Genomic DNA, 55,761 nt, shown 5'->3' on the forward strand with positions numbered 1-55,761 from the left:
CCGTGGCGGATGAAGTCGACCAGCAGGATCGAGTTTCGCACGATAATCCCGGCCAGGGCGATGAAGCCGATCATCGAGGTGGCGGTGAAGGCGGCGCCGAAAACCCAGTGCCCGAAGATGATTCCGATGAAGGTCAGCGGGATCGGCGTCAGGATGATCAGCGGCACCCGGAACGATCCGAACTGCGCCACAACCAGCACATAGATGCCCAATAGCGCCACCATGAAGGCCGCACCCATGTCGCGGAAGGTGACATAGGTGATTTCCCACTCGCCGTCCCACAGCAGGGTGACCTCCTCATCGCCCGGCGGCTGACCATACATCCGGATTTGGGGGGCGGGGATATCCTCGCTCCAATCCCGTTCCGCGAGGGCGTCCTGGACGGCGAACATGCCGTAGATCGGCGCCTCGAAATCGCCGGCCAGTTCGGCCATCACCATTTCGGCATAGCGGCCGTCGCGGCGGAAGATCGGGTAGGAGCCGTCCTCCTCGGTGATCGAGACCACATCGCCCAGCTCCACCACGGTGCGGTCGCCCGGCAGGGTGTTGGCGGGAACGGGGGTGGAGGCGAGGCGTTCGGTCCAGCTGCGGTCGCTGCGCGGCAGTTCCACGGCGATCTCGACCGGATTGCGGCCTTCGCCGCGATGGGAATAGCCCACCGTGGTGCCGCCGATCAGGGCGCCGATCGTGTCGTAGACATCCGATTGCTGGACGCGGAAATATTCCAGGCTGTCCTGGTCAATGGCGATGCGCAGGCGCGGCCGCGGCTCGCCGAAGCCGTCATTGACGTCGACGACATAGGGCACGCTCTCGAAGGCGGCGCGGACTTCGCGGGCGACAGCGCGTCGGGTTTCCGCATCGGGACCGTAGATCTCCGCCAGCAGGGTTGCCAGCACGGGCGGGCCCGGCGGGATTTCCGCGACCTGGACGGAGGTGCCCTCAGGCAGGTCCATGCCGGCCAGCAGCTCGCGGGCCTCCAGCGCGATCTCGTGCGAGGCGCGGTCGCGATGGTGTTTGGGCAGGAGATTGACCTGGAGGTCACCCTGTTCCGGCCGGCTGCGCAGATAATAGTGGCGCACCAGCCCGTTGAAATTGAACGGCGCAGACGTGCCGGCATGGGCCTGGATCGAGACCGCTTCCGGAATCGCGGCCAGCCGGCCGGCGGCCTCGGTGAGCACCCGGTCGGTGCGTTCCAGCGTGGCGCCTTCGGGCAGGTCGATAATGACCTGGAATTCCGACTTGTTGTCGAAGGGCAGGAGTTTCACCGTCACGCCCTTGAAGTAGAAGGCGGACATGGAAACCAGGGTGAGCACGCCCACCGTCAGGAGCAGGGTCCAGGCGGGCTTGCGTCCGGCGACAATGGGTGTGGCGACGCGGCGGTAGAGCCGGCCGAGAATGCCCTCATGGCCTTCGGCATGGCCGGAGACATCGGATTTGCGGCGGCCGGCGATCATCATCATCAGCCAGGGCGTGAGCACCATGGCGACAAAGAAAGAGAAGATCATCGCGGCCGAGGCATTGACCGGGATCGGCGCCATGTAGGGCCCCATCAGGCCCGACACGAACAGCATGGGCAGGAGGGCCGCGACCACGGTGAGGGTGGCGACGATGGTGGGATTGCCCACTTCGGCCACGGCCTCGACGGCAGCGGTGATGCGCGGCCGCCCGTCCTTCATCGCCCAGTGGCGGGCGATATTCTCGATCACCACGATGGCGTCGTCGACCAGGATGCCGATGGAGAAGATCAGCGCGAACAGCGAGACGCGGTTGATCGTGTAGCCCATCAGGTTGGACGCAAACAGCGTCATAAGGATGGTGGTCGGGATGACGACCAGCACGACCAGGCCTTCGCGCCAGCCGATCACGAACGTGACCAGCAGCACGATGGAGACGGTGGCGAGGCCGAGGTGGAAGAGTAGCTCGTTGGCCTTCTCGTTGGCGGTCTCGCCGTAATTGCGGGTGACGGTGACCTCGACGCCCTCGGGGATCAGGCTGCCGCGCAGCAGGTCGAGGCGTTCCAGTATGTGTTCGGAGACGACGACCGCATTGGCGCCCTCGCGCTTGGCCAGGGCCAGGGTGACGGCGGGCGTGCGCTGCCAGCTGGCGGTGGAGCCGTGCGCATCCTCGCCATGACTGCCGTCGCTCCCCTCGCGGGTGAACATCCAGGCGCGGGCACCGGCCGGCTCGGCACCGACAATGACATCTGCCACATCGCGCACATAGACCGGGCGTCCGTCGCGCGCGGTGAGCAGGAGCAGGCCGATATCGGGCACGCCCTGCAGTGTCTGGCCGGCGGTGACGAAGCGCGTGGTGTCATTGCCGCTCACCTGGCCGGCGGGGAAGGCGCGGTTGGCCTCGGCGATGCGGCCGGCGAGCTGTTGCAGGGTGACGCCGTATTGCGACAGGCGTTCCGGATCCGGTTCGACACGGATCTGGTCGGCGCGGCCACCGGTGATATAGGTCAGGCCGACATCGTCGACCGACATCAGCGCGGCGCGCAATTCCTCGGCGATATTGTAAAGGGCATTGTCGTCCCAGTGCCCGGCCACGGCGGGCGCGGGCGACAGGGTCAGCGCGACAATGGCGACATCGTCAATGCCGCGGCCGACGATCAGCGGCGGATTGATGCCGTGGGGGATGCGGTCGAGATTGGCGTTGATCCGCTCGTGCACGCGCAGGATCGCGTCGTCGGCATCGGTGCCGACATCGAAGCGCGCGGTGACCATCACCTGGTCGTCTTCGGTCTGGGAATAGACGTGTTCGACATTCTCGATCGATCGGATGATCGTCTCGAGCGGTTCGGTGACCAGCTCCACCGCGTCCGGTGCGCGCAGGCCCGGCGCGGCGACCATCACATCGACCATCGGCACGGAGATCTGCGGTTCTTCCTCGCGCGGGATGACCATCAGGGCGATCAGGCCCATGGCCAGCGAGGCCAGCAGGATGAGCGGCGTCAGCGGCGAGCGGATGAAACCCTTCGCCAGATGTCCGGAAAGACCCAGCTTCATGGCTGCACCAGCACGTCGCCGGCGGCGATGCCGCCGAGAATTTCAATACCGTCTGCGGTCTCGCGGCCGCGCTGGACGACAATGTCCACGACATGGCCATCGGCCTCGCGCAGGCGGACATAGTCGACGCCATAGCGGTTGATCAGGAAGGCTTCGGGTACGATGACGGCATCGCGCTCATCGACCTCGACATGCACGCGCACGCGTTCGCCGACAAAGTAATTGCCCAGCCCCTCGACGACGGCATCGGCGATGACGCGGCCGTCCTCGATGCGCGGATAGACCTGGCGGATACGGCCGGTGGGTGCGACATCGCCGGTCAGGGCAGCCGCATCGACGGTCACCGTATCGCCTTCGGCAATCGTGCGGGCATGACGTTCCGGCAGGCGCAGGCGCAGAAGGTAGAGATCGGAGGCAATGGTGGCGACCTGTTCGCCCTGCAGTACGACCGAACCGGCGGTCACCGGTACGTCGAGCACGCGGCCGCTGGCCGGGGCGAGCACATCGCCCTCGCGCGATTGCTGCACCAGCACGGCGCGCTCCTGGCGGGCCGAGGCGAGCTGGCCTTCCAGCACATCGACCTGGGTCCGGGCCTGATCCAGACGCGCCTGGGGGAAGATCCCGCGGTCGAACAGGTCCTGGGCGCGGGTCAGGTCGATGCGGGCCTGGTCCAGCTGGGCCTGCAGGGACGAGGCGGTGGCGTTGATGGCGCCGATCTGCGGCGCCAGCCGGTCGTCCACCACCACGGCCAGCACATCGCCGGCCGCCACGGCATCGCCCTCATCCACACGCAGCTCGCCGATCGTGCCGGAGATGCGGGCGCGAGCGGCCACGGTGTCGATGCTCTCGACCGTGGCGAACACGGCCTTGCGGTCGGCAATCCGGGTCGCGGTGACGGTGAAGCTCTCGCCCGGCTGGGCGAGGGCAGCGGGGGCGGTGACCGCGAGAAGGGCGGTCGCGAGGAGGCCGGCTTTCAGCATGGCGATCGGGCCTTTCCGGTTCAGCGGCTCTGGGGGTCGATAACGGCGCCGGTGGCCGGATCGATGGTGATGGTCGGCAGGCCGGACGTCTTCCAGGCCAGGAGGCCGCCCTTCACATGGGCGGTGATCGGCACGCCGGCTTTCTGGCAGCGTTGCAGGGCGTCCATCGAGCGCTTGCCGGATCCGCAATGCAGGATCACCTCGCGGGACTTGTCGACCGGCAGGGATTGCGGATCGAAGGTCGACAGCGGGTGCAGCGAGGCGCCGTGCAGGCGCTCGGTGGCGTATTCGCGCGGTTCGCGCACATCGATCAGCACGGCCGTATTGTCCTGCAGGGCCTTGTAGACATCTTTCGGGTCGAGTTCGCGAAGGCTCATGTCGGGGTCTCCCTATGGGGCAAGCTGTGGGCCAAAACATTAGTTGACACTAATTTAGTGGAAGCTATATTAGCTGTCAATGATGTTTCAGATGCCGTGTTCGAGGTGACCCGCGTGACGACAATCGACCCGCAGATCGCGCAATTGCAGGACCAGGCCGGCGATGCCGCGGCCTTCCTGAAACTGCTGGCCAATGAAAAGCGCCTCCTGATCCTGTGCCGTCTGGCGATGGGGGAGGCGACGGTGGGCGAGCTCACCGAGATTGCCGGCCTGTCGCAATCGGCCATGTCCCAGCACCTGGCAAAAATGCGCAGCGACGGTCTGGTGGAAGGGCGCAAATCCGGTCTCCAGGTCCACTATTCGATCAGCGACGAACGCTGTCTCGGCATCCTCATGCATCTGAAATCGCAGTTCTGCACCGTAGCCGATGCGGTGGCCGGATAGATTGATCCAACGCAAAGCCGGAGCGCGGTATTCCGGACAAGAATGACCCGTTGAAGCCGGGTCGGGAGGAAAACATGGCTCATATCGTTGTACTTGGCGCCGGCCTCGGCGGCGTTCCCATGGCCCTGGAAGCGCGCAAGGAATTGCGCTCCAGCGACCGGATCACGGTGGTCTCGGACTATCCCACCTTCCACTTCACCCCCTCCAATCCCTGGGTCGCGGTCGACTGGCGCAAGCCGGAAAAGATCAAGGTCGAGCTGGAGCCGATGCTGAAGAAGAAGGGCATCGATTTCATCCACGCCGCGGCCACGAAAGTCCGCCCCGACGCCAATGCGATCGATCTGGCAAATGGCGAGACGCTGGAATACGACTATCTGGTTATCGCCACCGGCCCGGAACTGGCCTTCGACGAGATCGAGGGGCTGGGCCCGCATGGCGGTTTCACCCAGTCGATCTGCCATGTCGATCATGCCGCGGCGTCCAACGATGTCTGGCAGGACTTCGTGAAGGATCCCGGCCCGATCGTGGTCGGGGCGGTACAGGGCGCGTCCTGTTTCGGGCCGGCCTATGAATTCGCGATGATTCTCGAGACCGATCTGAGAAGGCGCAAGATCCGCGACAAGGTGCCGATGACCTTTGTCACCTCGGAACCCTATATCGGCCATCTCGGCCTTGACGGTGTCGGCGACACCAAGGGTCTGCTGGAAAGCGAGATGCGCAACCGGCACATCAAGTGGATCACCTCGGCCCGCGTGACAAAGGTCGAGGACGGCATGATGCATGTCGAGGAAGTGGCCGAGGACGGATCGGTCAAGAAGACCCACGAACTGCCCTTCAAATACTCGATGATGCTGCCCGCCTTCCGCGGTATCGCCGCGGTGCGCGATGTCGAGGGCCTGGTCAATCCGCGCGGCTTTGTCGTGATCGACGAGCACCAGCGCAACCCGAAATATCCCAATGTCTTCTCGGTCGGCGTCTGCGTCGCCATCCCGCCGGTTGCGGCCTATCCGGTGCCGGTGGGCGTGCCCAAGACCGGTTTCATGATCGAGAGCATGGTGGTCGCCACCGCCCGCAATCTGCGCGCCGATCTGGACGGCAAGCCGGCCAATAATGTCGCCACCTGGAATGCGGTCTGCCTGGCCGATTTCGGCGATGGCGGCGTCGCCTTCGTCGCCATGCCGCAAATCCCGCCGCGCAATGTGAACTGGTCCGCCGACGGCGGCTGGGTCCACCTCGCCAAGGCCGGTTTCGAAAGCTATTTCCTCGGCAAGATCCGCGGCGGCGTCGGCGAACCCTTCTACGAGAAGGCGGTGTTCGACATGCTGGGCATCCACAAGGTGAAGAAGGAAAGCTGATTTCCCTTGTCATCCCGGATGGACGCCCCGCGCGTCCCGGCTCAAGGCCGGGAGGGCGAAAGTCCGGGACCCATAAACACGGTGGTTATCTAGCTGTCGCTGACATCGAGCCTTCTTTCGGCCAAAAACGCGCGTATCGGTCCCGGCCCTGCGGCCTGCCTTCGCAGGCCATTCGGCCGGGATGACAGTCTCGTGCAGTGCTACCAATTGCGCTGGTGTTCCGGTGCCAGTTCGGCCGGATCGGTTCCGCCCAGACCCGGGTAGAGATCATTCCAGTCGGGATTGTCTTTCTCGATCAGATTGATCTTCCACTGCCGCCGCCAGCGCTTGATGCGCTTTTCCCTGGCAATCGCTTCATTGATATCCTGGTGAGGCTCGTACCAGACAAGCCGGTCGACACCGTATTTGGCCGTAAACCCGGGAACCTGCCGGATCTTGTGCTCGAACACCCGGCGCAGCAGCGAATTGGTGACGCCGCAATACAGCGTTCCGTATCTGCGCGAAGCGAGCAGGTAAACAAAATAGCAATGCTCCATAGACGCAATTATAAATTGTGTATCATGAATTGTCATCCCGGATGCACGCCCTGCGCAGGCAGGGCGAAAGTCCGGGACCCATAACCCCGGTGATTGTCCAGCTGTCGCTGACATCGAGCCTGCTTCCGGCCGAAAGCGAGCGTATAGGTCCCGGCCCTGCAGCCCGCCTTCGCGGGCGATCCGGCCGGGATGACAGCGGCGCTTAAAAAGCACAAACCGCGGATAGCCCGTCCGCTATCCCCGCATCGCGGAAAAACTTTCTCCACGCTTTCAATCTCTTCGCGAAAAAACACGGCCCGAAATCAGACCGGTGCCGGCGCCGGGCTATGGTTCGGCATGCTTGAGAAAACCGAGAGAAAACGGCGCGACCGGGTCGACTGGTATCCCTGGATGGTGCGCTACGAGGCGGGCGAAAGCGCAAGCGCGCTCGCTGCCGAGGCCGGCTGTTGCCGGAACACGATCTACCGCAATTGGGCCTGGTTCTCGGCGCTTGCGCCGGAGGAGCGGGCCGATCTGCGACGGCAGGCCTTCCGCCGGCTGGCGGCACGGATCGAGTCAGATGCCCTGCGTTGCCGGATCGACGAGGCCGGCAAGCAGGCGCGTGGACTGGAGCCGGTCCGGCGGCTGCTCGAAGCCATGGAGGACGAGATGAAACCGAACACGACAAGACCGGCAGCAGGGGGCCAGCATGACGAGATCTCTCCCGCCGCAGCCCGGGCCGAACTTCTTGCTCGACTGGATGAGCACGCAAGACTGCGACGTACAAAAGCGCTGGACGGACAGTCTGAGCGAAGCGCAGCTGGCGCAGATGTGCCGCGACTGGCGTCTCTGGAAACCAAGCAGGGCACAGATCCCGCCTGAGGGTGACTGGCTGATCTGGCTTTTCCTGGGCGGCCGCGGTGCGGGCAAGACCCGCGCGGGGGCCGAATGGGTGCGCGGCGTGGTGGAGGGCGGGGCCCAGCGCATCGCGCTGGTCGCGCCGACTTTCAACGATGTGCGCGAAGTGATGATCGAGGGCCCGTCCGGCCTGATGAATATCGGACCGGAGGCGGGCCGGCCGCGCTATGAGGCCAGCCGCAAGCGCGTCGTCTGGCCCGGCGGGGCGGTGGGCCATGCCTTCTCTGCCGAGGATGCGGACGGGCTGCGCGGACCGCAATTCGATTTTGCCTGGGGCGACGAAGTTGCCGCCTGGTCGAACCCGCAGCGCGTCATCGACACGCTGCGCATGGGGTTGCGTCTGGGCGATCATCCGCGCCTGATGCTGACCACCACGCCGCGGCCGATCCCGGCGCTGAAACGCCTGGTGAAACAGGCCGGCGTGGAGCTGAGCCATCAGCCGACCGCCGACAATGCGGCCAATCTGGCACCGGGCTTTCTCGACGCGATGAATGCTGCCTATGGCGGCTCCGCGCTGGGGCGGCAGGAGATCGAGGGCATTCTGATCGACGATCCGCCCGGCGCGCTGTGGACGCGCGCCCAGGTCGAGGCCTGTTTTGCCGAGACCGTGCCCGATCTCGACCGGATCGTGGTCGCCGTCGACCCGCCGGCCTCGGGCGGTCCGCGCTCGGACGAGTGCGGCATCGTGGTGGCGGGCGCGGCGGGCGAGGGGCCGGGCCGGCGCGGTGTCGTGCTGGCGGACATGTCCTTCGGGCCCGCCATGCCGGCCGACTGGGCCGCGCGCGTAGCGTCGGCCTTCGACAGTTTCAGCGCCGACAGCGTGATCGCCGAGGCCAATCAGGGCGGGGAGATGGTGCGCTCGGTGCTCAAGGCCGCCGACGCCGCCCTGCCGGTCAGGCTGGTGCATGCCACGCGCGGCAAGCATGTGCGCGCCGAACCGGTCGCCGCCCTCTATGCCGCCGGGCGGGTGAGGCATGCCGGCCGTTTTGCCGCCCTGGAAGACCAGATGTGCGCCTTCGGCTCACCCGAGGCCGGCGGTACCAGCCCCGACCGCGTCGACGCCCTCGTCTGGGCCCTGACCGACCTCCTCGTCGGCACCCGCGGCGCCCCGCGCATGCGGTGGATGTAGGGAATTTGCGCATTGTCATCCCGGCCGGATGGCCTGCGAAGGCAGGCCGCAGGGGCGGGACCTATAGCCTCGTTGCGGGCCGTAAGCAGGCACGACATTCGCGCCAACCCGGAACCATCGGGGTTATGGGGCCCGGACTTTCGCCCCGCCTGCGCGGGGCGTGCACCCGGGATGACAGCAAAGCTTTCGAACACAAAGAAAGGACACACCATGTCCAACTGGTTTTCCCGGTTTTTCGGCCGGGATGTGAAGACGGCTGCGACGAGCCGGCTGGTCTCGCTGGCGGCGGGGCGGGTGTCGCGCTGGCTGCCGCGGGCGCTGCCGGCGCAGATCGAGGCGGGCTATGCGCGCAATGCGGTGGCCAATCGCTGCGTCAGGCTGATCGCCGAGGCCGCTGCCGACGTGCCGTTCCGGGCCTCCGATCCGGCCGTGCAGCGTCTCCTGGACCGGCCCAATGCCGAGACATCCGGGCCCGAGCTGTGGGAAAAACTCTACGGTTATCTACAGCTGGCGGGGAATGGCTATCTCGAGCTCGTCACCCTGGACGGCGAACCGCGCGAGCTTTTCAGCCTGCGCCCGGATCGCATGCGTGTGCTGGCCGATCCGACGGGCTGGCCGACCGGGTGGGAGTATGGCGCCGGAGGATACAAGCGCCGCTTCGAGCGCGATCCGTCCACAGGCCGTTCACAGGTTTTCCACATGCGGCTCTTCCATCCGTCCGACGATCATTACGGCCTCTCGCCGCTGGAACCGGCGGGCCGGGCGGTCGATCTGCACACGGCCGGGGCGGACTGGGCGCGGGCGCTCCTGGACAATGCAGCGCGGCCCTCCGGTGCGCTGGTCTTCAACGGCGCCGACGGACATCTCACCGAGGACCAGTTCGAACGGCTCAAGGGCGAGCTGGCCAACACGCACACGGGTGCTGCCAATGCCGGCCGTCCGCTGCTGCTGGAGGGCGGTCTGGACTGGAAGCCGATGGCGATGAGCCCGGCGGAGATGGACTTCATCGAGGCGCGGCGCGAGGCTGCGCGCGAGATCGCGCTGGCCTTCGGCGTGCCGCCGCTCATCCTCGGCCTGCCGGGCGACAATACCTATGCCAATTATCGCGAGGCCAATCTCGCCTTCATCCGCCAGACCGTGACGCCGCTGGTGCGCAAGACCGCGCGGGCGCTGTCGGTCTGGCTGCAGCCCTGGTTCGGCGGGACGCTGACCATCGAGGCCGAGCTGCCCGGTCCGGAGGCGACGTCATGAGCGAGATGCCCCGCTGGACGCTGCAGCGTCAGGTGACCGCCGGCGTGCTCCTTGCCATCGGCCTGCAGAGCGCCGGCGCGCTGATCTGGTCCGGCCGCGTCGCCGAACGCCTCGACCAGCTGGAACACGCCAATGACCGCGCCGGCCCGCTCGCCGAACGCCTGGCCCGGCTGGAAGCCGAAATGCGCCTGGCGCGCGAGAGCCTGGTGCGCATCGAACGCCGGATGGAGGAGTAGGCGGGGCGCCTCACCAGACCCGTCATTGTCATCCCGGATGCACGCCCCGCGGAGGCGGGGCGAAAGTCCGGGACCCATAATCCCGGTGCGCCTCCAGCTGCCGCTGAAATCGGATCCGCCTCCGGCCAAAAGCGAGCGCATGGGTCCCGGCCCTGCGGCCCGCCTGCGCGGGCCATCCGGCCGGGATGACATCGCAAATTCAAGGAAGATTTTATCATGCCCCAACCCCTCCTGATCGAGGGTCATGCGAGCCTGTTCGGGCTGGCGGACCTGGCCGGCGATGTCGTGCATCGCGGCGCGTTTGCCCGGACGCTGCGGGCGAAGACCTCGATCCCCATGCTGTTCCAGCACGATCCGGCCGAACCGGTCGGCGTGTGGACCGGGCTGCGCGAGGACCGGCGCGGCCTCTTCGTCACCGGCGAGATCCTGGCCGAGGGCCCGCGCGGACGCACGGCGGCGGGTCTGGTGGCCCGCGGTGCGGTGAACGGTCTTTCCATCGGCTTTCGCACCCGCCGCTCCGCCGCCCGCAAGCCGCGCGGCCGCGATCTTTTCGACATCGATCTCTGGGAGGTCTCCATCGTGACCTTCCCCATGCTGCCGCAGGCCCGCCTGCGGCTTGTCCGGCCTGCCGTGGCCGCCTGATCTCCTTCACTCAAAAGGGAAAATCCATGACCAAGGAAACCAAGATGACGCCGGTCTCGGCGGAAACCCGGGCCGCGCTGGGCGAGGTGCTGGCCGCCTTCGAGGCCTTCAAGGAGGCCAATGACGCCCGCCTCGACGAGATCGACGCCAAGGCCTCGTCCGACGTGCTGCTGGACGACAAGGTCGCCCGCATCGACGCGGCCCTGACGCAGCAGAAATCCGCCCTCGACCGCCTCCTGCTCGACCGCGCCCGCCCCGGTCTCGACGGCGCTCCGGCGGGTGCCGGTTCGGCGGCCTGGTCGGACTATATGCGCCGCGGCGATGCGGCCGGGCTGAATGAGGGCAAATCGGCCAGCGCGGGCTCGGACGCCGATGGCGGCTATGTCGTGCCGGCGGAGACCGAGGCGCGCATCGATCGCCTCCTGACCGAAGCCTCGCCGATCCGCGCCATCGCCTCGGTGCGCCAGACCTCGGCGGGCATGTTCCGCAAACCGGTCTCCAAGGGCGGCACCGCCACCGGCTGGGTCGCCGAGACCGCCGCGCGGCCGGAGACCGACAGCCCAACGCTGGACCTGATCGATTTCCCCTGCGCCGAACTCTACGCCATGCCGGCCGCCACCCAGCAGCTGCTGGACGATGCCATGGTCGATATCGAGCAATGGCTGGCGGAAGAGGTGCGGGATGTCTTCGCCGTCCAGGAAGGCGCGGCCTTCGTCTCCGGCAATGGCTCGGGCAAGCCGCGCGGTTTCCTGGGCTACACCAAGGCCGCCGAAGGCAATCAGGCCTGGGGCGAGATGGGCTATGTCGCGACCGGAACGGATGGCGGTTTCGACGCCTCCGACCCGGCCGACGCGCTGATCGATCTCGTCTATGCGCCCAAGACCGCCTATCGCGCCCGCGGCCGTTTCGTGATGAACCGCCAGACCGTCTCTGCCGTGCGCCGCTTCAAGGATGCCGACGGCAATTATCTCTGGCAGCCCTCTCTCAGCGAAGCCGGCACCTCGACCTTGCTGGGCTATCCCGTCACCGAGGCGGAAGACATGCCCGATATCGGCTCGGACGCCTTTGCCATCGCCTTCGGCGATTTCGAGAAGGGCTATCTCGTCGTCGACCGCCAGGGCGTGGAAGTGCTGCGCGATCCCTATTCCGCCAAACCCTACGTCCTCTTCTACACCACCAAACGCGTCGGCGGCGGCGTACAGGATTTCGAGGCCATCAAGCTGTTGAAGTTCGGGACGTCGTAGAGGCTTTCCTCCCCACGCAAGTGGGGAGGGGGACCCGCGAAGCGGGGGAGGGGCCGCCTTCGCTGAAGCTACGGAGGGCCCACTTCCCCACGGTGTGGGGAAGAAAAGGGCTGACGCTGCCTTTTTCAACCTCCCTCTCCCTCGGGAGAGGGATTGAGGGAGAGGGGGAAGACACCGCTTTTGGCGCTCCGGGCGCCGGCACCGGGCTTTCCCCCTCATCCGCCCCTCCGGGGCACCTTCTCCCGGGGGAGAAGGGGTGAGCTGCACGACAGCGCAGATCGTTGAGGCACTCTACCAGAAGGACCATCTGCTCTTGCCCGGCTCGGGGAGGCGCATAAAGGTCATCGTATGAGCAATCAAAAAGAAGAGCAGCACCGTCGTCACTATAACGAGCACGGGAAAAAGCTGGATCAGACCCTCGAAGCGGTGCCACAGGCCCCAGTGAGTCATCAGCACCGCGAAAACGCCCAGCGCATTTCCGAGATGATTGGCGATCCCGGGCAGGTAAAGGCGGGATGGAGAGAACTGCCAGGCTGGCAGGATGCTCCGGGCAAAGTCGGGCGCTGCACCAATATACCCGAACTTGAACCACCACGGTGCAGCATCGCGATCCAGACCCAGGTATTGGCGGATCGGGGGGCGCAGAACTGATCTGGCAAATATCAAAGTCACAGCCGGAAGAAACAGTGTCCATATAAGGACGTGCGCAATGCGGGGCAGTGCGAGTTCCAGCGCACCAAGGGCGAGCAGTGACACAAGCCCGCCAGCGGCATGAACCACCACCTCAGACCAGAATGGCCGCACGGCCTCCGGTGAAATCCGCTCCGAAATCAAACGGGAGACGATATCCATGTCCCTCACACTCCACACTCCGCCCTCCGCGGAGCCTGTCACGCTGGCCGAAGCCAAGCTCCGGCTGCGCATCGGCAATGATGTGCATGACGATGCGATCAACCAATGGATAGCGGCGGCCCGCGAGCGCGTCGAGCGGGAAACGGGGCGGGCGCTTCTTGCCCAGACCTGGGTCGAGCGGCGCGACCGCTGGGACGGGGATGGGCGGCTGGTGGCGTTCGGCACGCAGTTCCGATTGCCCAGACCGCCCCTGATCGCCCTGGAGGCGATCACCACATATGACGCAGACGGCACGCCGTCGGATCATGATCCGGCGGCGTTTTTCGTGGACACGATGGCCGATCCGGGACGGATCGCGCTGAAGCCGGACACGGTCTGGCCCGAGCCGGGCCGGGCGGCAGGCGGGATCGAGATCCGCTTCCGCGCCGGTTATGGCGATCAGCCTGCCGATGTGCCCGCGCCGCTGCGCGAGGCGATCCTGCAGCTGGTGAAAGCCATGTCCGAGGACAGCGAAGCCCTGCCGCCGGTCGCCGACAGCCTGATCGCGCCCTATCGGCGGGTGACGCTGTGAGCGGGCCGGAAGCGGGCCTGCGCACCGTGATCGATGCGGCCCTCAAGGCCGATCCGGCGATCCGGGCCGTGCTGGGCGATCCGGTGCGGCTGACCGTTCGGCGCAGCCGGCGCACGCCCTATCCCAATGCCAGCTGGGGGCGGATCGAGACGGTGGAGACCGGCGCCGACGGTGTTGCCCTGCTGGAATGCCGGCTGAGCCTGGAGATCTGGTGCCGCGATGCCGATCCCGCCGGGCTTCTCGGCCCGCTTCGCACCGCGCTGGCCGGGCTCGATATCGACCTGCCGGAACCCTGGACACTCCTCTCGCTGCTGCCCGCCTACAGCGATGTCTTCGCCACGCGCGACGCCGATATCCGCCGCGGCCTGATCCGCCTGAAAGCGGTGATGGGGCGGGTGGGATGACATGCTCTGAACCCGGTTTCCCCGGATAAGCGAAGCGCATTCCGGGGCCTGCCGGACGCCCCCTTTCAGCCTCAACGAGGCCCCGGAACAGGTCCGGGGAAAACAGAATTCTGACGTAGTGGAGATATGCTGATGACCCTCCAATCCGGGCGCGATGTCCTGTTGCGGATCGGCGATGGCGGTGAGCCGCCGGCCTATGCCGCGGCTGCCGGGCTGCGCATGAAGACGATCTCGCTGAATGCGCGGACGGTGGATGTCACCCATGCCGACAGTGCCGATGGCTGGCGCGAATTGCTGGCCGGGGCGGGGGTGAAATCCTGTTCGGTCTCCGGCGCGGGCGTGTTTGTCGATGCGGCCGCGGATGCGCAGGTGCGCCAGACCTTTTTCGACCAGGCGGCGCGGGACTGGCAATTGGTGATCCCGGGCTTCGGCACGATCACCGGGCCGTTTCTCGTCGCGAGCCTGGATTATTCCGGCCGCCATGACGGCGAGGCGGCCTGGGCGATGACCCTGGCCTCGGCCGGGGCGCTGACCTTCGAGGCGCTCTAGATGGCGAATCCCGTGCGCGGCGAGGTGGAACTGGTGGCCGGCGGCGCGACGCATGTCCTGTGTCTCACCCTGGGCGCGCTCGCCGAGATCGAGGCGATCTGTGCCGATGGCGAACCGATGACGGCGACCCGTCTTCTCGCCGTGCTTGAGGCGCTGATGCGCGGCGGCGGTTCGACCCTGACGGCCAGCGAGATCCGCGCCCTGCCGCTGGACATGGAGACCGCCGCCGGCGCTGTCGCGGCCTGTTTCGAACGGGCGGGCGCGTGACCGGCGCCATGGACTGGTCGGCCGCGCTGCGCCTGGCCGTGCGGCTGGGCCTGACGCCGCAGGCCTTCTGGCAATTGAGTCTGGCGGAATGGCGCGCCCTCACGGGCGGCAGCACTCCCGCGCTCGACCGCGCGGCGCTCGATGCCCTTCTTCAACGCTATCCGGACCCTTCATCATGACCGATTATTCCGACCGGGCCGGCGAGGCCCTGCAGACGCTGGCCGACGGTCCCGCCCGCCAGGCGGCCGATGCCATCTCCGCCGCTTTCGAACGCACCGGCGAGACCATCGAACAGGCGCTGGGCCGGGCGGCGCGCTCGGGCGAGACCAGTTTTTCCCGCATGACCGATGCCATCCTGCGCGATCTGGCGCGGCTGGCCGCCGAACAGTTGATCGAGAAACCGCTGGAGGGGGCCATCAATCGCGCCCTGTCCGGGCTCGACCTGTTCGGCGCCCGGGCCGGGGGCGGGCCGGTCACACCGGGCGGCGCCTATCTGGTCGGCGAGCGGGGACCGGAGCTGTTCACGCCCGCCAGTGCCGGCGAGATCGGCCCGGCCGGTGCGCCGAACGTGACCGTCAATCTCGTCCTGCCGCCGGGCAGCGATGCCCGCGCCGTCGAGGGCTCGCAGACCCGTATCGCGCGGGCATTGGCCCGGGCGGTCGCCCGGGGGAGCCGCTGGTCATGAGCGCGTTTCACGAGATCCGCTTTCCCTTCGCGATCGGGCTGGGCGCGTCGGGCGGTCCGGAACGGCGTACCGAGATCGTCACGCTGCTCTCCGGCCGCGAGGAGCGCAATTCGCCCTGGGCCAATTCCCGCCGCCGCTGGGATGCCGGGCCGGGTATCGCCTCGCTGGACGATATCCACACCCTCTTGGCCTTCTTCGAGGCGCGGCACGGGCGGCTGCACGGTTTCCGCTTCCGCGACCCGCTGGACAACCGCTCCTGTGCGCCCTCGGTCCAGCCATCCCCGGCCGACCAGGTTCTGGGAACGGGCGATGGCGGGACGGCCGCCTTCCAGCTGGTCAAACACTATGCCAGCGGTGCGCAGAGCTGGACCCGCACGATCGCGAAACCGGTCGAGGGATCGGTGCGCGCTGCCATCGACGGCGTGGAAACGCCCGTCACGACCGATCACACGACCGGCCTCATCACCTTCGATACCCCGCCCGCACCGGGCGCCGTGATCACCGCCGGCTTCGCCTTCGACTGCCCGGTCCGCTTCGACACCGACCGCCTCGACATCGCCCTCGACACAATCGGGGCCGGGGCGGTGCCGCATGTGCCGCTGGTGGAGCTGATTTAGGGCGTCATCGCCGACGGCTGTGTTTTCCCCCTCATCCGCCCTTCGGGCACCTTCTCCCCAAGGGAGAAGGGGTTTTCGCAACACGCTCCGCCGGAACTCCCTCTCCCTGGGGAGAGGGTCGGGGAGCGGGGGGAGGCACCGCCGCGGACCATTCCGAAAGGACATCCCATGCTCACGCTTTCCCCTGCGCTCGAGGCCGCGCTGGCTTCGGGGGTGACGACGCTGTGCTGGTGCTGGCGGGTGACGCGCCGGGACGGGCAGGTGCTCGGCTTTACCGATCACGACCGCGACCTGACCGTGGACGGGCTGGCTTTCATGTCCGGGTCCGGCTTTGGCGGGGCGGACCGCGAGTGCACGGCCGGATTTGCGCCGGGCCAGACCGGGCTTGCCGGCGCGCTGGATGCAGAAACGGTGACGCAGGCCGATCTGGAGGCAGGGCTCTGGTCCGGGGCGCAGGTGGAGATCCTGCGGGTGGACTGGTCGGCGCCGGAGACTTTCGTGCGCACCGCTCAGGGCGAGCTGGGCGAGATCCGCTGCCGTGATGGCCGGTTCGAGGCGGACCTGCTGGGGCCGGCCCACCGGCTGGAGACGATGACGGGCCGGGTGTTCGCCCGCCGCTGCGATGCGGAACTGGGCGATGCGCGCTGCGGCGTCGATCCGGGGCATGGCGGTTTCGCGCTGGGCTGTGACAAGCGCTTTGCCACTTGCCGCGACCGGTTCGCCAATACGCTGAACTTCCGCGGTTTTCCCTACATGGTCGGCAATGACATGCTGCAGGCCTCGCCCGCCAGCGAGCCGGTCCGCGATGGCGGGTCGCGGGGGCTCGTCTCATGAGCCGGGCGCAGGTGCTGAAAGAGGCGCGGACCTGGCTGGGCACGCCCTATTGCCACCAGGCCAGCCTCCGCGGGGCGGGGTGCGATTGTCTGGGTCTGATCCGCGGTGTCTGGCGGGCGCTTTATGGCGCCGAGCCGGAAAGCGTGCCGGCCTATACACCGGACTGGGCCGAGGTGGCGGGCGAGGAGACGCTGCGCGATGCGGCCATGCGGCATCTCGTGGAGATCGACCGCGCCGCCGCGCGGCCCGGCGATGTCCTCCTCTTCCGGCCCGACCTGGCCGGTCCCGCCAAGCATTGCGCTATCCTCTCCGCCCGCGATCGCATCATCCATGCCTATTGGGGGCGGGCGGTTGCCGAGACCGCGCTGTCGCCCTGGTGGCAGCGGCGCTGCGTGGCGGCCTTCGCTTTTCCCGAATGTGAGGCTGAGGGGCCCGCACGGTCGCTGGCCGAGCGGGTGTTTGGCTGAGCTCTCACGGCCGGCACCGGGATTTCCCCCTCTCCCCGCCCCTCTCCCGCGGGAGAGGGAGTTCCATCCGTGTCCGGCATCGAAAACCCCTTCTCCCCGGGGGAGAAGGTGCCCGCAGGGCGGATGAGGGGGAAAACACCCTGCAGGCCCTGTTCCTCCATTCAAGGACACGAAACCCATGGCGCAACTTGTTGTGACGGCCGGGCAGGCCGCGCTGAACGGGGTGCAGGCGCTGGCACCGGCGCTGGCCTCGACGGCCGCGAATGCGGCGGTGAATGCGCTGCTGGCGCCGCATCGCGAAGGGCCGCGGCTGAGCGAGCTGCCGGTGCAGACCTCGACCGACGGTGCGCCGATGGCGCGGATCTGGGGGCGGGGGCGGATCGCCGGCCAGGTGATCTGGGCGTCGCGCTTCTCGGAGCATCAAAGCGAAAGCGGTGGCGGCAAGGGCGGGCCGTCGCGCACGGACTACAGCTATTCCATCTCCTTTGCCGTCGGCCTGTGCGAGGGCGAGATTTCCGGCATCGGCCGGATCTGGGCCAATGGCGCCCTGCTGGACCGGTCGCGCTATCCGGTCCGCGTGCACACCGGGGCCGAGGACCAGGCGCCTGACGCGCTGATCCAGACCATTGAAGGCGTGGACGCGCCGGCTTTCCGCGGCACCGCCTATGCGGTGATGGAGGACTGGCCGCTCGACGCGTTCGGCAATCGCATCCCCAATCTTTCCTTCGAGGTCTTTCGTCCGGTGCGCAATGCCGGGCTGGAGCGGCAGGTGCGCGGGGTAAACCTCATCCCCGGTTCGGGCGAGTTCGCCTATGCCGTCGAGCCGGTGATGCGCGAACTGGGCCCGGGCCATGAGGCCGCCGAGAATGCCCATAATGGCCGCGGCCTGACCGATATCGTCGCTGCGCTGGACGATCTGGAGCGTGACCTGCCCGCCTGCCGGTCAGTGCAGCTCGTTGTCTCCTGGTTCGGCACGAGTCTGGACTGCGGTGTCTGCGAGATCCGTCCGGGCGTGGAGACGCGCGACAAGGTCACGCGGCCGCTGGACTGGTCGGTGGCCGGGACCGGACGGGCCGGTGCGCACCTGATCTCGCAGGCCGATGGCCGTCCGGTCTATGGCGGCACGCCGGACGATGCCTCTGTCATTGCCGCGATCCGGCATCTCAAAGAGCGCGGCTATGCCGTCACCCTCTATCCCTTCATCCTGATGGACGTGCCGGGCTATCCTTGGCGCGGCCGCATATCCGGGCCCGATGGCAGCGCCTCGGCGGCCGATGATGTGGCCGCCTTTTTCGGCACGGCTGCGGCGGGGGACTATTCGGTCTCGGGGGACAGCGTGAGCTATGCCGGGCCGGACGAGTGGCGCTTCCGGCGCTTCATCCTGCATTGCGCCGCCCTGGCAAAGGCCGCCGGCGGGGTGGACGGTTTCCTGATCGGGTCGGAAATGGTCGGGCTGACCACGCTGCGCGATGCGGCCGGAAATTATCCCGCCGTCGATGCGCTGTGCGATCTGGCGGGCGCCGCTCGGAGTGTGCTGGGTAGCGGTGTGCGCCTGTCCTATGCCGCCGACTGGACCGAGTATCACGGTCACCAGCCCGGTGACGGCGCGAAGATATTTCATCTGGATCCGTTGTGGAGCGACCCGGCCATCGATGCCGTGGCGATCGACTGGTATGTGCCGCTGAGCGACTGGACCGGAGGCGCGGAGGAGGCGGATGCCGCCATCGCGACCGGTCCCCACGATCCGGCCTATCTCGCCGCGGGCGTGGCCGGCGGGGAGGGATATGACTGGTATTATGCCTCGGACACGGATCGCGAAAACCAGATCCGCACGCCGATTGCCGATGGCGCCCATGGCGAGGACTGGGTCTGGCGCGTCAAGGATCTGCACGGCTGGTGGTCGAATGCGCATCATGACCGGCCGGGCGGGGTGCGCGACGCTGTACCGACCGGCTGGGTGCCGCGCTCCAAACCGCTCTGGTTGACGGAAGTGGGGTGCCCGGCCGTCGATCTCGGCGCGAACCGGCCCAATGTCTTTCTCGATCCCAAGAGCGATGAAAGTGCGTTGCCCTGGCATTCCACCGGCACGCGCGACGACCTGATGCAGCGGCGCTATCTGGAGGCGCTGCTGTCGCACTGGGAGGCGGGTGGGAACAATCCCGTCTCGCCGGTCTATGGCGGACCGATGGTCGATCCGGACCTGATCCACATATGGACTTGGGATGCCCGGCCCTGGCCCGATTTCCCGACGCGCACCGATATCTGGTCGGACGGACCCAACTGGGAGCGGGGGCACTGGCTCAATGGGCGCGCCGGCCAGGTGCCGGTGGCGGGTATCGTGACCGAGCTCGCCGAAGATACCGGCATGCGGGCGCCCGACGTGTCGGCGCTGGACGATCTGGTCTCCGGCTATACGGTCGACCGGCCGATGAGTATGCGGGCGGCGCTGGAACCGCTCGCCGGCCTCTTGGGCTTCGGTGTGTTCGAGCGCGCGGACGGGATGCATTTCGTCTCAGCCGGGCGCTCCGGTCCGGTCTTCGCGCTGGCCGAGCCCGTGGCGGGACCGGACGGCGACCGGCACTGGACGTCGCTGCCGCCGGCCGAACTGCCGCGCGATGTGGCGTTGGGCTTTTTCGACGACACCGCCGCCTACCGGCCGGGCCGGGTCTCGGTGCGCGAGGCTTTCGGTACGGTGACGACCCTGGCAAAGCAGGTCTGCGTCGTCGCCGACCCGTCCCTGGCGCGCAGCTGGTGCAGCGCGGTGCTGGCCGATCTCGCCCATCAGGCACCGGTGACCGGCTTCAGCCTGCCGCCCTCGGCGCTGGCTGTTGAAGCGGGCGATACGGTGCAGATCGATACGCAGGCCTTGCAGGTGCTTTCGCTTGATGGTGGCGATGTCCGCCAGACCCGGGCCTGCGCGCCCTCCCTGCGCCGGGCCGCGGTCAGCGGCGCGGATAGCGGTGTCGATGCACCGGGACCGGCACTGCCCTCGCGGCCGCTGGTCACGGTGCTGGATATTCCCCTCGTCGCCGGGGCGGAGACGCGGGCCGGGCCCTTGCTGGCGGCCCATGCCGAACCCTGGCCCGGGCGGATCGTCTATCATGCCGGCGGTGCCGCCCGGGCGGAAAGCCGGCAGCCGGCGCGGATCGGTGTTCTCACCGACGATCTTCCGGCCGGCCCCCTCGCGCGTTGGGACCGGGCACATGGGGCGGGGATCGAACTCTATTCGGGCGCGCTCGCCTCATTGCCGGCCGACACTGTGCTGTCCGGCGGCAACCGGATCGCGGTCGCGGGAGCGGACGGGGCGTGGGAAATCCTCGCCTTTGCCGATGCCGAACTCGTCTCGCCGCAGACCTGGCGTGTGTGCACGCTGCTGCGCGGTCTCGACGGGAGCCGGTGCCTGGATCATGCCGCTGGAAGCGCAGTGGTTGTGCTGGCTGGCGTGAGCGATGTCCTGCCTGTCGCCGTGCATGAAACCGGCGTGCCGCTGTCCGTTGCCGCCGTGCCTGACGGGCTGCCGGTGCATCACAGCCAGGCGCGAACGGTGAATTTCGTGCCGCAGCAGCGGCATATGCGGCCCCTGGCGCCGGTCCATCTGCGTGCGCGCCGGACGGATGATGCACTCGAGCTGACCTGGATCCGGCAGACGCGTATCGGCGGGGACAGCTGGGCGGCCGGCGATGTGCCGCTGGGGGAGATTTTCGAACGCTACCGCATCACGCTTTCGGCAGATGGCGAAACCGCGCTGGACCTGGACGCCGGCGCACCCGTCCTGTCCGCGCCGCTGGCGGACATCGACACAGCATTCGGCGGGCGTCCGGACGCACTCACCGTCAATGTTGCACAGGTGTCGGACCGATATGGCCCCGGCGAGACCGTGTCGCTGAGCCTCGACCTGTGAGGTGGCTTTGCGAACCGGGGCAAACCCGCTTACATGAAAGGCGTGTAGACCGCGACCGGTGTGGTAACAGGAAGCATGGACGATCCCTACAAGACGCTGGGCGTCTCCAAGACCGCTTCGGCCGAGGAGATCCGCAAGGCCTACCGCAAGCTCGCCAAGGAGCTGCACCCCGATGCCAATCCGGGCAACAAGGACGCGGAAGAGCGTTTCAAGAAGGTCTCGCAGGCCTTCAAACTCCTGTCCGATGCGGAAAAGCGCGCCGAATACGATGCGGCAGCGCGGGCCGGATTCGGTGCCGGAATGGGCGGCGCAGCCGGCGCCGGCGGACGCCGTCCGTTCAACTTCCGCCAGTCGCGCAACCAGGGTGCCGATTTCAGCGATATCTTCTCCGACCTGTTCACCGATTTCGGCACGCAGACGCGCCAGCCCCCGCCGCGCAAGGGGGCCGATGTGCGCTACTCGCTGACGGTGGATTTCATGCAGGCCGCCCAGGGCGGCAAGCATCGCGTCGTGCTGCCCGATGGCCGCAAGCTGGAAGTCGCCGTGCCGGCCGGTGCGGCAGACGGACAGGTCCTGCGCCTGCGCGGGCAGGGCGAAGCATCGGCGGCGGGCGGTCCGGCGGGCGACGCGTATATCGAGGTGAAAGTCTCCGAGCACAAATACTTCTCCCGCGAGGGCGATGATGTGCGGCTGGAACTGCCGATCTCCGTCAAGGAAGCCGCTCTGGGCGCCAAGGTGCGTGTGCCGACGATCGACGGACCTGTGGATCTGCAGGTGCCCGCGGGATCGTCTTCCGGGACGCTGTTGCGGCTGCGCGGCCGCGGATTTGCAACGGCCAAGGGCAAGCGCGGCGACCAGCTGGTGCGGTTGATGGTGGCCTTGCCGGCGAGCGACAAGGCACTCCGGGATTTCCTGGAAACCTGGACACCGCCATCCGGCTACGATCCGCGCAAGGGCATGCGGTCGTGACCTGAACGATTTGGTAGTAACCTGTTCAGCGCGGGTTCAGGGGATGTCCGCGAGAGTAAGGGCCATGATGAGACATCTGCTGATAATTGCCGGCGCCTTCGCAAGCGTTCTGGTGCCTCTGGCCACGGTGTCCGATGCCGATGCATCGGTCGCGATGGTGCAGAAGCAGGACCAGGATCCGCGGGGGCGCTACACGCCGAATGAGGCGCGCGACGAGCGCCAGCAAGGCAATATCGTGCCGGCCCTGCGCGTGATCAATGCCGTGCGCCAGCGTTATCCCGGTGCCGACGTGCTCGATGCCGAGCTCGAAGGCGGGGCTGCGCCGCGTTACGTCATCAAGATCCTGACGAGCGACGGCCGGCGTGTGGATGTTGTGGCCGACGCCCGTAACGGGCGGATTCTCTACGAACGATAGGGGGAAGAGATGCGTGCGCTTGTCGTTGAAGACGATCCGGACCTGAACCGCCAGCTTGGGCGGGCCCTTGAGGATGCCGGCTATGCCGTGGACACCGCGCTGGACGGCGAGGATGGCCATTTCCTGGGCGATACCGAACCCTATGATGTTGTCGTGCTGGACCTCGGCCTGCCCAAGATGGACGGCGTGACGGTGCTGGAACGCTGGCGCCAGGGCGGCAAGGGTTTCCCGGTACTGATCCTGACGGCGCGCGACCGCTGGTCGGAAAAGGTCGCCGGCTTTGACGCGGGCGCGGACGACTATCTCACCAAACCCTTCCATACCGAGGAATTGCTGGCCCGCCTGCGCGCGCTGACCCGCCGCGCGGCCGGGCACACTACCTCGACCATCGAGTGCGGTGAATTGTCGATCGACACGCGCGGCGCGCGGGTCTTTATCGACGGCGCACCGGTGAAGGTGACCTCGCACGAATTCCGCATGCTGTCCTACCTGGCCCATCACCAGGACCGGGTGATCTCGCGCACCGAACTGGTCGAACACATCTACGACCAGGATTTCGACCGCGACAGCAATACGATCGAGGTGTTTGTCGGCCGTCTGCGCAAGAAGATCGGCAATGACCGGATCGAGACGGTGCGCGGGCTGGGCTATCGCCTCGTCGATCCGGAGGCCCGGCCGGTTTCGTGACGGAACGCCGGTCCTCCCTGGCATTCAGACTGTTTGCCGGCGCCGCAGCCTGGGCGCTGGTCCTGCTGCTGCTCGGCGCCATCGCGCTGACCACGCTCTACCAGCGCTCGATCCTGCGCACGCTGGACGACCGTCTCACCGGGGTTGCCGGCGCACTGGTTGCGGCCGTGGAGATCGACGAGACCGGCGAGGTTCTGCTGGCCCGGCGGCCCTCCGACCCGGCCTATGGACGGGTCTTCTCCGGCCGCTACTGGCAGATCGTCGATGATGATGGCAGCGCGGATGGCGGCGAGGTTCTCGCCGTATCCCGCTCGCTCTGGGACGAGGTTCTGGTCCCCGGCAATACGCTGCTGGACCGGCTGCGGGCAGAGCCCGGCGCGGTGGTCACGATCGATACCAAGGGACCGAGCGGTGAACCCCTGCGTCTGACGGGGCAGGCGGTGCAGCTGTCCGATCGCCCCGGTCTGGTCGTCTTCATGGCGGCGGAGGACCGGCGGCCGGCGGATCGCGATGTGCGGACGTTCGCAATCACCTCCGGTCTGATGTTCCTGGGTTTTGCGACGGCAATCGCCGCCGGTGTCTTCTTCCAGGTGCGGATCGGTCTGGCGCCGGTCCTGCGTATGCGTGACCGGGTCGCCGAGGTGCGCGAAGGCCAGGCGGAACGGGTCGACGGGACCTTCCCGGCCGAACTCCAGCCGCTGGCCGACGAGCTCAACGCCATGCTCGACCATTCCCGCGAACTCGTCGAGCGATCGCGAACCCATGTCGGCAATCTGGCGCATGCACTGAAAACACCCATCGCCGTGCTGACCAATGAGGCGCGCACCTCGCAAGGGGCGCTGGCCGATCTGGTGGAGCGGCAGACCGGGATCATGGCCGAGCAGGTCGAGCACCACCTGCGCCGGGCCCGGGCTGCGGCCCATGCCAAGGCGGTTGGCGCGCGTACCGATGTTGCCCCCACGGTCGACGATCTCGTGCGCACACTCGGCAAGATCAATGCGGCCCGCGCCCTGACGATCACCGCCGACGTCCCCGATGAGCTTCGCTTTCGCGGCGAGCGCCAGGATCTCGAGGAAATGGTCGGGAACCTCATGGACAATGCCTGCAAGTGGGCTCGTGGAACCGTGCGGGTCAGCGCCGAACGCACGGATGAACGCAATCTGGCAATCCTGATCGAGGATGACGGGCCCGGGCTTGACGAGGGAGAGGCACAGGCTGCCCTGCAGCGGGGCGTCCGGCTGGATGAGCAGGCGCCGGGATCGGGGCTGGGCCTGGCGATCGTCTCGGACCTCGCTCACGCCTATGGCGGAGAGCTGACCCTGTCGCGTTCAGGACTCGGCGGTCTCTCCGTCCGTATCGACTTGCCTGCCACCAGTCGATAAACTGTCTTTAACCTTGCGTGTTCAAAAGTAAGGGTCGGGTAAGGCGGGTTTATTTTGGCCTATGGTGACTTTATCGCCAAGCAAACGGGCGCAGCTCGAAGAATTGTGGCGCAGGATGCCTGCGAACACACGAGCGGCGCTGTGCTCGGCGGTCGAGGCCGGCAAGGACGCGGATCCGCAAACGGCGGCACTTTATGAGGTCCTGACCAGTCTGGAAGACAGTGTCGGCAAGCCCGCCGGCGAGCTGGCGAAACCCTTCATCCTGGCGCCCCTGCGTCCGATGGTCGGCACACCCGGCGACACGCCGCCCTCGCGTTTCCGCTTTTCTCCGGACGATCTTTCGAAGATCTGGGGCTGGCTGGCGCGAGAATTGGCGAAGGATACGGTCGAGCGCGCCAAGAAGTGCCGCAAGCCGGAGAAGGATCCGGTCTGGTTCGAGTTCCGCCGCGAAGCCGGTCAGGCCCTGAAGACAGCCATCCAGGCTGCCGACCGCGTGCCCAAGGACATGACGGCGCTGACCAAGCGCTTCGGTCCGGATGCCAAGGGCATGCTGGCCGATGCGGCGACGCTGCTGAGCTGTTCGCAGGAAATCGCCGAGGCGATGGTCGATATTCCCGAACGGATCGAAGAACTGGACGAAGAGCTCGTCTATACGCTCAAGGACAATTACGAGCGCCTGTCGACAGAAAGCCCGGAAGCGGCCCTGTGGACACTGCTGCTGACGATCGGACGGCTGGATTATCCCTGGCAGATCTTCCGCGCCGTCGCCAAGATCGGCAATCGCGAGGACGATCTCGTCGTCTCCAAGACCGACATGGCCGCTGTCGGCGACGCCGTGCTGGCCGATACGGGCTATTTCGCTGCCAAGCTGAAACAGCCGCCCCAAACCCTGGAAGAGGCGAAGGCGGCCTTCGACCTGTTCGACCGCTTCGTCGCCCATTCGACTGGCATGACCAAGGAGTTCGGCATCCGCAAGGCCGGGCGCTGGGGACAGGTCCTGTTCAGCCTGCGGGCCGAGGCGTCCTCGAATGTCGAGAAAACCCTCAACAAGGTGCCGCTGTCGCTGGATACCGGCCTGCCGGAACCGCGCCGCGGGCGCAGCGGGCGGATCATTCCCGCCCAATTGCCGCCGGAACAGGCGATCGACCGGGCCGAGGGCCTGCTCTACTTCCTCTCCAATTGCCGGGCCCACGCGACGGCGGCGGCCATTGCCAGCACGCAGAAGCGCATTGCCGACGCGGCCGAGAAGCGTCTCCAGGAGGCCGGCGCCATGCTGGTTGACCTGATTGCGGACAGCGAGGGTCAGAACCGGACCGCCGCCCAGGACGGGCTGGAAATCACCGCGCGCCTGCTCGATGCGGCCGGTCGCGAAGATCTTGCCGATATCCTGCGCCGGCGCGGTCTCGCCGCCGCGGCATAGCGTCCCGTCCGCCATTCCCGGCTTGCACAGCAGGCCCGGCCGGACTACCTCGACGGTTATGAAGACGCCGTCCTCTTCCCATTCCTCATCCCCGGCCACTTCTCAGGCGATCGCGCTCGAGACGCGGCACGGCGATGCCGATCGCCTGATGTCGCCCAGCGCGGCGCGCAATCGCGCGCCGATAGCCCAGATTCTGGCGGGAATTCTTCCGGAAAACGCACAGGTTCTGGAGATCGGTTCGGGCACGGGCGAGCATGCGGTCGCGGCCTGTCAGGCCCGGGCCGATATCCGCTGGCAGCCCAGCGATCCGGACGCGCAATCGCGCCGCAGCCAGGCCGCCTGGGCGAGCGAGGCAGACGGGCGGATTTCCGAACCTCTGGCGCTGGATCTGCGCGATCCGGACTGGTTCGCGTCCGCCGGAGCGCCCGATGCGCTCGTCTGCATCAATGTGATTCACATCTCGCCCTGGGTCGTGACCGAACACCTGGCAGCCGGCGCAGCCGCGCTGCTGCCGGCCGGGGCTCCGGTCTATCTCTACGGTCCCTACCAGGAGGGCGAGGCTACGGCGCCGTCCAATCTCGATTTCGACCGGTCGCTGAAGACCCGCAATCCGGAATGGGGTGTGCGGGCGCTGTCTGACGTTATCGCGGTGTTCGACCGGGCCGGTTTCGATCTGGAAAGCCGCACCGGCATGCCGGCCAACAATCTCTCCCTGGTTTTCCGAAAGCGCGAGGCTTCGTGATGCGTCACCGTAACCGCCGTCTGGCCACCATCGCCGCTGCCGGGATCGTGCTGGCCGCGGCCGTCGGGCTCGGGCTGACCGCGATGCGCAGCGCCATCGTCTATTTCTATTCGCCCAGCGAGGTGATGGCCGAGCATCCCGCCTTCGACGAACGCGTCCGTGTCGGCGGGCTGGTCGAGACCGGCAGTGTCGACGAGGAGAGTGACGGCACGATCCGCTTCGTCGTGACCGACGGTGCCGCAAATGTGACCGTGCGTTATGCCGGCATCCTGCCGGACCTGTTCCGCGAGGGGCAGGGCGTGATCGTGCAGGGCCGCTTTGTCGAGCATGGCCTGTTGTCCGCCGAGACGGTGCTGGCGAAGCACGATGAAACCTACATGCCGCCCGAGGTGGCCGAGGCGCTGCGCGAGGCGGGTGTCTGGCAGGGTGACGGCGAGGGCGAAGCAGCCGCGGGCGAGCCCGGGACTGACTGACCGGTCCGAACCGGTGCTTGCGATCCGGCGCACAGGCTCTACCTGTTGAGCGAGCGAACCGGAGGCGCAGCATGGCGCATACACTGAGCGTGAGTTTCGAAGGATCCGGCGGAGACCAGCTGGACGCCCGTCTGGAAATGCCGGGCGGCCCGCCGCGGGCCTATGCGCTGTTTGCCCACTGCTTCACCTGTTCCAAGGATTATTTCGCCGCCAGCCGGATATCGCGCCGGCTTGCCGATCGCGGTTTCGCTGTTCTGCGCTTCGATTTTACCGGCCTTGGTGAGTCGGAAGGCGCGTTCTCCGAGACCAGCTTTTCCTCGAACGTCGCCGATATCGAAAAGGCGGCGGAGTTCCTGAAGCGTGAATATGAAGCGCCCGCCCTGCTGGTCGGGCACAGCCTGGGCGGGGCGGCGGCGATCGTGGCGGCCGGACGGATCGCATCCGTGAAAGCGGTCGCCACGCTGGCCGCACCGGCCGATGCCAGCCATGTCATCCAGTCTATGGGCGTCGATACGGATGCCATCGAGCGCGACGGTCAGGCCGAGGCGAAGCTTGGCGGGCGGACTTTCACCGTCAAGCGCCAGTTTCTCGACGATATCGCAGACCAGAATGTCGAGGCTGCAGCCCGGTCGCTCGACCGGCCGCTGTTGATTGCACATTCGCCGGTCGATGCGGTGGTCGGGATCGACAATGCCTCGCGCCTCTTCCTGGAAGCCCGCCATCCCAAGAGTTTCGTCAGCCTGGACCATGCCGATCACCTGATCGGCGATCGCCGGGATGCGGCCTATATCGCCGATGTGATCGCCGCCTGGGCCGCGCGCTATGTCGCCGAAGAACGGGATGACCGGGTGCCGGAACCGGCCGGCGAGGGCGGTGTCGTGGTCGCCGAGACCGGGCAGGGGCGCTATGAGAATCATGTCGTGATCGGCGACCATGTCATGCTGGCCGATGAGCCCGAGCATGTCGGCGGTCATGATTCCGGACCGTCGCCCTATCAGTACCTGCAGGCCGCGCTGGGCGCGTGCACCTCGATGACGATGCGCATGTATGCCGAGCGCAAGGACTGGCCGCTGGAGCGGGTGACGGTGACGCTGCACCACGAGAAGGGTCATGCCGAGGACGGCGAGGCGACCATCGATGGCGAGGCCCGCAAGGTCGATATCATCGAGCGCTCGATCCGGGTCGAGGGCGATCTGGATGACGGTCAGCGCGCCCGGCTGATGGAAATCGCCGACAAATGTCCGGTTCACCGCACCCTGAACGACCCGGTCGTGATCCGCACCCGTCCGGTGTGATTGACACGAAACCGCCTGCAGGCGCTGGGCGTTGGGTAAAACATGTCCGGCATCTTACCGGAAGTAATGTTATTGTAATGTTCGAGAAACGCGCCGGATAACCGGAACGCGTGAAGTTCGTGCTCGTACGCAGCACACATTCGCAACGAGGAAGGTTGTTCTGTCCCATGATTTCTGTTGATCGCATGCGCCGCCTTGGCGGTGTCTCGCTTCTGGCCCTGTCCACCGTGGCCGCCGCTTCCCTGGCGTTCCCGCTCGGTACGCCCGCCATGGCCCAGGAAACGGAAATCCGCCCGCCTTTCGCAGCCGCAGTGCCCAATGGCGCGCCGATGTCCTTCGCCGACCTGATCGAGACGGTCAGCCCGGCTGTCGTGACGATCCGCGCCAGCACGCCGCCGCGCGAGCGGGAGACCGAAATGTCGCCGGATCTCGAGCGCCTGCCGCCGCAATTGCGCGAGTTCTTCTCCGAACGCTTCGGCGATAACGGTCCCGCCATGCCGCGCGGGCGGGAATCGCTGGGCTCGGGCTTCTTCATCGATGCCGAGGGCCACATCGTCACCAACAACCACGTCGTCGCCGGTGCCGAGGAAATCACGGTCGGCCTGAGCGATGGCAGCGAATACGAGGCCCGCATTGTCGGCCTCGACGAACAGACCGACCTGGCACTGCTGAAGGTCGAAGCCGATGTCGACTTCCCCTTCGTGACGCTCGAGGAAGACGCCAATTACCGCGTCGGTGACTGGGTCGTGGCCGTGGGCAATCCTTTCGGCCTGGGCGGCACGGCGACCGCCGGCATCATTTCCGCCATCGGCCGTCCGATCGGCAATGCGACCTATAACGACTTCATCCAGGTCGACGCCCCGATCAATCGTGGCAATTCAGGTGGACCGACCTTCGATCTCGCCGGCAATGTGATCGGTGTGAACTCGCAGATCTTTTCGCCGACCGGCGGCAATGTGGGTATCGGCTTCGCCATCCCCTCCGATGTCGCCGCCAGGATCGTCGAGCAGCTCAAGAGCGATGGACGCGTTGCGCGCGGCTGGCTGGGCGTTTCGATCCAGAATGTCACCGACGATATCGCCGGCGCCATGGGGCTGGAGGAAGCGCGTGGCGCGATTGTCAGTTCCATCACGGCAGGCGGCCCTGCTGCCGACGCAGGGTTCGAGCGGGAAGACGTCATCCTGGAAGTGAATGGCGAGCCCGTCGAAGGGTCGCGCGACCTCACCCGCCGGGTCGGATCGTTCGCCTCCGGTGAGGAGGTGCGCTTCCTCGTCATGCGTGACGGACGGGAACGGACCCTGCGCGTACGCCTCGGTGAACGTCCCAGCGAAACCGATCTCAACGCGATGCAGAATGTCGGTCAGGCCGAAGCCGAGGAATCCTATTTCGGTATGACCCTCGTCCCGATGACGGACGAGGACCGTGAGCGTGCCGGGCTCGCGGCCAGCGATAGCGGCCTTGTGGTCACCGCGCTCGCGCGCGACTCCGAACCCGCCCGCAAGGGCATGACGACCGGCGACATCATTCTGGAAGCCGGCGGGTCGCCGGTTGCGTCGCCGGACGAGTTCCGGGCTGCCGTGACCCGTGCCCGCGAAGATGGCCGAACGGCCGTTCTGCTCCTGGTCGAGACGCGTGGCGGCCAACGCTATGTCGCGCTCGAGCTGGACCAAGAAGACGAATAGGAGAGACCGGGTGCGCATCCTGATAGTCGAAGACGATCGCGAGGCCGCGAGCTATATCCGCAAGGGCCTGCGCGAGAGCGGCCATGTGGCCGACCACGCCGGCGACGGCGAAGAGGGCCTGGAAATGGCCCGCGCCGCGGATTACGACGTGCTCGTCGTCGACCGCATGATGCCGCGCATGGACGGGCTGTCCATGGTTGAAACCCTGCGCGGGGAAGAGGATCGCACGCCGGTCCTCATCCTCTCCGCCCTCGGCGAGGTCGATGACCGCGTCGAAGGCCTCAAGGCCGGCGGCGACGACTATCTGGTCAAGCCCTACGCCTTTGCCGAACTTCTGGCCCGCGTCGAGGCTCTTGCCCGGCGCCGGGACCCGGAGACCGTCCGCACCAAGCTGGTGGTGGGCGATCTGGAGATGGATCTCCTTGCCCGCACGGTTGTCCGGGACGGTGAGGAAATCCTGCTTCAGCCGCGGGAATTCCGCCTGCTGGAATTCCTCATGAAGCATTCCGGCCAGGTGGTGACACGCACCATGCTGCTGGAAAAAGTCTGGGACTATCACTTCGACCCCCAGACCAATGTGATCGACGTGCACATTTCACGACTGCGCTCGAAGATCGACAAACCCTTCCCGCGGGCGCTTCTGCACACCGTGCGAGGGGCCGGCTACCGCCTTCAGGCCTGATCGGGCGTGACCCAGCGCAGAGCCGCCTTTCTCAGGACGACAGCGTTCCGGCAGACCCTCCTGTCGGCAGCGCTGTTCGCCCTGTCCAGCTTCGTCATCCTGGGCTTCGTATATGCGGCCTCGGCCGGCATGGTGGTACGCCGGGCGGACGCGGTGGTGAATGACGAGGTTCAGGTCCTCAACGACCGGTTCCAGTCCGGCGGGATCGACAATATCCGCCTCTATATTCTCCAGCGCACGGTGGGCGGTGGCGATTATCTCTACCTGCTTATCCATCCGTCGGGGCGAACCCTGGGCAATCTGAGTTTCCTGCCCGACGTCCAGCCGGACGAGGAGGGCAGGGTCCAGTTCACCTACCGGCGGCCTCCCGCAGGTGGTGTGGATGACGACAGCGAGAAGGAGGACCGGATTGTCCGCGGCCAGATCGTGGAACTCCCGTCCGGTTATCGCCTGTTTGTCGGCCTGGATGTCGACGACGAGACGCGCCTGATCTCGCGCATGCTCAACACCATCCTGGCGGCCTCTGCCCTGGCGCTGGCGTTGGGCGTGGCTGCGGGGATTTTCGTGAGCCGGCGGTTCGTGCGCCGCCTCGACAAGATCAACAATGTCGCCCGCCGCGTCCGGGCCGGCGACCTGCAGCCGCGGGCCCCCCGGAACTATACCGGCGACGAGCTGGACGAGCTGTCCGAAAATTTCAATAACATGCTCGACCGGGTCGAGGCGCTGATGCATCGCATGCGCCACACCGGCGACAGTATCGCCCACGATCTGCGCACGCCGCTGACCCGTATGCGCAACCGGCTCGATGAGGCGCTGCGCGACGACGGCGATCTCGACGCCCGCGAACAGGCGCTCGAGCGGGCCGTGGCCGATACCGACGAACTGCTGGGCATCTTCAACGCCATCCTGTCCCTGTCGCGCCTGGAAGCCGGTGAAAGCCGCGCCTCGATCATGCGGCTCGATCCGGCCGAGATTGCCGCAGACATGGCCGAGCTGTACGAGCCGGTTTGCGAGGATGACGGCCTGTCCTTTGCCAGCGAGATCCAGTCGGGTCTGGCGATGCTGGGCGACCGGGGCCTCCTGTCCCAGGCGCTCGCCAATATTCTCGACAATGCCGTGAAATACACGCCGGCCGGCGGGGCCGTGACCCTGCGGCTGCGCGAGACGGGCGAGGGCATGATCGAGTTTTCCGTGACCGATACGGGCCCGGGCATTCCCGATGTCGATCGCGAACGCGTGGTCCAGCGCTTTGTGCGTCTGGACAATTCACGCTCGCAGCCGGGGTCCGGCCTGGGTCTGTCTCTGGTCCAGGCGATTGCCGATGTCCACAATGGCCGTTTCGAGCTCAATGAAGGTCCGGGTGTTGTGGCGGGCGGTCACGGGCCGGGGCTGCGCACGTCGCTCTGCTTTCCCAAGGCGCCGCGGGAAGCCGGGTAATCCAGTAACGCAAAGCAGGACTTCACCTTCGGTCCGGATCGCGCCAGTTTGCCTGTGATGACACACACGGCTCCCATTCTCGACGCAGAGCGCAAGCCCCTGCCAGGCCGCAAGCCCGGACGGTGTGCCCACGTGTTCGACGGACTGCCCGAGGCCGTACGGTCGCAGATCGCGCCGGCGCAGGCCTTTCTGGATACGGTTTTCGACGCCGCGCCCTATCTGGCGCGACTGGCCCAGCGGCGTCCGGCGACACTGGCCGCGTGTGCGGTCGAGCCGCCGGAGAGCCTGATCGATCACGCGATCGACAATGCCCGCATTGCCGGTGAAGCCGCGCCCGATGCCGACGCGCTCGACCGGGCGCTGCGTCAGGCCAAGGCCGACGCCCATCTGGTGATCGGCCTGGCAGACCTGGCGGGCATCTGGTCCGTCGAACAGGTCACCGCAGCGATGACCCGCTTTGCGGATGCCGCCGTGGCCGGCGCCCTGGCGGGGCATGTGCGGCTGCTGGCCGGGCAGGGGCGGGCCTTTCCGCCGGAAGCGGCCGACAACCCGCTGCCCGGCCTCTTCGTCCTTGCGCTGGGCAAGATGGGTACCGGCGACCTGAACTACTCCTCCGATATCGACCTGGTCGTGCTCTACGACGCCGACGCACTGGTGCTGCCGGAGGACCAGGAACCGCGCAAGCGTCTGCCCCGCCTCGTCCAGGCCGTGGCGCGTACGCTGCAGGAGATCACGGCAGACGGCTATGTCTTCCGCGTCGACCTGCGTCTGCGGCCGGATCCGGGCGCCACACCGGTGGTGATCTCGACCGAAGCGGCGCTGAACTATTACGAGAGCCTCGGCCAGACCTGGGAGCGGGCCGCCTGGATCAAGGCGCGCGCCTGTGCCGGCGATTTCGCAGCGGCAGAGGCCTTCCTGCGCCACATGCAGCCCTTTATCTGGCGCCGCTCGCTGGACTTCGCCGCCGTCGACGATATCCGCGGCCTCGCGCGTCAGATCCAGACTGTCGGCCGTCGGGCCGAGGTGCGGCCTGCCGGGCATGACCTCAAGCTCGGGCGCGGCGGGATCCGCGAGATCGAGTTCTATGCCCAGATCCCGCAGCTCGTATTCGGCGGACGAAACGAGGCGCTGCGCCTGCCCGCAACACTGGATGCGCTGCGGGCGCTGTGCGGGGCCGATGTGGTCGAGGCGGGCGTGGTCGATGCCCTGACAGCTGACTATCGCCGGCTGCGCGCGTGGGAGCACCGCGTGCAGATGCGCCAGGACGAAGCCAGCCAGACCCTGCCCGAAGGCGATGAGGATCGTGCTGCCATCGCCGCCATGGCCGGGTATGACGATCTTCCGGCCTTCGACAGTGCGGTGGAGGCCTGCCTGCGGCGGGTACACGGGCATTTTTCCGACCAGTTCGAGGATGACGAGCCGCTGGCATCGGAAGCCGGATCGCTGATCCTGACCGGTGTCGAGCCGACGCCGGACACGCTCGCGACGCTGGAACGGCTGGGCTTTGCCGAGCCCGAAGCCGTCTGGAAACGTCTCAATGGCTGGGCTGCCGGGCGCGTTCGTGCGGTCCGCACGGCGCGGGCGCGTTCGCTCTTTGCCCGGATTGCACCGCAGCTTGTCGACCGCATGGCCGCGACCGGAGAGCCTGACGCGGCACTGGTCCGGTTTGCGGGCTTCTTTGAAAACCTGCCCATGGGTGTGCAGCCGCTCTCCCTGCTGTCGAACGAGCCGGGGCTGGCCGCCGATCTTGTATCGATCATCACGCTGGCGCCGCGCATGGCCACCGACCTGGCCCGCCGGCCCAACCTGCTCGACGCCATGCTCGACCGGCGTTTCACCGCCCCGCTGGCAGATGAGGGCCCCGATGCGTTCGGCACCCTGCTGTCGGAGGCGCTGGCGCGGGCCGGCGGCTACGAAGACGCCCTCAATATTGCGCGCCGCCTGGTGCGTGAGGAACGCTTCCGGATCGGCGCGCAGGTTCTTCGGGGCACAGTCAGTGCCGAACAGGCCGGTGCGGCCTTCTCGTCGATGGCGGAAATTTCCCTGGCCGCGATGGCGCGGGCGGCGCAGGCGGAAACCGAGCGCCGTTTCGGCGCGATGCCGGGCACGTTCGCGGTTCTGGGCATGGGCAAGCTGGGCGGCCGCGAACTCGCCTCGGACAGCGATCTGGACATCATGATCGTCTATGAAGGCGAGGGCGATGCCCAGTCCTGGTTCGGCCGCTTCGCCCAGCGTCTGATTTCGGCGCTCTCGGCGCCGACCGAAGAGGGCGAGCTGTTCGAGGTCGACATGCAGTTGCGGCCATCGGGCAAGGCCGGGCCGGTTGCAGTCAGTGTCGCGCGTTTCGAGACCTATTATCCCGGCGAGGCCTGGACCTGGGAGATGATGGCCCTGACCCGGGCGCGAGTCGTGACGGGTGACGCGGCCCTGTCCGAGCGGGTGAGTGCGGCCATGCGCGACGCGCTGACCCAGCCGCGGGACGCCCGGGGTGTGCGCGAGGATGCGCTGGCCATGCGCAAACGTCTCGAGGAAGCCAAGCCGGCGCGCGGGCCCTGGGATATCAAGGCGCGGGCGGGCGGCATCCAGGATATCGAATTCATCGCCCAGACCCTGCAGCTGGTGCATGCCTCGAAAAAGGACGTGCTGCGGCCGTCGACCCGCGCTGCGCTGGCGGCCCTGGCGGATTGCGGTGCGCTGCCGGGCGAGGATGCCGAATTTCTCGCGGCGTCGCTGGATCTCTATCTCGGACTGCTGCAGCTGATGAGAAGTGCGCACGGGTCCGGTTTCGATCCGTCGGCGGCGAGCGCCGGGTTTGCCGAACGCTTTGCCGGACTGGCCGGTGTGGGCAGTCTGCCGGAACTCGAAACCGCGCTGGAGAGCCGCGCTGCGCGGGTGCGCAAATGCTTCCGCCGCCATGTCGGAAAAATCTGACGACGGGGCCGCGACGGAATTTCCTGCCACCGGCGTTGAAGGGTCAGCGAGGTGATCAAGGACAAGGAAATTCTGTCATGAAACACACCAAGATGATCGTTCTGCTCGCCGGTTCGACCCTGATGCTGGCCGGTGCTGCGGCCGAGGCTGCCGGTCCCGGCGGCATGCGCGGACATGGCGGCGGTCGCGATGGCGGTCATGGCCATGCCATGATGGTGCTGCGAGCAGCCGACGCCAATGGCGACAATTCCATCACACGGGCCGAAGTGGACAGCCTGCAGGCGGAAATGTTCGCCTGGATGGATCGCAATTCCGACGGCTATCTCGACGAGGCCGACCAGTCGCCCGTCCATGCCCGCATGCGTGCCATCCGGGCTGAGGAACGCGCCGGGCGCGCCGGAGACGGCGAAGGCCGCCGCTGGGGTCGCCGGGGCGGTTCCGAAGGCGGGCCGCGCCATATGCGCGCCGATGCCGACGAGGATGGCCGGATCTCCCGCGCCGAATTCCTGGAACGCGAGAACCGCCTGTTCAACCGTCTCGATGCTGACGAAGACGGTGTCGTGACGCCGGCGGAGCTGGACGCTTCGGTCGAGCGCCGTCAGGATCGCCGCTTCTGGTGGCGTGACTAAGCGCCATCGCGATGTTTGACGGGCGCGGCATGGACGACGACACGGCGGCTGGAGAAAGCCAGGCTTCAAGCCGTGTCCGCGATCCGGCCGGCGAACCGGACGATGCGGACCTGATCGTCCGCGTCGGCCGCGGTGACCGGTCGGCCGCCCGCCTGCTCATGTCGCGCAACCTGCCGCGTATTCTCGGTCTCGCTCGTCGCATGCTGAATGACGAGATGGAGGCCGAGGATATCGCGCAGGAGACCTTCATACGGGTCTGGAAAGCCGCGCCACGCTGGCAGGCCGGTTCGGCCCGGGTCTCGACCTGGATGTGCCGGATTGCGATCAATCTCTGCTATGACCGGCTGCGCCGGCGGCGCGAAGTGCTGACCGACACGCCGCCGGAACAGATCGACAGTGCGCCGGATGCCGAGACGGCGATGACCCGTGCGCAAAGCGGCGACCGGATTGCCGCTGCGATGGCGCAATTGCCGGACCGGCAGCGTCAGGCGCTCGAACTCGTCCACTTCCAGGACATGAGCAATATCGACGCGGCGGACATCATGTCGGTCTCTGTCGAGGCCATGGAATCCCTGCTGGCCCGCGGCCGGCGCAAACTGAAGGCCATTCTGACCGGGGATGCCCCGGACCTGATGGCCAGCTATACAGGGCAGAGAGATGCCCGCTACGGTGCAACGCAATGACCGAAGAACGCTTTATCCAGATCGTTGAGGCCTACGGCGCCAATCCGGCCCGCTGGCCCGAGGCTGAACGTGCCGCCGCCATGGCCTTTGCGGATGCGCATCCGGATGTCGCCGACGCCGCCTTGCAGGCCGAAGCCCTGCTGGATGACTGGCTTGGCGGACCCGACGCTCAACCCTCCGAACTGCTCGAACGCCGTATCCTCAACCGCTTTCCGGCGCCGGCGGCGGCTGTGCGCTGGCAGATCCCGGCTGCCGCTGCGGCAGCCCTTCTGGTGGGGGCCTTCATCGGCTTTGCCAGCGGCGCCCTGACGGTCACCGAACCGGTGACCCCGACACTATATGCCGCGGCGGATGCCTATGCCGGTCTGGACGAAGACTGGATCACCTGGCTGGGAGATGACGTTTGAAACCGTCCACACCCTGGATCGCCGCCCTTCTGGTCTCGGTTCTCGCCAATGGCGTGCTGGCCGGCTTCCTCCTGCACCGCACGACGGAAGGCCCGGACTGGCGGCAGGCAGAAGACGAAGACCGCGGGCGCGGTGAGCGCCGGCATCACGATTCCCGCCGCGCAGGCTTTGACATGCGCGACATGCTGTTTGCCCTGCCGGACGATGCCCGCGAGGAGGCGCGTCAGCGTGCGCGCGACAATATCGACGAGATCCGGGCCCTGTTCGCCCAGAGCCGACAGGCCAAGGAAGATTTCGAGACCGCGGTGCGCGCGGAAACCTTCGACCGGGACGCCGCCGCCGATGCACTCGAGCGACTGCGCACTTCGCGCGAAGCGCTGGAGCTGGGGCTGCAAGGGGTGATGTTCGATCTACTGGCCGAGATGGATGCGGAAACACGCATCGAGGTCCTCGATGCGTCCCGGAACCGGGGCCGTCATGACCACGGCCGGTCACGGCCAGACCGCGAAGGAAGCGGTCCTGAAGGGCCCCGCCCCGAATAGGCGCAGCAGCTCAGATCTGATTGGCGGAGCTATTCGCCCGCGGCGATCCGTGCCGTGGTTGCACTGTCGACGAACTCGTCATCGGCATCGAAACCGTCATCCATCGCTTCGGACAACAGCGCCTCGACACGGTTGATATCGTCATTGCCGTCGATGTCGGAATAGGCGTCGGCCTCGATCTCGGCGAGCGCGTCGAGGTCGATCGGCTGGTCCTGGCTGATCGGCATCACGACATTCACCGTCGTGCCTTCACCCAGAACCGAGTCGATGGTCAGCGTGCCGCCATGCAGCTCGATCAGCGATTTGGACAGCGCCAGACCGAGGCCCGAGCCCTGGTGGCTCTTGGAGTGCTGGTTCTCGATCTGCTCGAACGGACGGCCGAGGCGGGGCAGGTCCTCCTTGGCGATACCGATACCCGTATCGGAGACCTGGAAAGCGACACCGACGCCGGACAGGAAGCCGCGCACCGTGACGCGTCCGCCTTCCGGCGTGAATTTCACCGCGTTGGAGATCAGATTGATCATCACCTGTTTGAAGGCGCGCGGATCGAGCTCCATTTCCGGCAGGTCCGACACATCGGCGCGCAGCTGGAGGCGCTTCTCCTCGGCGCGGCCGCGGACGATGCGCACGCATTGCCCGATCAGCTCGCTCGCATCGGTCGGCTCCGGCTGGAGCTGCATCTTGCCGGCCTCGATCTTCGACATATCGAGAATGTCGTTGATCAGCTCGAGCAGGTGCTGGCCGGACGTCAGGATGTCCTTCATGTAGCCGGTGTAGCGCTCGTCACCCAGGGGGCCGAACATCTCCTTGAGCATGATCTCGGAGAAGCCGTTGATGGCGTTCAGCGGTGTGCGCAGCTCGTGGCTCATATTCGCCAGGAATTCCGACTTGGAGCGGTTGGCTTCCTCGGCGCGGATCTTCTCGGCCTCGTACTTGCGGGCGAGATCGGCAATGCGGGCCTGCGAGCGCTTCACATCCTCGACGGTCTTGCGCAGCTGGGCCTGGTTTTCGGTCAGGGCGGCTTCGTGGTGCTTGAGATCGGTGATGTCGGCGCCGACACTCACCATGCCGCCATCGGCCGTGGCGCGGTCGGAATAGTGCAGCCAGCGCCCGTCGGCGAGTTCGATCTCGTAGGCCGCCTTGTTTTCCGTGCCGCCATGAACGGTCTTGATCGCCCGCGCGGCGGCCTGCTCGACCGCGGCATAGCTCATGCCCGGCTTCAGCATGCCGTCAGAGAAGTCGAAGGCGTCGCGGAATTTGCGGTTCCACAGCACGAGGCGGTGGCGTGAGTCCCACAGCACAAAGCTCTCCGACATGGATTCCAGCGCTGCGCGCAGCCGGCTTTCGGCGGCCACGACGCGGGCCTGGGCACCCTTGCGATCCGTGATGTCGATGGCCACGCCCACGATCCGGGCCTGGTCGCTGCCGACGGCGCCGGGCAGGATGCGTCCGCGCATCTGCAGCCACACCGCGGCATGCGCGGCGAGCACTTCCAGATCGACCTCGCCGCCAGCCGGGGCCCCGCGCATCGCGGCACGCAGGCGTTCGCGGTCGGGCTTGGAGAAGAGACGCAGGAATTCGCTGCCGCTGCACTCCAGGGCAGTCTCCATGCCGAGTATCCGCGCCAGGCTGTCGGTGATGAAGACGGTGTCGGCTTCCGGATTCCAGTCCCAGACACCGCAGCGCGCGCCCTCGATGGCGACGCGGAAGCGCTGCTCATTGTCCTCGAGCTGCTGGCGGGTCGAGCGCAAGCGGCCCATCTGCGTGAAGACGAGCGCGCTGAGCCCCATCGCAACGAAGATGGGTGCGATGAACATCAGGCCGTAAAAGGAGATGGTGCGGTACCAGGCGTTCTGGTTGATCCGCATCGCGCCGAGCGCATAGACGCGCAGCTCGGTCCCCGCGATCGGCGCAACGGCAAAGGTCACGCGTTCTTCGCCGAAGCGGGCGTCCGAGGTTGCACCGCCGCCTTCGCCGGCCAGGCGGTCGACAAAGGCGTCATCCAGGCCGAAGCGCGAGGCCAGCGGCGTCCCGGCGCGCACGCTGCGCATCTGCGGACGGATGGCCAGCATGCCGCCATTGCTGTCGGCGAGCGCGACCACGCGTTCATCACCCCAGTCCGGCAGGACGAGATCGGTCGCGAGCCGGGCCACGAAGGCGCCGACCGTGCCGTCTGACAGCTGCACCGGCACGGCAAGCACCAGGTGCGCCGGCTGGCCTTCAACGATTTCCGCCGTCAGGCCCGATGGTGCGTCGAGCGCCTGACCGGCCATTTCACGCAGCCCGTCGCCCGGATTGGCAGCGGCGATGGTGCGGCCGTCGGGCAGCAGGATGGCGACGTCCTCGACGAGGTCGGAGTCGCCGATCGCGCTCAGCCGTGCGCGTGCAGCCGGCACGATCTCGTCGATCGGCGTGTCGCGCAGGTCGGCGCTGGCGAAGGCGAGGGCATAGCGGGCTTCCGCGATGCGGGCGGTGACACGTTCGGCCAGATAGCCGGCGGCATTGGCCTGCGAGCGCTCGGCCTCGGTGATCAGCGTCTCGCGCTCCTGCTGGATCTTGACCAGCAGAATGCCGCCATAGGCCAGGGTGAAGAGCAGCACCGCCATGACGATCCACAGCGCGCCGGTTCCGCGTTTCGACGCACGCACCTTCCCCGTCTCGCCCGGCGAAGGGGTGCGGGTCGCCTTGTCCGTGGACGGGCGCGTATCGAACCGCATGTGATTCATGGTCTCAAACTAGGGTGTGTCGGTCTGTGCTGTCGACACCGGGCTTGGCGTCACGAGCCGGTCTGCGCCGGCTTCGTTCCTTCTGTTTCCCCACCCTCGTCCTTGGCGGCCGCTTTCTGGCGGCTCTTGCGTCTTTCCGGTCCCTTGTAGGTCGACTTGTCCGGATCGTTCCGGCGCCGGTCAGGGCCGAAGTAATGGCGGTTCCGGATGAAGGGACGGGGTTCGTTGATCACCGCCGCGATCTTGGAGAACATCTCCTTCGCGGTAATCGGCTTGCAGCAGAACTCCGTCACACCGGCGTCGCGTGCCGCCATGACCTTGGAGCGCTCGGAATAGGCGCTCAGCATGATGATGGGCACCAGCGGGTTGGGGCTGTCGTCGGCCGTGCGCACCAGGCGCACGAAGTCGAGCCCGTCCAGAATGTCCATCTGATAGTCGGTGATGATGATGTCGATCGAGTCCGAACGCACCATGTCGAAGGCTTCCGCCGGATCGCGCGACTCGTAGATCTGCTTGATCCCGAACCCGTGCAGAATCGTTCGCAGGATCGTCAGCATGTAGGTGTTGTCGTCGACGATAAGCGTCCTGACGCGGCTGAAATCTGCGGCCATGGCGGCGGTCTCGTGGTTTGGCTCAAGCTGCCCGCGTTTTGTTGATTCGCGGATCCTTGAGTTCTTTTAGCGCAACAGGCTTACCGAAATAGAAACCCTGTCCGTACCGAACGCCAAGCTCCCGCATCAGTTTCGCTGACGTTTCGCTTTCGATCATTTCCGCAACGGTTTCAGTACCCAGGGCGTTGCAAAGGTCGATCATCCCGCGCAGCAGTATGGTGTCGCGTTCGGAGCGTGAGGCGTTGCGGACATAGGAACCGTCGATCTTCACCACATCGGCGGGGAAGTCGCGCAGATAATGGAAGCCCGCTGCACCGGCGCCGAAGTCGTCGAGACAGACCGCATGTCCGCGCTCGCGGATCTTGGCGATGATATTGTTGGCGGCCTTGATGTTCTTCACCGAGGCGGTCTCGGTGAGCTCGAACATGAGCCGGCTGCGATCGATCTTCAGATCGGCGAGGAGCGCCAGGAATTTCTTGGCCCAGGCCATGTTGGTCAGGGATTTGCCGGACAGGTTGACGGCCAGGGCAGGGCGGTCGAAATCCTCGCGCAGGAACTGCGCCGCGATCTCGGTCATCGCATAGTCGATTTCGTGGATCAGGCCGGTGCTTTCCGCGAACCCCACGCTTTCCTCGATCGGCCGTCCGCCGGGCAGGCGCAGCAGCAGCTCGTAGTGATGCACCTTGCCGGTTTCCAGGTCGACGATGGGCTGGGCGTGCGGCTCGATCACGCGGCCGGCAATCGTCGTGCGCAGCTCGGTCATGCGTTTGCGGGTTTCGTGCATCAGGCGGTCGGCGGTCTCCTGCAACGAGATCACGTCGAGGGCCTTGCCGCTGTCGGCGGCTTCATTGATCGCGTGCAGGAAGGCCTGAACGGCAATTTCCGGTTCCAGCTCCGGCGCATCGCAGACCGACTCGATCCGCACATCGGCCTCGCCGAGGTCGAACCCCTTGAGTGTTGCCGCGACCTCATCGCGCAAGGCCGCCAGATCGACGGAGCGGGCGTGGATCAGCGCGGTGCGTGCCGCGTCGATCTGCCGGGCAACGCCGTCATTGCCGATGGCCAGGGCGCAGGAGGCGGCCACGGATGTGCGCAATTGTTCGGCATTGGCCGGACCGACCAGACGCTCGATATCGTCGCCGGCCTCGATGCGCAGGACCGACATGGCCAAGTCTGTGCCGATATTGCGGGCTGACGCGATGGCACCTTCGGCACTGCGCTCGAAGGCCTGGGGGTCGACATCGTCCGGCGCGTGCATGGCGTTGAAGGAGATCGACCAGCGGATGCGCTCGTCATCGCCCAGCGACCAGCCGCAAAGCTGAGCCTCGCGCCCATCGATCGTGATGCGGACAGGACCGAGCCGGTGACCGGGCTTCAGCCGGCGCACCAGCGCCTTGAGGATCGGACGCGAGGTGCGGTCGATGCGGCTTTCAAGCGGATCGCCCACACCGTCGCTTTCGGCGCCCGCCGGACTGGAGCCGAGGGCTGCGACAGCGCCGGCCGTGTAGGTGATGCGGCAGGAGGGGTCCGTTTCGACAAGAATATCGGCCGAAGCAAAGGCGAAGGACAAAAAGCGATTGCGTTGTTCGACTAACGACATGAGAGCAGCCCGACCCCGTTCAAGACAGATCGCTCAAATTCACAGCTAAACGTTAGAAGGCGATTAAATTTTTACCGGTCGCCTACGCGGCCTGGCGTGACTTGCCGTTATCCTTGCTGGAAGGTTTCGTGTTGATTTCCCGCAGCGTTTTACTCGCTTCGTGGCTCAACTTGGCTAACGCCGGAGGCAGTTCGCCGTCTTCGCTGGCCAGTTTTGCGAGTTGCTCGGCAATCGCCATCAGGTGCGGTGCGTTGGCGATCAGCCGGGCCTGTCCCTCGATGCGCGAGGGGTCGCGATCGTATTCCGCAGCCGGCACGCGCCAGCCACCCCAGTCCATGCTCTCGGTGACCACGACCGGGAAAGTGCCGGGATAGGGGTGGTGGCCGCATTCCTCGACGGACTGCCACTTGTTGCGGGCGCGCAGGACGCGCCAGCTCGCCGTGTCGATCTCGTCGGCTTGCTCTGCAGCGAGCTCGTCAGCCACGAAATCCCGGCCGAGCCCGCAGTCGTAATAGACCCGCACCGGCTCCTCGACATCCTTCACCCATTGCGGCTTGACCTGCTCGACGAGCGCCCAGGTTCCGACCGGGCGGACGAATACGCGCTGATGCTTGTGATAGATTGCCTTGGCCATGAAATGCCTCCCTCGCCGCTGCAGGAAAGCAGACCCGGATTGAAATGGCGTGAAGCGAACAGGTCTAATTTGATGTTTTGCCGAGCAGGGCGGCACAGGCCGCATCCGTGAGAACGGCGTCGGCGCGCGTGGTCGGCCATCGGCAGTCGCTGACGAGCAGGCTCCAGCTCTGAACGCTCGTCGCGGCCCAGAGATAGTCGGCGGCCTCGGAAACCGACCAGCCGCCGGCGAGCGCGCCGTCGCGATCGAGCGATGCGGCGAGCTGTCCGAGCCAGGATCGAAGATCGGCCATGCGGTCTTCCCAGGCGGCAGCGGCTTCGGCATCGGTGTCGCGCAGCCGGATCAGGTCGCGGGCGACCGGGAGGATTTCCGGCACGAAGTCCAGCCACACGCGGATGGCGCCGCGGAGCCGGTCCTGCGGATCGGATATCTCGAAGCAGGCAAACAGCTTTTCCCGGATGGAGAAACGCTCGTCGGCCCGCTGGACGAGCGCCATCAGCAAGCCGCCGCGGGTTCCGAAATGAAGATAGACCGATTGCCGGGAGATCCCGGCAGCGCGGGCGATCTCGGCGATCGAGACCTCGGCGCCCTTCTGCGAAATGAGGGCCCACGCCGCGTCGAGAATCTCGGCGCGGGTCCGGGCGAGTTTCGGTGTTCTTGACACGTGTCAAATTTCCCATTTATTTACACGTGTCAAATTATGGAGAATGGCGATGAACGTCAATGAGCGGATTGCGGATCTGGTGCGGGCCTATGGCGATGGTTCGGATGGCGCGTCGCCGGATGCCGGGCAATGGCGCACCGTGCTCGACGGGCCGCAGGACAGGCCGGTCGTGCTCGTCAATTTCTTCAAGTTCCGCGAACGGGCCCTCTATCCCGGCGGAGAGTACGTGAGCGGTCAGGATGCATTTGCGCGCTACGCGTCGGTCAGCATGCCGGCGCTGGAGCGCGCCGGCGGACATTTCCTCCATGTCGGCGGGTATGGCGGCAGTTTCGTCGGCGACGATGCCGGCTGGGACATGATCGCGATCGGGCACTATCCCGACACTGTGGCCTTGCTCGCCCTGTTCGACGATCCGGAATACCGCAAGGCCTTCCCTCACAGGCATGCAGCGTGCGAGCGTCAGCGGGTGATCTTCAGCCGGGGATAGCGGGGTCGATCTACAGGGCATGCTACGGGATCCCGCGTCCGGATCAGGAAACAGCCGTGCGAAATTCGGCAATCGAGCCTGTTCGGGGGCGCACGATCAGCCGGGAAAAGCAGAGGCGGTATAGCGCTGCGTTTGGCGAAGCGGCAATCGTGTTCAGCGATGCGGCCGGGGGCCGTTGATCTTGCGATCATAAGCGATATGCGCCGCCGTGACTTGGTTCGGCGTGCGGTCCGCGCTAAATGGCGCGCATGACTGCAGCCCGCACGCCCGACCGCCGCCTTTCCGTGGCCCCGATGATGGACTGGACCGACCGGCATTGCCGGGCGTTTCACCGTGTCCTGACGAAAGGCGCGCTGCTCTACACCGAAATGGCCGTCGACAAGGCGGTGATCCATGGCGATCGCGAGAAGCTGATCGGTTTCGACCCGGCCGAGCATCCCGTGGCCATACAGCTGGGCGGCTCCGATCCGGCCGATCTGGCCAAGGCCGGCCGGATTGCCGAGGGGTTCGGCTATATCGAGATCAATCTCAATGTCGGCTGCCCGTCCGACCGCGTGCAGTCGGGCCGCTTCGGGGCCTGTCTGATGCAGGAGCCGGCACTCGTCGCCGATTGCGTGAAGGCGATGCAGGATGCGGTGTCGGTACCGGTCACGGTGAAGTGCCGGATCGGCGTCGACGAGCAGGACCCCGAAGTCGCCCTGTTCGATTTCGTCGAGACGGTCGCGGCGGCCGGAGTGACAAGCTTCACCGTGCACGCCCGCAAGGCCTGGCTGAAAGGTCTGAGCCCGAAGGAAAACCGCACGGTTCCGCCGCTCGATTATGATCTGGTGCGCCGCCTCAAGGCGCAGCGCCCGGAGCTGGAGATCATCCTCAATGGCGGTCTGGAAACCCTTGAACAGGGGCTCGCGGAAACGGCATCGCTGGACGGGATGATGCTCGGCCGCGCCGCCTATCACACGCCCTGGATCCTGGCCGAGGCCGACAGCCGGCTGTTCGGCAAGGCCGATCCGCTTGCCAGCCGTGTCGAGGCGGTCGACGCCTACCGGCCCTATCTGGAAAGCCAGCTGGGCAAGGGCACGCGTCTGCACGACATGACACGCCATATGCTGGGCCTTTTCACCGGCCAGCCCGGTGCCCGTCTGTGGCGGCGCATCCTGTCGGAAAAGGCGCCGAAGCGCGGCGCGGGTCTTGAAGTCATCGACGAGGCACTGGCGGCGGTCGTGCCGCAAGACGAGGCGGCATAGCGATGCAGGATATCTGGATTCTGGTCCTGGCGATGGCCGCCACCGGCGCGTTTGCCGGCCTGATCGCGGGCATGTTCGGCATTGGCGGCGGCATCGTCATGGTGCCGGCGCTCTATTTCGCCTTCAATTCGTTGGGCTATGAGGATCCGCGGGTGATGCATGTCGCGGTCGGGACCTCGCTGGCAGTGATTGTCGCGACCTCGCTGCGCAGCGTCTCCGCCCACGCCAAGCGCGGCGCGGTGGATTTTCAGGTTCTGCGCGAATGGGCGCCCTGGATCGTCGCGGGCACGCTGATCGGGACAGTCATCGCGCACTATCTTTCCGGCCGCATGCTGACCGGCATTTTCGGCGGCATGGCGATGCTGCTGTCCCTGCAATTCTTTTTCGGCCGGCCCGATTGGACGCTGCGCGAGGACATGCCAGGCGGGATCACCCGCATCGGTCTGGGGGGCACGATCGGGGCGTTCTCGGCGCTGATGGGCATCGGCGGCGGCGTCATGGGCGTTACCCTGATGACGCTGTGCGGCAAGCCGATCCGGCAGGCCGTGGCCACAGCGGCCGGTTTCGGCGTCGCGATCGGGGCGCCCGGTGCGATCGGCTTCATCGTCAATGGCTGGGGGCATGAAGTCGTGCCCTGGTCGCTGGGCTATGTGAACGGGCCCGGCTTTGCGCTTCTGGCCAGCTGCGCCTTTTTCGTTGCGCCGGTGGGGGCCAAGCTGGCGCACGACCTGCCGGAACGGACGCTGAAGCGTCTCTTCGCTATCGGACTGGTCGTCGTCGGCTTCATGCTGGTGCGCGAAGCGGTGATCGGCGGCTAAAGCGTGATCAGGTGAAGTGGAAACCGGTTCCGCAGGAAACGAGTCTGCCTAGGGCTGCAGGATCAGCTGGTTCTCGCGGATTTCCAGCGAGCTGAAACGTTCCAGTACCGACATGCCGAGCAGCGAGATCTCGCCGCCGGGCATGACAACGGCCGGGATCTCTTCGAAGTGGCGCCCCTGTAGATCGAGCGACCGGATCGTCACCGGCGCGGCCATGGCTTCGCCGGATGCCATCGATACCGGTATCGAGAAATCCAGCCTGTGGGTGCGGATGCCGATACGTCCGGCATCGCTGAGCGTCAGGGCGATGCCGCTGGCGCCGGTATCGACCAGAAACGGAACCCGGGCGCCATTGATCTCGGCCTCGATATAGTAATGCCCGTCCCGCTGGCGGTTGAGCACGATGGGTCCGTCATTCCGCGGTGCGCCAGCGGCATTATCCTGCCCGGCCTGGGAGCTCACGGCGGCCGGCGGTGCGAGCCAGGTGCGCTGATATTCCAGGTCTTCGAAATCATGGTCGAAGATGGGGATGACACCGATCATGGCCGCGATACTCAGCCATGTGACGAGGTTGCGGTGGCGGGCACCTGCGGGCGCGAAACCGGCACCGAACAGGGCAATCAGCAGCAGGAGCATGATCGCCGCTGCCGCAAGCAGGCGCAGGGACGGATCGAGGCTGTCCCAGAACGGCCACAGCACCAGTCTCAGGGTGAGCAGGGCGAGGGCGGCCAGCAGGGCCGGGCGGGCGAAGCGGGTGACCAGATGCTGCATGCTCAGCGGCCCCCTGTGGTGAATGAGGCGGCCGGACGCATCACGCCTCCCGTGCCCGGCGATAGGCCGCTTCCCGCTCCGGCAGGGCCTGCATGATCGCGTCGCGCTCCGCGTCCGAATAGCGGGTCCAGCATCCCAGCTCCTCCATGGTGCGGAAACAGCCCAGGCAGACGCCGGCCTTGGGGTCGACGAAACAGACTTTCACACAGGGTGTCGTGATCGGGGTGCGGTCCATGCATCGCAGCATTCCGTGTGGTCTTCATTGTGGCAAGTGCTTGCGGCGGCGGGGCCTGCCGGAATATTGTCCCGCCTTTATCTGCCTGGGGACATTCATGGACGATCTGGTGCTGCAGGCCCGCAGCTTTGTGGGACTTTTTGCTCTTGCGGGCGTGGCGTGGCTGCTCGGCCCGCGCAAGAAGATCTCCGTGGTGCTGCTGGTCGGTGCCATCGCCCTGCAATTGCTGATCGCCTGGCTGCTCTATTCCGTCGCGCCCTTCCGGGCTTTCCTGCAATCGCTGACCGGCGTCGTCGCCGTGCTGCAGGAGGTGACGAATGAGGGCGCGCAATTCGTGTTCGGCTATCTGGCCGGCAGCGAGGCGCCCTGGGAAAACGACCCGGCCGGCGGCTCGGGTTTTCTCTTCGCTTTCCAGGCCCTGCCGATGGTGATCGTGCTGTCGGCGCTGTCGGCCCTGCTGTGGCGCTGGCGGATCCTGGAATTCCTGGTGCGCGGGTTCGCGGCAGCCTTCCGGCGCCTGTTGAACCTGTCCGGTTCGGCCAGTCTGGGCGCCGCGGCGAATATCTTCCTGGGCATGACGGAAAGCCCGGTGCTGATCCGGCCGCGCCTGCCGGACATGACCCGGTCGGACCTCTTCCTCATCATGACGGTGGGCTTCTCCACCGTCGCCGGATCGGTAATGGCGCTCTATGTCAGCCAGCTGACCGGCGTGATCGACGGGGCGGCGGGGCATATCTTCACCGCCTCGCTGATCTCGGTTCCGGCGGCGGTTCTTCTGTCGCGCCTGATGATGCCGGCCGAGCCGGTCTCCGAAGAGGCGCTGCAGAAAGAGAAGATCCCGACGCCGATCTACCACTCCTCGATGGACGCGCTGACGACCGGTGTGTCGGACGGTATCCGTCTGTATTTCAACATCATCTTCATGCTGCTGGTCTTTACCGCCCTGGTCGCGCTGGTGAATGTGCTGCTCGGGCTTTTCCCGGATGTGTTCGGTGCGCCGCTCTCGGCCGACCGGATCCTTGGCTGGGTCTTCGCACCGGTCGTCTGGCTGGCGGGTATCCCCTGGAGCGAGGCCACCCAGGCCGGTTCGCTGATGGGGCTGAAGACGGCGCTGAACGAGGTCTATGCCTATGACCAGCTGTCCCGGGTCGGCGGTGAGCTGTCCGAGCGCACGCGCCTGATCATGACCTATGCGCTGTGCGGTTTCGCCAACTTTTCCTCGGTCGGCATCCTGACCGGCGGCCTGGTGGCGATTGCGCCGTCGCGCCGCGAGGACATCCTGCAGCTGGCCCCGCGGGCGCTGATCTCGGGCACGCTGGCAACGCTGATGACAGGCGCTGCCGTGGGCGTTCTGCCGGCGGGCTTGTTCGGCTAATTTGCGGAGTCAGTCGCCGCGTTTCGGCCAGAGACGGCTGCGCAGCCAGCCGGGGGTGGAATTGCCTTTCAGGGCCTGGCGATAGGCGGTGTCGAAGAAGCGGTGCAGGCCTTCGGCATCGGCGTAGAGATCGCTGCGGGTCTTCATCGGCGCGTCCGGATCGATGCGCTTGACCACTTTGGCGGGATTGCCGGCGACGATGGTCCAGGGCTCGACATCGCGGGTGACGACCGAGCGGGCGCCGACGACGGAGTGGGCGCCGATGGTGACGCCCTTGCCGATGAAGGCGCCGTCGCCGATCCAGACATTGCGTTGAAGTTTCACGGGTTTCCAGGCCGGCGCCGGGTCGACGCGGTCGTGGATGGAGTGCCAGTCGCAGTCCGAGATCGTGGCCTTGTTGGCGATCAGGCAGTCATCGCCGATCTCGATCTCGCCGGCGGCGAGAAGGCGGGTGCCGCCGGCCATGAAGACATTGTTGCCGATATCGATCCGCCCGGCCTGGGTCTGCGGCGACCAGACGGTGAGCCGGACCGGATCGGCCTTGTTGGCGACGATGTGCAGGCGGTCGCCGGCGGTGATGTTGGGGCCGAAAACCTCGACATGCCAGGGACATACGACTTTCGGCTCGATGCCCAGCGCGGCAAAGTGGGGGGCTAGGAAATGGCCCGTCCAGGCGTTTTCATACGCTTCCCAGGCGCGGTGCATCCAGTAGGGGCGGTGGTCCCGTTTCATTTTGTCCCGGCGCTCCCTATATCCATCCGGCGCGTTCGGCGTCCGGCGTTTCGCAGCCTGGACGCCCATGAGACAATACCGCTTCATACTTGTCTCGCAGCGGGTACATAAGACCCCCATAACTGCCCCATAGGCGCAACACGGGAGTAACGCCCAGTGACATATGAGGTCGCGATGACGGCCGAAGCGGTGACCGGCTTCCTGGAGGAGGTTTTTCCGGAGATGAACCGCGCGGGCCGGATCTTCACCATCGACACGATCGAACCCGGCCGTGCCATCGTCCGGGCGCGCACGGATGCCACACATCTGCGCCCCGGCGGCACCGTTTCCGGACCGACGCTGTTCTCCCTGGCCGACTTTGCCGCCTATGTGGTGATCCTCGGCCATATCGGACCGCAGGCGCTGGCGGTGACGACCAATCTCAATATCAACTTCCTGACCAAGGCCGGCCCCGGCGAGCTGATCGCCCGCTGCCGCATCCTGAAACTGGGCAAGCGGCTGGTCGTCACCGATTGCGACATCACGGCGGACGGCAGCGACGACTTGATCGCACAGGCCAGTGCGACCTATTCCATTCCGCCATCGCGCTAACGAGGCGCACCGAGCGAAGGACAGCAAGATGAGCGAGACCGAAGGCAGCGATCCGATCGAGGCGATCATCGTGAAACTCGTGGCGGCCGCGCCCGAGGGGCGCTCGATCTCGCCGGCCGATGTCGCCAAGGCGATCGATCCGGAGCGTTTCAACCGCCAGTTCGGCCATGTGCGCCAGGCGGCGATCCGGCTGGCCCGGCGCGGCGAGGTGACGATATTGCGCAAGGGCAAGCCGGTCGAGGATCCGGAGAATTTCAAGGGGGTCTGGCGGATTGGCCGCGCCTGATCTCGATCCGCTGCTGGACGAGATCCGCGCCTGCCGCGTGTGCGCGGAGGCCATGCCGCATGAACCGCGCCCGGTGATCCGGGCCGCCCCCACCGCCCGCATCATGATTATCGGCCAGGCGCCGGGCACGCGGGTGCATGCCTCGGGCAAGCCCTTCACCGATCCGTCCGGCGACCGGCTGCGCGACTGGCTGGGGGTGGACGAGGACACCTTCTACGACACATCCCGCATCGCCATCGTGCCGATGGGCTTCTGCTTTCCCGGTCTCGACGCAAAGGGCGGCGACCTGCCGCCGCGCAAGGAATGCGCGCCCTTGTGGCAGGCGCGGGTGCGCGCGGCCCTGCCGGATGTGCGCCTGACCCTGCTGGTGGGACAGTATGCCCAGCGCTTCCATCTGGGTTCGCGGATGCAGCAAACACTGACCGAAACCGTCCGCCGTGGCGATGCGTACGGGCCGGAATTTCTGCCGCTCCCCCATCCCTCCTGGCGAAATAATGTCTGGCTGAAGAAGAATCCGTGGTTCGAAGAAAAAATTCTCCCCATGTTGCGCTGCCGCATGAAAGAATTATTACGCTGAGCGGCATTCGGGGTGTTTTCGCGCGCTTGTAAGGCGGCTCGCGAACGGGTATTCCACGGCCCGACTTCGCAGCCCGCGGACGGGCTGCCACCGTTGAAAAAGGGTATGCCCGTAATGAGTGTTCTCGAGCACGCTTCGTTCGACAATCACGAGAAAATCCTTTTCGCCACCGACGAGACGACCGGCCTCAAGGCCATCATCGGTGTGCACTCCACGGCCTCCGGCCCGGCCTGCGGCGGCTGCCGCATGTGGTCCTATCCCAATTCGGACGCGGCCCTGACCGACGTGCTCCGCCTGTCCCAGGGCATGAGCTACAAGAATATCATGGCCGACCTGCCCATCGGCGGCGGCAAATCCGTGATCATGAAGCCGGAAGGCGCCTTCGACCGCAAGGCGCTGTTCGAGGCCTTCGGCCGCGCGGTGGAAAGCCTCAACGGCCAGTACATCACCGCCGAGGATGTCGGCGTCAGCCCGGACGACATGATGGCCGTGCGCCGCTCGACCGAGCATGTGGTCGGCCTGCCGGAAGGCAAGGCGGCCTCGGGCGATCCCTCGCCGGTGACCGCCGACGGCGTCTATCGCGGCATCATGGTGGCCGCCGAGCGCGGCCTGGGCAAGCGCGACCTCAACGGCGTCAAGATCGCCATCCAGGGCGCGGCCGGCCATGTCGGCACCTATCTGGCCGGCCATCTGGCCAAGGCCGGTGCCGAGCTCTTCATCACCGATATCAACCAGGACGGGCTGGAAAAGCTGAAGGCGGAATACGGCGCCACCATTGTCGGTCTCGACGAGATCTACGACCAGGATGTCGACGTCTTCGCCCCGTGCGCCCTCGGCTCGATCATCAATCCGGACACGATCGACCGCATCAAGGCGAAAGTGATCGCCGGCGCCGCCAACAACCAGCTCGCCACGCGCGAGATGGGTGCGGAAGTCCTCAAGCGCGGCATCGTCTATGCGCCGGACTATGTCATCAATGCCGGCGGCATCATCAATGTGATGGGCGAGATCGCCGGCGACTTCAATCCGGAATGGGTGAAGGGCAAACTGGACGGTCTGGAAGCGACCCTGGGCGAGATCCTCGACCAGTCCAACAATGAAGGCCGCCCCGCCAACATCATCGCCGACGAAATCGCCCGCCAGCGCATCGAGGAGAAGCGCGCTGCGAAGCTGGGCAAGGTGGCGTAGGTTTCAAGCGCCGGACGCCTGAGGGTGTCCGGGGTTTTGATGGTGAATTTGATCTGCCGCGCCCGCCTGGGTGCGGCAGATTTTTTTGGGGGGCGAATGCAGAGCGCTCCTAGTGGGTCACAGATTGCTCCAGCGCACCTCGATTGTGGACGATCCAATTGGGAGGCAGCGGGCCCAAAACTGTTGTGAGAATTGTTCCCGCGAGATTGGAGGGCCGTTTCGGACGTGAGCAATCGTGCCAAGGCCTCTACGGTTTCGATGTGAATCATCGCAATTCTTACGCAAATCTGGACAGCCAGAGGCAACTGCGGCATCTATAGCGGGCATCATGCCCACTGTGGATGTTATGAGACTCTTTCAAAGCGCAGACGTGGTTGCATTAAGCGGCCTTTCAAAGAGCCAGCTCCGCGAGTGGACTGGCCGCGGACGTCGAGGGTTATTGGACCCTGACGTAGAGGCGGATGGTCCAGGGAAAAACGCTCTATTCTCTTGGCAGACCGTCTTGGCGCTTCGCGTCCTTTTGGTTCTGCATAGAGATTTTGCAGCTGAGGCAGGGGCATGGGCACCGGCAGCCAGGCAGCTGCGTGACAAGATTGAGCATCTTCCTTTTTTCAATCTCTGGCGGGTCTGCGCTCTTTTTCCCAGCACAACGGATGTGATCTTGATAGAGAACATGACGGAGGCTGGTGCCGGAGGGGTTTTGGTTCCGCTTGAACCGCATCTCGATGTGTTGGCGAGGAAGATGTCGTTGCCCCGGCCCGATCAACTGCCGTTATTCCCCACCATGGCGGTGTCCTGATGGCTGGAGAAGTTGCGAAAGCTTGGGCCAAGAGATTTGGGCTTGCCACCGCGCCGTTGTTCGAGCCGGGCGAAGCTGCTCGTCCGGACGAGCACACGGTCCTCTTGGATGGGGGGCTCGGTAGCTTCGCTATGTCCGAGACGGAAGAGCCGATCTGGCGAGAGCCGCAGGCCGCCTCTTGGGTTTGGTCTAGCAACCTTCCGCATCATGTGACCGTCAGCGAAAGGGTCGTGGCGGTAAGGCGTTGGGATAACCCGCGAGCGGAAGAGTTCTCACGAACAAGCATCGAGTCACATATCGAGTCCTTCTATGAATACCTGACGGCTGACCGAGTGCGTTCAACCCGACGGGTCGTCGAACATGTCCTGCAGCTCTTCAAAGGTGTCCGTTCGCTCGTAGCCGAGGCGGGTGTCCCAGACGAACGTAGCATTGATGTTTTTCTAGCCTTTCTTGACACGCTAATCGAGCGTGAAAGGAAAGTGGAGCAGGCGCAGGAACGCGGTGCAGTTGACGAATTACTTCAGGCCCTTCCTGCGGGCGGCTTGGATGCTCTGTTGCAAGAAGTCGGAATGCGCACGTCGCTTCAGTCTTTTCAATTATTCCCATCGCTTGCAGTGCGACATGCCGGTGCCGATATATTCCAAGAAGCTCATTTTGAGCTCGTACGCACGCCAGGTGTAGACTTGTTCGGTTATTCCGGCTTGGCGGAGTCGAAAGCGGTGACGCGGGGCGGAGCACACTTCACGCCAGCGCCGTTAGCGCGCAGCATTGCTGAAAACTCCCTCACTCAAATCAAGAATCTGTGTACCCGTAAAGAGCTCACCATAATGGATCCAGCATGTGGATCCGGTGCCTTTCTACAAGAGGCTGTTCGGAGCCTACGGCGGATGGGCTATACGGGGCGACTGCGCTTGGTCGGCCGAGACATTTCGCCTGCAGCAATCGCTATGGCTAGATTTGTTGTTCATCACGCCGTTGCCGATTGGTCACCGGCCGGCGGCGTCATTGTCGATTTGGAAACTGCCGATTCACTGGAAGAGTTACTCCCGGTGGCAGATGTAGTGGTGATGAACCCACCCTTTATGGCGTGGAGTGCGCTAAGCCCAAAACAGCGCGACCAGGTGCGAGTAATCTTGGGCGCGCGCCAGCAGGGGCGCGCCGACCTAAGTATGGCGTTCGTTACCAAAGCCTTGGACAATCTAAATGATGGTGGAGTTTTGGGTGTATTGCTCCCGGCAAGCCTCCTAACGCTGCAGTCTGCACAAGAATGGCGCCGTGACATTCTTGAGAGAGGGGACCTTCGACTTCTTGCCTCTCTAGGGGAATATGGGCTCTTTGCTCATGCCCTTGTTCAGGTCGCCGCGGCAGTGGTCACCAGATCGGACGCTGAAGATTCTCAAGATGATATGCTCCGGGCTGTAGTGAGTAACAACAGCGCTGATGCGACCGGCAATGCATTGCGAATGCTGCGAAGAATGCCCGCGAGCGATCAGGCTGAGTCGCCGGATGGTTCCTGGAAAATTTTTCAGCTTCCAAAAGAAAAGCTGAAAAACCGTCCAAATTGGCGCATGTCATCACCAAGAATGGAGGCTGCTCTTAGTAGGTTGCTTGAGTCGGGTGCTTCCACATTGGCCGACTTGTTTGATATTCGGCAAGGTGTCCGTACTGGGGACAACAAGACATTCATTCTGAACCAAGCGCAGTTTATTACCCTTCCCCAACGCGAGCGGCGCTTTTTTCGGCGCGCGGTGATGAATAGCTCTATTCGGGATGGTCGAATTGAAGAGAGCTACTGGGTCTTTTACCCATATGGCGATGCGGAACTTGAAATTGAAGACGAGGACGCTCTCCGCCGCAAACTTCCGACCTATTTCAGGAAGCATCTCGAGCCTCGCCGTGCCACCCTAGTACAACGCGCAAGCCTAAGAGCACCACTGCATTGGTGGGATCTTTCCGAAAGACGGATTTCTTGGGCGTCCGATGAGCGCGCCCGAATCATCTCAAAGTACTTCGGTGGGCTGGGTGGCTTTGCGACTGATCTGCGGGCCGAGTTCGTCACTGTTCAAGGTTTTGCGTGGCTTCCCAAGTGGGAGTCGGATTTTGGTGGGGACGATCAAGTTGAGGTTGTTCCTGCAGCCGATCTCCTCTGTGCATATTCGGCTTTATTGAATTCTGGCCGCTTTTCAAAGATTCTTGAGTTCTATTCAACACACGTCGCTGGCGGGCAGTTCGATCTGAGTCCTCGTTACGTCAATAACGTAGTTGTTCCAAACTTAGTGGAATTAGCGCGAGACCAGCGCGCCGGTCGCCTTATTGCGCGGCTGATTAGTTTAGGCCGAGAACCACGGCTTAGCGATCCAGACTGGCATCTCGCGGTTGATCGCATCGTAACCGAGCTATACGGCGCAGACGTCTTCGATGAGGTATGAGTTTTGCCTCAGCCGCTAACTGTTACGAGAAACTCTTTGGAGGCACACTTCAAGCTGGTCGCCGAAATTTTGAGCGAGCTGGTTGACGTTCACGCGCAGGTAGATGTTGAAGTGAATTGGAGCATGTCACCTGCTGTTGCGGCATTAGCGGGTGAAGGGTGTGAGAGAATTTCGAGGAACCGTGGAAGAGCGGGGGTTCTTGTTGCACCGCTGAAGCACCTAGGACAGGGGCTCTGGGCATGGCTTAGCTATAGAGAGGAATGGAGCTATGGTCGTGAGATTGGCGGACGAAAGAGATTCATTTTCCGATCTGCATCAATGACCGTCCATTTTGGCTGGAAGTTTGATGCGTATAAGCCTCAGATGTTCCGA

58 protein-coding genes (2 of these 58 running past the window's edge) are annotated in these 55,761 nt (G+C 65.8%); 45 read left to right on the plus strand and 13 right to left on the minus strand.

Annotated elements, in window-relative coordinates:
• The 3 genes in view from ABJO18_RS05260 to ABJO18_RS05270 are tightly spaced (at most 20 nt apart) and all read right to left on the minus strand, a layout consistent with a single transcriptional unit that may run on beyond the window.
• A protein-coding gene (locus tag ABJO18_RS05260; RefSeq protein WP_348515761.1) for an efflux RND transporter permease subunit crosses the window boundary here: on the minus strand, positions 1–3,008 show its 5' portion. 280 nt of this gene lie to the left of the window's left edge; 3,008 of the gene's 3,288 nt are visible here — the first part of the coding sequence; the start codon lies at positions 3,006–3,008; its stop codon lies off the left edge, out of view.
• Positions 3,005–3,988: an efflux RND transporter periplasmic adaptor subunit gene (locus ABJO18_RS05265; protein ID WP_348509079.1), complete on the minus strand. Its 984-nt coding sequence runs from the start codon at positions 3,986–3,988 to the stop codon at positions 3,005–3,007. The genes ABJO18_RS05260 and ABJO18_RS05265 overlap by 4 nt, the downstream gene beginning before the upstream one ends.
• Positions 3,989–4,008: 20 nt before the next feature.
• Positions 4,009–4,365: a rhodanese-like domain-containing protein gene (locus ABJO18_RS05270; RefSeq protein WP_348509080.1), complete on the minus strand. Its 357-nt coding sequence runs from the start codon at positions 4,363–4,365 to the stop codon at positions 4,009–4,011.
• 114 nt (positions 4,366–4,479) lie between these two features.
• Between ABJO18_RS05270 and ABJO18_RS05275 the strand changes: the two genes are divergently transcribed.
• Entirely contained in the window at positions 4,480–4,809 is a 330-nt protein-coding gene (locus ABJO18_RS05275) for a metalloregulator ArsR/SmtB family transcription factor (protein WP_348509081.1), read from the plus strand.
• Between the two features lie 74 nt (positions 4,810–4,883).
• Positions 4,884–6,164 carry an FAD-dependent oxidoreductase gene (locus ABJO18_RS05280; protein ID WP_348509082.1) on the plus strand — a complete coding sequence of 427 codons (1,281 nt, stop codon included), beginning with the start codon at positions 4,884–4,886 and terminating at the stop codon, positions 6,162–6,164.
• 200 nt (positions 6,165–6,364) lie between these two features.
• Here ABJO18_RS05280 and ABJO18_RS05285 read toward each other — a convergent pair whose 3' ends face one another.
• A complete protein-coding gene (locus tag ABJO18_RS05285) occupies positions 6,365–6,700 on the minus strand; it encodes a GIY-YIG nuclease family protein (protein ID WP_348509083.1) in 336 nt (111 codons plus the stop codon).
• A gap of 336 nt (positions 6,701–7,036) precedes the next feature.
• Here ABJO18_RS05285 and ABJO18_RS05290 point away from each other — a divergent pair, with 336 nt between their 5' ends.
• From ABJO18_RS05290 to ABJO18_RS05315, 6 genes are all read left to right on the plus strand, one after another.
• The gene (locus tag ABJO18_RS05290) at positions 7,037–7,561 is read left to right on the plus strand and encodes a hypothetical protein (protein ID WP_348509084.1); all 525 of its coding nucleotides are present in this window, start codon (positions 7,037–7,039) and stop codon (positions 7,559–7,561) included.
• Positions 7,509–8,726, plus strand: coding sequence for a terminase family protein (locus tag ABJO18_RS05295; RefSeq protein WP_348515777.1), 1,218 nt, complete (start codon positions 7,509–7,511; stop codon positions 8,724–8,726). The genes ABJO18_RS05290 and ABJO18_RS05295 overlap by 53 nt, the downstream gene beginning before the upstream one ends.
• Before the next feature lie 210 nt (positions 8,727–8,936).
• Complete coding sequence (locus ABJO18_RS05300) at positions 8,937–9,977, plus strand: phage portal protein (protein ID WP_348515762.1); 1,041 nt, start codon at positions 8,937–8,939, stop codon at positions 9,975–9,977.
• The gene (locus tag ABJO18_RS05305) at positions 9,974–10,213 is read left to right on the plus strand and encodes a hypothetical protein (RefSeq protein WP_348515763.1); all 240 of its coding nucleotides are present in this window, start codon (positions 9,974–9,976) and stop codon (positions 10,211–10,213) included. The genes ABJO18_RS05300 and ABJO18_RS05305 overlap by 4 nt, the downstream gene beginning before the upstream one ends.
• Before the next feature lie 216 nt (positions 10,214–10,429).
• Entirely contained in the window at positions 10,430–10,855 is a 426-nt protein-coding gene (locus tag ABJO18_RS05310; protein ID WP_348508169.1) for an HK97 family phage prohead protease, read from the plus strand.
• Between the two features lie 26 nt (positions 10,856–10,881).
• Positions 10,882–12,099: a phage major capsid protein gene (locus ABJO18_RS05315; RefSeq protein ID WP_348508168.1), complete on the plus strand. Its 1,218-nt coding sequence runs from the start codon at positions 10,882–10,884 to the stop codon at positions 12,097–12,099.
• Positions 12,100–12,390: 291 nt separating this feature from the next.
• Here the strand turns inward: ABJO18_RS05315 and ABJO18_RS05320 are convergent, their stop codons facing one another.
• Positions 12,391–12,951 carry a hypothetical protein gene (locus ABJO18_RS05320; protein WP_348509550.1) on the minus strand — a complete coding sequence of 187 codons (561 nt, stop codon included), beginning with the start codon at positions 12,949–12,951 and terminating at the stop codon, positions 12,391–12,393.
• Between ABJO18_RS05320 and ABJO18_RS05325 the strand changes: the two genes are divergently transcribed.
• From ABJO18_RS05325 to ABJO18_RS05450, 26 genes are all read left to right on the plus strand, one after another.
• A complete protein-coding gene (locus ABJO18_RS05325) occupies positions 12,950–13,522 on the plus strand; it encodes a phage head-tail connector protein (protein WP_348509551.1) in 573 nt (190 codons plus the stop codon). The genes ABJO18_RS05320 and ABJO18_RS05325 overlap by 2 nt on opposite strands.
• The gene (locus ABJO18_RS05330; RefSeq protein ID WP_348509552.1) at positions 13,519–13,926 is read left to right on the plus strand and encodes a DUF3168 domain-containing protein; all 408 of its coding nucleotides are present in this window, start codon (positions 13,519–13,521) and stop codon (positions 13,924–13,926) included. The genes ABJO18_RS05325 and ABJO18_RS05330 overlap by 4 nt, the downstream gene beginning before the upstream one ends.
• A gap of 132 nt (positions 13,927–14,058) precedes the next feature.
• Positions 14,059–14,475 (plus strand): phage major tail protein, TP901-1 family, encoded by a 417-nt coding sequence (locus tag ABJO18_RS05335; protein ID WP_348509553.1) that lies wholly within the window; start codon positions 14,059–14,061, stop codon positions 14,473–14,475.
• Complete coding sequence (locus ABJO18_RS05340) at positions 14,476–14,742, plus strand: GTA-gp10 family protein (RefSeq protein ID WP_348509554.1); 267 nt, start codon at positions 14,476–14,478, stop codon at positions 14,740–14,742. It begins immediately after the preceding gene.
• Between the two features lie 8 nt (positions 14,743–14,750).
• Complete coding sequence (locus ABJO18_RS05345) at positions 14,751–14,921, plus strand: phage tail assembly chaperone (protein WP_348509561.1); 171 nt, start codon at positions 14,751–14,753, stop codon at positions 14,919–14,921.
• Positions 14,918–15,427: a phage tail tape measure C-terminal domain-containing protein gene (locus tag ABJO18_RS05350; RefSeq protein ID WP_348509555.1), complete on the plus strand. Its 510-nt coding sequence runs from the start codon at positions 14,918–14,920 to the stop codon at positions 15,425–15,427. Before ABJO18_RS05345 ends, ABJO18_RS05350 begins: the two co-directional genes overlap by 4 nt.
• Positions 15,424–16,044, plus strand: a complete 621-nt coding sequence (locus ABJO18_RS05355; RefSeq protein WP_348509556.1) for a DUF2460 domain-containing protein — start codon at positions 15,424–15,426, stop codon at positions 16,042–16,044. The genes ABJO18_RS05350 and ABJO18_RS05355 overlap by 4 nt, the downstream gene beginning before the upstream one ends.
• A 168-nt stretch (positions 16,045–16,212) precedes the next feature.
• Complete coding sequence (locus ABJO18_RS05360; RefSeq protein WP_348509557.1) at positions 16,213–16,878, plus strand: DUF2163 domain-containing protein; 666 nt, start codon at positions 16,213–16,215, stop codon at positions 16,876–16,878.
• Positions 16,875–17,345, plus strand: a complete 471-nt coding sequence (locus tag ABJO18_RS05365; protein WP_348509558.1) for an NlpC/P60 family protein — start codon at positions 16,875–16,877, stop codon at positions 17,343–17,345. Before ABJO18_RS05360 ends, ABJO18_RS05365 begins: the two co-directional genes overlap by 4 nt.
• 178 nt (positions 17,346–17,523) lie before the next feature.
• On the plus strand, positions 17,524–21,246 hold the full coding sequence (locus tag ABJO18_RS05370; RefSeq protein ID WP_348509559.1) for a glycoside hydrolase/phage tail family protein: 3,723 nt from the start codon (positions 17,524–17,526) through the stop codon (positions 21,244–21,246).
• Positions 21,247–21,321: 75 nt separating this feature from the next.
• Complete coding sequence (locus ABJO18_RS05375; protein WP_348515764.1) at positions 21,322–22,215, plus strand: J domain-containing protein; 894 nt, start codon at positions 21,322–21,324, stop codon at positions 22,213–22,215.
• A 64-nt stretch (positions 22,216–22,279) separates the two neighbouring features.
• Positions 22,280–22,630: a PepSY domain-containing protein gene (locus ABJO18_RS05380; protein ID WP_348506398.1), complete on the plus strand. Its 351-nt coding sequence runs from the start codon at positions 22,280–22,282 to the stop codon at positions 22,628–22,630.
• Between the two features lie 9 nt (positions 22,631–22,639).
• Positions 22,640–23,317 (plus strand): response regulator transcription factor, encoded by a 678-nt coding sequence (locus ABJO18_RS05385; RefSeq protein WP_271185113.1) that lies wholly within the window; start codon positions 22,640–22,642, stop codon positions 23,315–23,317.
• A complete protein-coding gene (locus ABJO18_RS05390; protein ID WP_348506396.1) occupies positions 23,314–24,699 on the plus strand; it encodes a sensor histidine kinase in 1,386 nt (461 codons plus the stop codon). The genes ABJO18_RS05385 and ABJO18_RS05390 overlap by 4 nt, the downstream gene beginning before the upstream one ends.
• A gap of 115 nt (positions 24,700–24,814) precedes the next feature.
• Positions 24,815–26,119 carry a hypothetical protein gene (locus tag ABJO18_RS05395; protein WP_348506394.1) on the plus strand — a complete coding sequence of 435 codons (1,305 nt, stop codon included), beginning with the start codon at positions 24,815–24,817 and terminating at the stop codon, positions 26,117–26,119.
• A 148-nt stretch (positions 26,120–26,267) separates the two neighbouring features.
• The gene (locus tag ABJO18_RS05400; protein ID WP_348506402.1) at positions 26,268–26,861 is read left to right on the plus strand and encodes a DUF938 domain-containing protein; all 594 of its coding nucleotides are present in this window, start codon (positions 26,268–26,270) and stop codon (positions 26,859–26,861) included.
• Positions 26,861–27,334: a cytochrome c maturation protein CcmE gene (ccmE, locus tag ABJO18_RS05405; RefSeq protein ID WP_348506392.1), complete on the plus strand. Its 474-nt coding sequence runs from the start codon at positions 26,861–26,863 to the stop codon at positions 27,332–27,334. Before ABJO18_RS05400 ends, ccmE begins: the two co-directional genes overlap by 1 nt.
• 71 nt (positions 27,335–27,405) lie before the next feature.
• Positions 27,406–28,629, plus strand: coding sequence for an alpha/beta fold hydrolase (locus ABJO18_RS05410; RefSeq protein WP_348506390.1), 1,224 nt, complete (start codon positions 27,406–27,408; stop codon positions 28,627–28,629).
• Between the two features lie 167 nt (positions 28,630–28,796).
• Complete coding sequence (locus ABJO18_RS05415) at positions 28,797–30,311, plus strand: Do family serine endopeptidase (protein ID WP_348506388.1); 1,515 nt, start codon at positions 28,797–28,799, stop codon at positions 30,309–30,311.
• A gap of 10 nt (positions 30,312–30,321) precedes the next feature.
• Entirely contained in the window at positions 30,322–30,993 is a 672-nt protein-coding gene (locus ABJO18_RS05420) for a response regulator transcription factor (RefSeq protein ID WP_271185120.1), read from the plus strand.
• Between the two features lie 6 nt (positions 30,994–30,999).
• Entirely contained in the window at positions 31,000–32,430 is a 1,431-nt protein-coding gene (locus ABJO18_RS05425; RefSeq protein ID WP_348506386.1) for a HAMP domain-containing sensor histidine kinase, read from the plus strand.
• 57 nt (positions 32,431–32,487) lie between these two features.
• Positions 32,488–35,361 (plus strand): bifunctional [glutamine synthetase] adenylyltransferase/[glutamine synthetase]-adenylyl-L-tyrosine phosphorylase, encoded by a 2,874-nt coding sequence (locus ABJO18_RS05430; RefSeq protein ID WP_348515765.1) that lies wholly within the window; start codon positions 32,488–32,490, stop codon positions 35,359–35,361.
• Positions 35,362–35,438: 77 nt separating this feature from the next.
• Positions 35,439–35,990, plus strand: a complete 552-nt coding sequence (locus tag ABJO18_RS05435) for a hypothetical protein (RefSeq protein WP_348509523.1) — start codon at positions 35,439–35,441, stop codon at positions 35,988–35,990.
• Between the two features lie 29 nt (positions 35,991–36,019).
• Positions 36,020–36,673: an RNA polymerase sigma factor gene (locus ABJO18_RS05440; protein WP_348509522.1), complete on the plus strand. Its 654-nt coding sequence runs from the start codon at positions 36,020–36,022 to the stop codon at positions 36,671–36,673.
• A complete protein-coding gene (locus tag ABJO18_RS05445) occupies positions 36,670–37,080 on the plus strand; it encodes a hypothetical protein (RefSeq protein ID WP_348509521.1) in 411 nt (136 codons plus the stop codon). The genes ABJO18_RS05440 and ABJO18_RS05445 overlap by 4 nt, the downstream gene beginning before the upstream one ends.
• Positions 37,077–37,622 (plus strand): periplasmic heavy metal sensor, encoded by a 546-nt coding sequence (locus ABJO18_RS05450; protein ID WP_348515766.1) that lies wholly within the window; start codon positions 37,077–37,079, stop codon positions 37,620–37,622. The genes ABJO18_RS05445 and ABJO18_RS05450 overlap by 4 nt, the downstream gene beginning before the upstream one ends.
• Before the next feature lie 29 nt (positions 37,623–37,651).
• On the opposite strand, the gene ABJO18_RS05455 is transcribed toward ABJO18_RS05450, so the two are convergent.
• From ABJO18_RS05455 to ABJO18_RS05475, 5 genes are all read right to left on the minus strand, one after another.
• Positions 37,652–40,339, minus strand: coding sequence for an ATP-binding protein (locus ABJO18_RS05455; protein WP_348515767.1), 2,688 nt, complete (start codon positions 40,337–40,339; stop codon positions 37,652–37,654).
• A 59-nt stretch (positions 40,340–40,398) separates the two neighbouring features.
• Positions 40,399–40,959 (minus strand): response regulator, encoded by a 561-nt coding sequence (locus tag ABJO18_RS05460; RefSeq protein ID WP_291887898.1) that lies wholly within the window; start codon positions 40,957–40,959, stop codon positions 40,399–40,401.
• Between the two features lie 22 nt (positions 40,960–40,981).
• Positions 40,982–42,559: an EAL domain-containing protein gene (locus tag ABJO18_RS05465; RefSeq protein ID WP_348515768.1), complete on the minus strand. Its 1,578-nt coding sequence runs from the start codon at positions 42,557–42,559 to the stop codon at positions 40,982–40,984.
• 82 nt (positions 42,560–42,641) lie between these two features.
• Positions 42,642–43,193 (minus strand): hypothetical protein, encoded by a 552-nt coding sequence (locus ABJO18_RS05470; RefSeq protein WP_348335861.1) that lies wholly within the window; start codon positions 43,191–43,193, stop codon positions 42,642–42,644.
• A 64-nt stretch (positions 43,194–43,257) separates the two neighbouring features.
• Positions 43,258–43,857 (minus strand): TetR/AcrR family transcriptional regulator, encoded by a 600-nt coding sequence (locus ABJO18_RS05475; protein WP_348335860.1) that lies wholly within the window; start codon positions 43,855–43,857, stop codon positions 43,258–43,260.
• 49 nt (positions 43,858–43,906) lie between these two features.
• Here ABJO18_RS05475 and ABJO18_RS05480 point away from each other — a divergent pair, with 49 nt between their 5' ends.
• The 3 genes from ABJO18_RS05480 to ABJO18_RS05490 all read left to right on the plus strand — a co-directional run bounded on the left by ABJO18_RS05480 (position 43,907) and on the right by ABJO18_RS05490 (position 46,406).
• Positions 43,907–44,344 carry a DUF1330 domain-containing protein gene (locus ABJO18_RS05480; RefSeq protein WP_348335859.1) on the plus strand — a complete coding sequence of 146 codons (438 nt, stop codon included), beginning with the start codon at positions 43,907–43,909 and terminating at the stop codon, positions 44,342–44,344.
• A 248-nt stretch (positions 44,345–44,592) separates the two neighbouring features.
• A complete protein-coding gene (gene dusA / locus ABJO18_RS05485; protein WP_348515769.1) occupies positions 44,593–45,588 on the plus strand; it encodes a tRNA dihydrouridine(20/20a) synthase DusA in 996 nt (331 codons plus the stop codon).
• Between the two features lie 2 nt (positions 45,589–45,590).
• Positions 45,591–46,406 carry a sulfite exporter TauE/SafE family protein gene (locus tag ABJO18_RS05490; RefSeq protein ID WP_348335857.1) on the plus strand — a complete coding sequence of 272 codons (816 nt, stop codon included), beginning with the start codon at positions 45,591–45,593 and terminating at the stop codon, positions 46,404–46,406.
• 48 nt (positions 46,407–46,454) lie between these two features.
• On the opposite strand, the gene ABJO18_RS05495 is transcribed toward ABJO18_RS05490, so the two are convergent.
• Both ABJO18_RS05495 and ABJO18_RS05500 read right to left on the minus strand, forming a co-directional pair.
• Positions 46,455–47,177 carry a TIGR02281 family clan AA aspartic protease gene (locus ABJO18_RS05495; protein WP_348335856.1) on the minus strand — a complete coding sequence of 241 codons (723 nt, stop codon included), beginning with the start codon at positions 47,175–47,177 and terminating at the stop codon, positions 46,455–46,457.
• Between the two features lie 40 nt (positions 47,178–47,217).
• Positions 47,218–47,412 carry a DUF1289 domain-containing protein gene (locus tag ABJO18_RS05500; RefSeq protein ID WP_348515770.1) on the minus strand — a complete coding sequence of 65 codons (195 nt, stop codon included), beginning with the start codon at positions 47,410–47,412 and terminating at the stop codon, positions 47,218–47,220.
• Between the two features lie 97 nt (positions 47,413–47,509).
• Between ABJO18_RS05500 and ABJO18_RS05505 the strand changes: the two genes are divergently transcribed.
• Positions 47,510–48,787 (plus strand): nucleoside transporter C-terminal domain-containing protein, encoded by a 1,278-nt coding sequence (locus ABJO18_RS05505; protein WP_348335854.1) that lies wholly within the window; start codon positions 47,510–47,512, stop codon positions 48,785–48,787.
• A gap of 9 nt (positions 48,788–48,796) precedes the next feature.
• On the opposite strand, the gene ABJO18_RS05510 is transcribed toward ABJO18_RS05505, so the two are convergent.
• On the minus strand, positions 48,797–49,519 hold the full coding sequence (locus ABJO18_RS05510; protein WP_348515771.1) for an acyltransferase: 723 nt from the start codon (positions 49,517–49,519) through the stop codon (positions 48,797–48,799).
• Between the two features lie 156 nt (positions 49,520–49,675).
• Between ABJO18_RS05510 and ABJO18_RS05515 the strand changes: the two genes are divergently transcribed.
• From ABJO18_RS05515 to ABJO18_RS05545, 7 genes are all read left to right on the plus strand, one after another.
• Positions 49,676–50,110: a PaaI family thioesterase gene (locus tag ABJO18_RS05515; protein WP_348515772.1), complete on the plus strand. Its 435-nt coding sequence runs from the start codon at positions 49,676–49,678 to the stop codon at positions 50,108–50,110.
• A gap of 28 nt (positions 50,111–50,138) precedes the next feature.
• Positions 50,139–50,396, plus strand: a complete 258-nt coding sequence (locus ABJO18_RS05520; protein ID WP_348335851.1) for a DUF3253 domain-containing protein — start codon at positions 50,139–50,141, stop codon at positions 50,394–50,396.
• Positions 50,383–50,973 (plus strand): uracil-DNA glycosylase family protein, encoded by a 591-nt coding sequence (locus ABJO18_RS05525; protein WP_348515773.1) that lies wholly within the window; start codon positions 50,383–50,385, stop codon positions 50,971–50,973. The genes ABJO18_RS05520 and ABJO18_RS05525 overlap by 14 nt, the downstream gene beginning before the upstream one ends.
• Before the next feature lie 114 nt (positions 50,974–51,087).
• Positions 51,088–52,161, plus strand: coding sequence for a Glu/Leu/Phe/Val dehydrogenase dimerization domain-containing protein (locus ABJO18_RS05530; RefSeq protein WP_348335850.1), 1,074 nt, complete (start codon positions 51,088–51,090; stop codon positions 52,159–52,161).
• Between the two features lie 502 nt (positions 52,162–52,663).
• Positions 52,664–52,960 carry a hypothetical protein gene (locus tag ABJO18_RS05535; protein ID WP_348335849.1) on the plus strand — a complete coding sequence of 99 codons (297 nt, stop codon included), beginning with the start codon at positions 52,664–52,666 and terminating at the stop codon, positions 52,958–52,960.
• A complete protein-coding gene (locus tag ABJO18_RS05540) occupies positions 52,960–55,389 on the plus strand; it encodes an N-6 DNA methylase (RefSeq protein WP_348335848.1) in 2,430 nt (809 codons plus the stop codon). The genes ABJO18_RS05535 and ABJO18_RS05540 overlap by 1 nt, the downstream gene beginning before the upstream one ends.
• Positions 55,390–55,425: 36 nt before the next feature.
• Positions 55,426–55,761, plus strand: the 5' end (the start) of a protein-coding gene (locus ABJO18_RS05545) for a hypothetical protein (RefSeq protein WP_348515774.1). The gene runs 393 nt beyond the window's last position; the window shows 336 of its 729 coding nt (coding positions 1–336); it begins with the start codon at positions 55,426–55,428; the stop codon falls past the right edge of the window.

This window comes from Maricaulis sp. (assembly GCF_039978735.1).
Lineage (GTDB): Bacteria > Pseudomonadota > Alphaproteobacteria > Caulobacterales > Maricaulaceae > Maricaulis.

Excerpts from the sequence above, each read along its gene's own strand:
- dusA (WP_348515769.1), top strand. The coding sequence starts at position 44,593 with ATGACTGCAGCCCGCACGCCCGACCGCCGCCTTTCCGTGGCCCCGATG.
- ABJO18_RS05540 (WP_348335848.1), top strand. The coding sequence starts at position 52,960 with ATGGCTGGAGAAGTTGCGAAAGCTTGGGCCAAGAGATTTGGGCTTGCC.
- ABJO18_RS05415 (WP_348506388.1), top strand. The coding sequence starts at position 28,797 with ATGATTTCTGTTGATCGCATGCGCCGCCTTGGCGGTGTCTCGCTTCTG.
- ABJO18_RS05510 (WP_348515771.1), bottom strand. The coding sequence starts at position 49,519 with ATGAAACGGGACCACCGCCCCTACTGGATGCACCGCGCCTGGGAAGCG.
- ABJO18_RS05375 (WP_348515764.1), top strand. The coding sequence starts at position 21,322 with ATGGACGATCCCTACAAGACGCTGGGCGTCTCCAAGACCGCTTCGGCC.
- ABJO18_RS05355 (WP_348509556.1), top strand. The coding sequence starts at position 15,424 with ATGAGCGCGTTTCACGAGATCCGCTTTCCCTTCGCGATCGGGCTGGGC.
- ABJO18_RS05295 (WP_348515777.1), top strand. The coding sequence starts at position 7,509 with ATGTGCCGCGACTGGCGTCTCTGGAAACCAAGCAGGGCACAGATCCCG.
- ABJO18_RS05480 (WP_348335859.1), top strand. The coding sequence starts at position 43,907 with ATGAACGTCAATGAGCGGATTGCGGATCTGGTGCGGGCCTATGGCGAT.
- ABJO18_RS05280 (WP_348509082.1), top strand. The coding sequence starts at position 4,884 with ATGGCTCATATCGTTGTACTTGGCGCCGGCCTCGGCGGCGTTCCCATG.
- ABJO18_RS05365 (WP_348509558.1), top strand. The coding sequence starts at position 16,875 with ATGAGCCGGGCGCAGGTGCTGAAAGAGGCGCGGACCTGGCTGGGCACG.
- ABJO18_RS05430 (WP_348515765.1), top strand. The coding sequence starts at position 32,488 with ATGACACACACGGCTCCCATTCTCGACGCAGAGCGCAAGCCCCTGCCA.
- ABJO18_RS05270 (WP_348509080.1), bottom strand. The coding sequence starts at position 4,365 with ATGAGCCTTCGCGAACTCGACCCGAAAGATGTCTACAAGGCCCTGCAG.
- ABJO18_RS05285 (WP_348509083.1), bottom strand. The coding sequence starts at position 6,700 with ATGGAGCATTGCTATTTTGTTTACCTGCTCGCTTCGCGCAGATACGGA.
- ABJO18_RS05345 (WP_348509561.1), top strand. The coding sequence starts at position 14,751 with ATGGACTGGTCGGCCGCGCTGCGCCTGGCCGTGCGGCTGGGCCTGACG.
- ABJO18_RS05305 (WP_348515763.1), top strand. The coding sequence starts at position 9,974 with ATGAGCGAGATGCCCCGCTGGACGCTGCAGCGTCAGGTGACCGCCGGC.
- ABJO18_RS05370 (WP_348509559.1), top strand. The coding sequence starts at position 17,524 with ATGGCGCAACTTGTTGTGACGGCCGGGCAGGCCGCGCTGAACGGGGTG.
- ABJO18_RS05380 (WP_348506398.1), top strand. The coding sequence starts at position 22,280 with ATGATGAGACATCTGCTGATAATTGCCGGCGCCTTCGCAAGCGTTCTG.
- ABJO18_RS05300 (WP_348515762.1), top strand. The coding sequence starts at position 8,937 with ATGTCCAACTGGTTTTCCCGGTTTTTCGGCCGGGATGTGAAGACGGCT.
- ABJO18_RS05325 (WP_348509551.1), top strand. The coding sequence starts at position 12,950 with ATGTCCCTCACACTCCACACTCCGCCCTCCGCGGAGCCTGTCACGCTG.
- ABJO18_RS05500 (WP_348515770.1), bottom strand. The coding sequence starts at position 47,412 with ATGGACCGCACCCCGATCACGACACCCTGTGTGAAAGTCTGTTTCGTC.
- ABJO18_RS05445 (WP_348509521.1), top strand. The coding sequence starts at position 36,670 with ATGACCGAAGAACGCTTTATCCAGATCGTTGAGGCCTACGGCGCCAAT.
- ABJO18_RS05410 (WP_348506390.1), top strand. The coding sequence starts at position 27,406 with ATGGCGCATACACTGAGCGTGAGTTTCGAAGGATCCGGCGGAGACCAG.
- ABJO18_RS05400 (WP_348506402.1), top strand. The coding sequence starts at position 26,268 with ATGTCGCCCAGCGCGGCGCGCAATCGCGCGCCGATAGCCCAGATTCTG.
- ABJO18_RS05460 (WP_291887898.1), bottom strand. The coding sequence starts at position 40,959 with ATGGCCGCAGATTTCAGCCGCGTCAGGACGCTTATCGTCGACGACAAC.
- ABJO18_RS05465 (WP_348515768.1), bottom strand. The coding sequence starts at position 42,559 with ATGTCGTTAGTCGAACAACGCAATCGCTTTTTGTCCTTCGCCTTTGCT.
- ABJO18_RS05385 (WP_271185113.1), top strand. The coding sequence starts at position 22,640 with ATGCGTGCGCTTGTCGTTGAAGACGATCCGGACCTGAACCGCCAGCTT.
- ABJO18_RS05505 (WP_348335854.1), top strand. The coding sequence starts at position 47,510 with ATGGACGATCTGGTGCTGCAGGCCCGCAGCTTTGTGGGACTTTTTGCT.
- ABJO18_RS05440 (WP_348509522.1), top strand. The coding sequence starts at position 36,020 with ATGGACGACGACACGGCGGCTGGAGAAAGCCAGGCTTCAAGCCGTGTC.
- ABJO18_RS05340 (WP_348509554.1), top strand. The coding sequence starts at position 14,476 with ATGGCGAATCCCGTGCGCGGCGAGGTGGAACTGGTGGCCGGCGGCGCG.
- ABJO18_RS05455 (WP_348515767.1), bottom strand. The coding sequence starts at position 40,339 with ATGCGGTTCGATACGCGCCCGTCCACGGACAAGGCGACCCGCACCCCT.
- ABJO18_RS05520 (WP_348335851.1), top strand. The coding sequence starts at position 50,139 with ATGAGCGAGACCGAAGGCAGCGATCCGATCGAGGCGATCATCGTGAAA.
- ABJO18_RS05530 (WP_348335850.1), top strand. The coding sequence starts at position 51,088 with ATGAGTGTTCTCGAGCACGCTTCGTTCGACAATCACGAGAAAATCCTT.
- ABJO18_RS05435 (WP_348509523.1), top strand. The coding sequence starts at position 35,439 with ATGAAACACACCAAGATGATCGTTCTGCTCGCCGGTTCGACCCTGATG.
- ccmE (WP_348506392.1), top strand. The coding sequence starts at position 26,861 with ATGCGTCACCGTAACCGCCGTCTGGCCACCATCGCCGCTGCCGGGATC.
- ABJO18_RS05350 (WP_348509555.1), top strand. The coding sequence starts at position 14,918 with ATGACCGATTATTCCGACCGGGCCGGCGAGGCCCTGCAGACGCTGGCC.
- ABJO18_RS05470 (WP_348335861.1), bottom strand. The coding sequence starts at position 43,193 with ATGGCCAAGGCAATCTATCACAAGCATCAGCGCGTATTCGTCCGCCCG.
- ABJO18_RS05335 (WP_348509553.1), top strand. The coding sequence starts at position 14,059 with ATGACCCTCCAATCCGGGCGCGATGTCCTGTTGCGGATCGGCGATGGC.
- ABJO18_RS05290 (WP_348509084.1), top strand. The coding sequence starts at position 7,037 with ATGCTTGAGAAAACCGAGAGAAAACGGCGCGACCGGGTCGACTGGTAT.
- ABJO18_RS05320 (WP_348509550.1), bottom strand. The coding sequence starts at position 12,951 with ATGGATATCGTCTCCCGTTTGATTTCGGAGCGGATTTCACCGGAGGCC.
- ABJO18_RS05490 (WP_348335857.1), top strand. The coding sequence starts at position 45,591 with ATGCAGGATATCTGGATTCTGGTCCTGGCGATGGCCGCCACCGGCGCG.
- ABJO18_RS05265 (WP_348509079.1), bottom strand. The coding sequence starts at position 3,988 with ATGCTGAAAGCCGGCCTCCTCGCGACCGCCCTTCTCGCGGTCACCGCC.
- ABJO18_RS05495 (WP_348335856.1), bottom strand. The coding sequence starts at position 47,177 with ATGCAGCATCTGGTCACCCGCTTCGCCCGCCCGGCCCTGCTGGCCGCC.
- ABJO18_RS05395 (WP_348506394.1), top strand. The coding sequence starts at position 24,815 with ATGCCTGCGAACACACGAGCGGCGCTGTGCTCGGCGGTCGAGGCCGGC.
- ABJO18_RS05360 (WP_348509557.1), top strand. The coding sequence starts at position 16,213 with ATGCTCACGCTTTCCCCTGCGCTCGAGGCCGCGCTGGCTTCGGGGGTG.
- ABJO18_RS05315 (WP_348508168.1), top strand. The coding sequence starts at position 10,882 with ATGACCAAGGAAACCAAGATGACGCCGGTCTCGGCGGAAACCCGGGCC.
- ABJO18_RS05310 (WP_348508169.1), top strand. The coding sequence starts at position 10,430 with ATGCCCCAACCCCTCCTGATCGAGGGTCATGCGAGCCTGTTCGGGCTG.